The following is a 52191-nucleotide window of genomic DNA, read 5'->3' on the forward strand; positions in this document are numbered from 1 at the left end:
TCCAGTGGTCCGGGGGGCCCCGCCGTGTTCGGTCGACCTTCGCATGCCCGCAAGCCTCGCCTGGCGCTGACCGCCGTGCCGGTGACCGCTGCCGCACTGCTGCTGGGGCTGCTGCCCGCACCGGCATTGGCCCTACCCCCGGATCCGGCCAGGGAGGAAGTCGGGCGCGAATCACTGGCGCTTGAGGAACTCGAACGTGACGAGCCGGTTCCGGGCGGAGAGTTCAGCCGGCACCTCAGCACGCTGAAGGCCGACATACCCGAGGATCTGCTCGCCGCCCCGACCGGCACGATCAATCCGCCTTCCAACCAGACAGGCACGGTCACCTTCGGGTCGACGACGACGCCCACGTCGGCCCGAACGGCCGCCGCCACCGCCGAGCCGGCAGCTCTCGATCCGGTGGGGGCGCTGCCCGTCAGCCTGGGGCAGGCCCCAGGCCAGCCGACGCCGACCGGCACATGGCAGGTCACCATCCCGGACAGGTCCTCTGCGGTCGCCCAGGGAGTGGAAGGCGGCCTCCTGCTGGTTCAGGCACCCGACAGCGGCTCGGTGCCCGTCTCCGTCAAGCTGGACTACGCCAAGTTCAAGAACCTCTACGGCGCGGACTGGGCGTCCCGCCTGCGTTTCGTCGCGTTCCCCGACTGCTACTGGACCACGCCGGACGACGAGGCGTGCCAGACGTACGAGGAACTGGAGACGACCAACGACACGGCGGCCAAGTCCCTCACCGCGACCGTCGACCCGGCGGCCGACGGGATGGTCACACCTGTTGCCGCCCCTTCGTCCCGGTCCGGCTCGTCCGGTGTGATGCAGGCGTCCTACCGGCGGGCATCCGCGGCGATTCCCGCGGCGGCCGCAGGAAGCACCGCGGTCGTCGGCGTGGTCGACTCCGGCAACAGCGGTGGCGGCACCTTCAAGGCGACGCCGCTCGCCTCCGACGGAAAGTGGGAGGCAGGCGGCTCCTCCGGCGCCTTCAACTGGTCCTATCCGCTGACCGTGCCGAGCCCACCGGCCGGCCCCGCACCGACGATCTCCTTCAACTACAGCTCGCAGACCGTGGACGGGCGTACCGCGGTGTCCTCGCCCCAGGCCTCCTGGATCGGTGAGGGCTGGTCCTACGACCCGGGCCACATCGAGCGCCGCTACCGCTCCTGCCAGGACGACCGCAAGGCGCTCAAGGCCGGCACGCCCAACAACACCGCCAAGAAGGACAAGACGTCCGACCTGTGCTGGGTGTCCTACAACGCGGTGATGTCGCTCAACGGCCGGACGACGGAGCTGGTGCGGGACGCGGGCTCGGGCAGTGACCCGGAGAAGGACACGGAGATCTACCGTCCCCAGCAGGACGACGGCACCCGGGTCGAGCACCGCGTCGGCGGCAGCAACGGCGACGACAACGGCGAGTACTGGGTCGTCACCACGACCGACGGCACCAAGTACCACTACGGCCAGAACAGCGTCGGCGGAGGCCACGCCGACACCTCCTCGGTCTCCACCGTGCCGGTCTTCGGCAACCACCCCGGAGAGCCGTGCCACGCCGACGCCTTCGCCGACTCGCGCTGCGGCTCCGGCAAGCGGCAGGCGTGGCGATGGGGCCTCGACAAGATCGTCGACGTCAACGGCAACACGATGATCGTCAACTGGAAGCAGGAGACCAACCACTACGCGGTCCGCAAGAAGTTCAAGTCGCCGGAACAGTACGACCGCTACGCCTACCCCGCCTCGATCGAGTACGGCCTGCGCCCGGACACCCTCACCACACCGTCGGCCACTGTCACCTTCGGCGTGAAGCAGCGGTGCCTGAGATCCGAGTCGGCGTGCGACGCGGCGAACTTCGCCAAGACGGACGATCCCGGCGCCTACAGACCGTGGTGGGACACCCCCGGCAACCTCAACTGCAAGTCCACGTCCAAGCTGTGTCCGCCGTTCCCTTCTTTCTGGACGCAGTTGCGTCTGGACACGGTGACCACGAGGGCGGCTCGTCCCGGGCAGACCGGCCTCGGCAAGGTGGACACGTACACGCTGCACCAGTCCTTCCCGGAGGACTGGTACGACACGTCACCCGGGCTCTGGCTCAACTCGATCACCCGCACCGGCTACGGCCCGGGCGACACCACCGGCACCCTCCAGTCGAAGGACGGCATCAGCTTCGCCCCCTACACGGTCGGAGCCTCGTCGCCGCTGCGTGCTCGGCTCAAGGACCGCCAGCTGCCCAACCTGGTGCTCACCGGCAAGAGCGACCAGCGCCCTGCGTTCACCCGCCCCCGCATCGGAACGGTCTCCACCGAATACGGCGGAGACATCGAGATCGAGTACACCGGCGGGTGCGCCGGCGAACCCTCCGAGGACAAGGGTGAGAACAACGGCACCTGCTACCCGGTGCGCTGGTCACCCGACGGTGACGAGAAGACGCCGTCGAAGTCCTGGTTCAACAAGTACGTCGTGTCGTCGGTGACCGAGACCGACAAAGTCACCTCGCACAGCAAACCGACCGTCACGATGTACACGTATTCGGGTCCGGCGTGGGCCAAGAGCGACGACGAGTTCACGCGTCCCGCCCTGCGGACGTACAGCGACTGGCGGGGGCACCGGCAGGTCACGGTCAGGAAGGGCAGCAGGACCAGCTCCGAGCCGGGCGTTCCCCAGTCCCAGTCCCAGTCGGTGACGCGCTATTTCCTGGGCACCGGCGGCGAGGTCAAGGACTCCGAGGGCAAGTACACACTGCTGGCGGACGACCAACCGCAATACGCGGGCATGACCGCCGAGACCATCGCCTATGTCGACTCGGGCGGCGAGGTCTCCGTGCGCACGCTGAACTTCCCGTGGTCCAAGGAAACCGCGTCCCGCTCCCGTGAGAACGAGGACGCGACGACCGCCGATCCGCTGCTCGCCCACCGCACGGGCACCAAACGGTCGGACGAGATCCAGAAGGTCGGATCGAGTTGGCGTGCCGTCCGCACCCTCACCACGCCCGACGACACGTACGGCCTGCCCGTCCAAGAGGAGACAGCGGTCGTCAAGCCGAGCGGCTCCTCCGAGATCCTCTCGGACCAGAGCTGCGGCAAGACGTCCTACGTGCACAACACGACTGCCTGGCTCATCGGCCTGCCCAAGGAACAGCGCACCACCGGCACGTCCTGCGCCGGCTACGCCACCGCTGATCCGGCAACCGAGCTGAAGTCGGCCCGGCAGTACAGCTACGACAAGCTGGCTCATGGGGCGACGCCGACCAGGGGCATGCCCACCACCGTGGCCGAGACCGACGGCACGGGAACCTCGTACTCGGTCGCCACCGCGACCACGTACGACGCTCTCGGGCGCGTCCGCACCGTCACCAAGCCGGGCGTGGGCACCTCGGAGACGGGATACACACCCGAGACCGGTGGCCCGGTCACCACGACCAGGACGATCAACGCCAAGGGCCACACCATCACCACGACGTACGACCCCGGCCGGGGTCTGCCACTGACGGTCACCGACGCCAACGGCCGAACGACACGCAGCGAGTATGACGCCCTCGGCCGCCTGGTGAAGGGCTGGACCCCGTCCCGCTCGGCCGGCGGAAAGTCACCGAACGTCGTCGTCGCCTATCAGCCGGCCACCGCCACATCCAGCACGAACAAGCCCGCCGCGGTAACCGTCGGCACACTCAGGGACGACGGCTCCTACGCCGAGGAAGTCACCCTTTACGACGGCCTGGCCCGCGAGGTTCAGAAGCAGGCTGAGGCCCACGGGCCCGGCCGGATCATCGCGGACACCAAATACAACGACCACGGCCTGGTCGCTGAGAAGACCGGCGCCTACCTGGCCAAGGGTGAACCGGACACGACGCTCTTCAGGCCCAGGTCCACGTCGCTGATCCCGTCCTGGACCCAGTACCGCTACGACGGCCTGGAGCGCGAGGCCCGAGCCTCCGTGTACCAGGGCGGCGGCTACAAGTACGCGACCTTCACGTTCTACGACGCCGTCAGCAAGACGGTGAACCCGCCCGGTTCCACTGCCCCGAGGACACGCACCTACTTCGACGCCCTCGGCCGGACCACATCCGTCAGGCACTTCACCCAGGACGCCTCCAGCGCGACCGCGGGCCGCACCACCACGTACGGCTACGACGCCCGAGGCAACCGCGACAAGGTCACGGACCCGGCCGGCAACGTCTGGTCGTACACCTACGACGCCCGTGGCCGGGTGACCTCCGCCACCGACCCCGACACGGGGACCACGGACACCTGGTACGACGCGGCGGACCGGCCGAACCGCGTCCGCAACGCGCGCGGTCAGGAGACCTTCACCGAGTACGACGTCCTCGGACGGCCCAGATACGTCCGGCAGGGATCGGCAGGCGCCACCCCGGTCAAGGAGTACACCTACGACGAAGCCCCCGGCGGTATCGGCCAAGCCGCATCGTCCAAGCGGCACACCGGCAGCGGTGACTACGTCAACCGCGTCACGGGCTACGACTCCGAATACCGCGTCACCGGCAGCGAAACGGTCATCCCCGCCAACGCGATGACCACGGGACTCGCCGGAACCTACCCCTACGCGTACACCTACACCCCGACGGGCAAGCCCCAGTCGGTGACCCTGCCGGCCGTCGGCGGCCTGGCCAAGGAGAAGGTCGTCACGCGTTACAACGGCGACGGCATGCCCGAGTCGACCTCGGGCCTGACCTGGTACACCGCCGACGCCACCTATTCGCCCTACGGGGAGGTGCTGCGCACGGTCTCGGGCGCACAGCCGAACCGCGTCTGGACCACCAACTTCGTGGACCCGCACACCGGCCGCCTCCAGCGCACCGTGGCGGACCGGGAGACGGCGGGCCCGCACCGCATCACGGACAGCTACTACTCCTACGACGCGACCGGCACCATCACCTCCAACGCACGCAAGCTCAGCGAGGCGACGGGCAGCACGTGGGACACCCAGTGCTTCACCTACGACGTGATGGGCGAACTGACGCACGCCTGGACGTCGAAGATCGAACCGACCGGCGGCGGCACGGGCTGCAAGTCGGCGAACGGCACCGCGTGGGGCCACCGCACCACCTACGCGACATCCTCGGGCCCGGTCGCCGACGCCGCCGATGCGGAGTCGGACGCCTCCACCCCTGACGACTCCCTCGCTTCGACGCTCGCAGCGGCGGCCCCCGCCCCGGACACGGTGGCCGCGGGCACGACGGCCTACAACCAGTCCTTCACCTTCGACTGGCTCGGCAACCGCGCGACGCTCACGGAGCACGACCCGGCGGACGCGACGAAGGACCTCACCTACTCCTACGGCTACGGCAAGACGGTCGCAGGCAGCGGCACGACGTCGTACAAATCCCAGCCGCACACGATGACGTGGATCAGCTCCACCCCGACGGGCAAGGACAGCGCCTACACGTACGACGCCACGGGCAACACCACCGCCCGGGACCTGTACAACACCACACAGACCCTGGACTGGACGCCGGAGAACAAGCTCGACTCCATCACGGACGACGGCAAGAAGACGACGTACGTCTACGACGCCGACGGCAACCGTCTGCTGGAGAACTCCGGGTCCGGTTCGACGCTCTACCTGGGCGACGCCGAGGTGACGACTAACGCGTCGGGCACGATCACCCGTGCGTCCCGCTCCTACGCACAGCCCGGCGCCCCCACGGTGGTCCGCACCGCGACCAACGGCTCGACCACAGGCCACAAGGTCAGCACGCTGCTCAGCGACCACTTGGGCACGGCCAACACCTCGGTCGACCTCACGACCGGCCAGCCGGTCACCCGCCGCGCGTTCAAACCGTACGGCGAGACCCGTGGCACCAAGCCGGCTGCCTGGCCCAACAAGCGCAGCTACTTGGGCGTGGGCATCGACGACACGGCCACGGGCCTGACGCACATTGGCGCCCGCGAATACGACCAGATCTCGGGCCGTTTCCTCTCAGCCGACCCGATCATCGACATAGCGGACCCGCTCCAGATGAACGGGTACGCCTACGCCAACAACAGCCCGGTTTCGCACTCCGACCCCACCGGGCTGTGGATCGATGACGGAACGGGCCACAGCGAGCCGCGCCGCGACGGTGGTCCAACGGGCCCGCAGAACCCGAACGGTCCCGGCGTACCCAGGGGCGGCACGGGTCCCGGGGGCTGCTACTACAGCTGTAAGCAAAAACCCGGTTGGGTGGAAACACACACTCCGGTCACGAACAATCGCCAGCGGCTGTTGGACCTTTTCGACGGTTACAGCCCGAACGGCCGCTTCCCGGATGGAACGTATTGGCAAACTCCCATCATCGAGGAAAGCGGCACGAACAACGTGTGCTACGGGCGGGAAGGCTGCCGCTTGGCGTACAGATTCCTCCTGAAGAGCGACGACGTCGCAGAGGCCAAGCGCATAGCCGCGAACTACTGTCTCCAGAACTTCAAGAGATGCCAGGACGACGCCGAATCCTACGAGCGCGGTAAGCGGTGGGAGACACTCCCCTACGCTGTCATCCCCGGCGGGGCTGCCAAGGGAGCGGCGGCCGGATGCGCTAGGTGTTTCCTGGCCGGCACGGACATTCTGATGGCGGACGGCACCACCAAGGACATCGAAGATGTCGCGGTCGGCGACCTGGTTCAAGCCACCGACCCGATCACAGGTGAGACCGGTCCCCGGAAGGTGACCCGGCTCATTCGTACTGAGGCAGACAAGCACTTCAACGAGCTGTCCATCGCCACACGGGATGGCGTTGACCGCCTCACCGCCACCCACGAGCACCCCTTCTGGTCCCCGTCCGAGCAGGACTGGATCGAAGCGGGCGACCTCAAGCCGGGCATGACCCTCCTCACCGACGACGGCGACACCGTCATCGTCACGGGGAACCGACCGTTCACCAGGCACGCCCGGACGTACAACCTGACGGTCGAGGACCTGCATACGTACTATGTGCTGGCCGGCGAGACGCCGGTCCTCGTTCACAATTCTGGCGGATGCCCGACGAACCTCCAGTCCGGGAATAGTGCCGCTGCTTCACGAGGGACGAGAGTCCATAATGGACCCGAATGGGGAGAGCATTTGGACTCCCTTGGATATTCGCGCGGTCATCAAATCTCGCCGGGCAATATTCCAGACGGCTTCACTGCGGATGGATTCCCCGTGGAGCTCAAGCCGAATACTAAGAGTGGTATCAAGGCTGGTACTCGGCAGTTGCGACGCTACATGAATGAAATGGGTGCCGATTACGGTGAGCTGTGGACGTATCGTGACACGCCCGATGGGATAGTGTTCGACCTCGTAAGGGTGCCCAACGGGTCTCGCAGATGGACGAAGTGGTGATGTTGGATGGCTGCTAAGTCGCTGACCGCACCGGCTGTGTTGCGTGCAGCCATGGAGCTCGGCGTTGTCCCTTCCGAGGCTGAGGTGTCGCGGCGGGGTGAAGTGCGGTGGGAGTCAGAGGATCTGGCGTACCTCGGGTGGATCTCCAAGGACGCTGCGGGCATGCTGGCCTGGCACATGAACGTGGGGGACGCCAAGTTCGGCTCAGCTCTGGAGAAGTACGGGCGTATGTCTGTACCGATTCGTAGCTCAAGTAACGAGATGCCGTGGCCTCAGGCGGTAGACGCCTTGGTGGAGGAGTTTCTTCGGGAAGGGCTGGGGCGAGCGACTCAGTTCGTAGCTGATCGCACCGACTTGTGTGTGCTGCTTTCTTCTTCCGAAGATGTACAGCGGGGCAATCTCTATGCCTGGCTTCCCGTGGCCAACTATCCAGCTCGCCTCGTGCAGGCTCTGGTGTTGGCGCGCGATATTGGGGCCCCGGACTTGGAGTCTCAAATTCAGGGACAGCTGAAGCAAGGGCCGATTCGCTTGTCGAACGGAAGGTCTATGGACATTCTGGCGTCGGCCAAAGGGTGGGCGAGTCGATATTCGAGGGCGCTAGGACTCGACATCCCGATCTGAGTGATCATAAAGAGGCGCGACCTTATGGTTTCCCTCTATGAGTTGCGTCCCGCATGAAATAGGAGCCCCGCCAAATGGATCATGCGGGGCTCCTATGGCATTTGACGGCAACGCTGACGGCAACGTCAGCGGACGACGGCTGCGGCGGGTGGGTCGTTGGAGTCGTTGTCGGCGGGGTCGAGGGCATCGCCCAGGGCGTCAATGGATGTCCTGGACTGAGTGAGGGGATAGTGGATGAAGCGCCCGATCGACTCTGCACTGAGCGTGGCCCAAGAAATTATTCAGCACGTGGGATCGGGTCGCGATATTCCGACTGTGCAAGAAGTTATGGCGGCTGTTCGCGGCTTCGAGCGGATCGCTTTCGACGTTCCCATCGGCGCAGACTCTGACGGTTTTCTATTTCAGTACGGCGAAGTTAACTGGTTCGCTGAACCTGCATTCACTGTGGGTTTCGTGCGTTAGCTGGAATCCGTTGATGCTGACGGTGAACATGAAGGGTACTCGCAGGTTCAGTTCGAATTCAGGTACCTGGTCGATGCTGAATTGAAATCGCTAAAAAGTCACACTTCGTGGTGGTTTCGTGAGGGTGTGGAGTCATTTGATGAATGGCTTCGATCGGCGGAATGTGATCCCGTCTGGGGGGTCACTTGAGGCAAGGTTCCAGTGGAATTCGACGTAACGCCGATTGTTACGGATGCTGCATAGCCCGACTTGCGGACCGCGCGACTTGGGGTTTTCGCTCAGCGCGATGTCGTCCATCCGCGGCCCGACGTGTCGCCGTTCTGGTCGGTAGAGGCGGTTAGGCCAGGCTGGGGCAGTCCGTCGAGAAGGTGGCTGGAACAGGCCGCCGGTCCCTGCGCTTCAGTCGCTCGTCCTCGCCTGACCCGCCTTGAGGATCTCGGCCACGTCGAGGGTCACCTTCGCGCCGATGGAGTCAGGGAGGGTGATGAGCTCGCCGGGGGCGTTCGGGCGGTGCTTCTCGTAGCCGCTTCCCACCGGGTCGGTCAGGACGTGGAGGCGCTGGTGCTTGCGGTCCACGATGGCGTAGACCGGGACCCTCGCCTCGGCGTAGGCGGCGACCTTCGTCTTGAGGTCGTCTTTCCAGTTCCCGGACGTCACTTCCAGGACGAGACGGAAGCAGGCCGGGTCGTAGGCGTTGTTCTCCACGAGGTGGTCGTCGATGTCGGCGTCCACCACCACGAGGTCGGGGATGGCGTAGTCCTCGGCGCCGGTGGGGAGCCAGAGTCCGACGTTCTGGAGAACCTCGGTCTCGTCGTCGTCCAATCCCGCTGCGATGAACGGGCGCATGAGTTTGGTCAGGGCTCGGGCATGAGGTGCATCCCGGGACGGGGTCACGAGGAGATGGCCTCCGATGATCTCGACGCGGTAGCCCGGATGGCGCTCCATGATCTCGTAGGCGATGGTCGTCAGGGTGACCGGCTCTTCTTCGTGGAAGGGCTGCTCGACGGAAGCTGCGGACATCAGGTGCCTCCGGAACTGGTGTCGAGAGCATCCTCGTAGGCCGGGCCCGGCCTCCAGGGCCGTTCAGAGCGTCTTCACCCGATGGTGTGGCATATGCCAAAGGGCCCCGTCTCCAGCGGAGACAGGGCCCTCTTGAGCAAGCGGCAAACGCTCAGTAGCGGCGCGTGATCAGCGCCCGCTTCACCTCGGCGATCGCCTTCGTGACCTCGATGCCGCGCGGGCACGCGTCCGTGCAGTTGAAGGTCGTGCGGCAGCGCCACACGCCGTCGCGGTCGTTGAGGATCTCCAGGCGCTGCTCGCCCGCCTCGTCACGCGAGTCGAAGATGAAGCGGTGCGCGTTGACGATGGCGGCCGGGCCGAAGTACTGGCCGTCGTTCCAGAAGACCGGGCACGACGTGGTGCAGGCCGCGCACAGGATGCACTTCGTCGTGTCGTCGAAGCGCTCGCGGTCCTCGGCCGTCTGGAAACGCTCACGCGTCGGCTCGTTCGTGTCCTTCGTGATGAGGAAGGGCATGACGTCGCGGTACGCCTGGAAGAACGGCTCCATGTCGACCACGAGGTCCTTCAGGACCGTGAGGCCCTTGATGGCCTCGACCGTGATCGGCTTCTCGGGGTTGATGTCCTTGATCAGCGTCTTGCAGGCGAGGCGGTTCTTGCCGTTGATCCGCATGGCGTCCGAGCCGCAGATGCCGTGCGCGCAGGAGCGGCGGAAGGTGAGGGTGCCGTCCAGGTCCCACTTGATCTTGTGGAGGGCGTCGAGGACACGCTCCTTGGGGTCGATCTCCACCTGGAAGTCTTCCCACACCGCCTCCGCCGCGACCTCCGGGTTGAACCGGCGGATGCGGAAGGTGACCGTGATGTAGGGGGAGTCGGCGAAACCGGGCTCGGGCTTGCCGGCCGCGTCTTCCTTGTCCAGAACAGGGGTAGCCATCAGTACTTACGCTCCATCGGCTGGTAGCGGGTCTGGACGACCGGCTTGTAGTCGAGACGGACGGTTTCGGAGCCGTCGGCGCCGACCTCGCGGTACGCCATGGTGTGCCGCATGAAGTTGACGTCGTCGCGGTTCGGGTAGTCCTCGCGGTAGTGACCGCCGCGGGACTCCTTGCGGGCGAGCGCGGAGACCGCCATGACCTCGGCGAGGTCGAGCAGGTTGCCCAGCTCGATGGCCTCCAGCAGGTCCGTGTTGAACCGCTTGCCCTTGTCCTGGATCGAGACGTTCCGGTACCGCTCGCGCAGCTCCGCGATCTTCTCGACCGCCGTCTTGATCGTCTGCTCGGTGCGGAACACCATGACGTTGGCGTCCATGGTCTCCTGCAGCTCACGCCGCAGCTCCGCCACCCGCTCGGTGCCGGTGGCGTCGCGCAGCCGCTCCACCTGCTCGATCACGAGCTCCGCCGGGTTCTCCGGCAGCTCGACGAACTCCGCCTTCTGCGCGTACTCGGCGGCGGCGATGCCCGCGCGCTTGCCGAAGACGTTGATGTCCAGCAGGGAGTTCGTGCCGAGGCGGTTGGCGCCGTGGACGGAGACACAGGCGACCTCGCCGGCCGCGTACAGGCCCGGAACGACCGTGGTGTTGTCCGCCAGGACCTCACCCTCGACGTTGGTCGGGATGCCGCCCATGGCGTAGTGCGCGGTGGGCTGGATCGGGATCGGGTCCGTGTAGGGCTCGATGCCGAGGTAGGTGCGGGCGAACTCCGTGATGTCGGGCAGCTTTGCGTCCAGCTGCTCCGGCGGGAGGTGGGTGAGGTCGAGGTAGACGTGGTCGCCCTCGGGACCGCAGCCGCGCCCCTCACGGATCTCCGTGTAGATGGAGCGGGACACGACGTCACGGGACGCGAGGTCCTTCATGACCGGCGCGTACTTCTCCATGAAGCGCTCGCCGTCCTTGTTGCGGAGGATGCCGCCCTCACCGCGGGCGCCCTCCGTCAGCAGGATGCCCATGCGCCAGATGCCGGTCGGGTGGAACTGGAAGAACTCCATGTCCTCCAGCGGCAGCCCGCGGCGGTAGACGGCCGCCTGGCCGTCACCGGTCAGCGTGTGCGCGTTCGACGTCACCTTGAAGAACTTGCCGCAGCCGCCGGACGCGTAGACCACGGACTTCGCCTGGAAGACGTGGATCTCACCGGTCGCCAGCTCGTACGCCACGACACCGGCCGACTTCTTGACGCCGTCGACCTCGGTGATCAGCTGGTCCAGGACGTAGAACTCGTTGAAGAACTCCACGCCCTCCTTGACGCAGTTCTGGTACAGCGTCTGGAGGATCATGTGGCCGGTGCGGTCGGCCGCGTAGCAGGAGCGGCGGACCGGGGCCTCGCCGTGGTTGCGGCTGTGACCGCCGAAGCGGCGCTGGTCGATCGTGCCGTTCGGGGTGCGGTTGAACGGCAGGCCCATCTTCTCCAGGTCGAGGACCGAGTCGATGGCCTCCTTCGCCAGGATCTCGGCGGCGTCCTGGTCGACCAGGTAGTCACCGCCCTTGACCGTGTCGAAGGTGTGCCACTCCCAGTTGTCCTCCTCCACGTTGGCCAGCGCGGCGGCCATGCCGCCCTGCGCGGCGCCCGTGTGGGAGCGGGTGGGGTACAGCTTGGTCAGCACGGCGGTGCGGCTGCGCTTCGTGGACTCGATGGCCGCGCGCATGCCCGCGCCACCGGCGCCGACGATGACGGTGTCGTACTTGTGGATCTTCATGATTCTCGCAACCCCGTGCCTAGCGGATGTTCGGGTCGAAGGTGAAGATCACCAGCGTGCCCAGCAGGATGGTGAACACCGTGGCGGTGTAGAGCAGGCCCTTGAGCCACAGCCGGGTGTTCGCGCGCTCCGCGTAGTCGTTGATGACCGTGCGCAGGCCGTTGGCGCCGTGCAGCATGGCGAGCCACAGCATCAGCAGGTCCCAGACCTGCCAGAACGGGGACGCCCAGCGGCCCGCCACGAAGGCGAAGCCGATCTTGGAGACGCCGCCGTCCAGCACGAGCTGGATCAGCAGGTGGCCGAGGACGAGGACGACCAGCACGACGCCGGACAGGCGCATGAACAGCCAGGCCGCCAGCTCGAAGTTGCCCCGGGTGCTCTTCGGGGTCTTCTTGGTGCGCTGGCGCGGAGCCTCGATGAAGGGCGCCGGGTTGTCGACGGTGTAGACGGCGCCGCCCTCGACGGGGCCGACGCCGGCGGCGGTCTTGTCAGTCGTGGACATTGGCGTCAGCTCCCGAACAGTTCACGAGCGGCGTGGCCGAGGACGGGGTAGATCGCCCCGAGCATCAGCACGACCCACAGGGCGACGACGGTCCAGAGCATCTGCTTCTGGTACCGGGCGCCCTTGATCCAGAAGTCGACGGCGATGACACGCAGGCCGTTGAGCGCGTGGAAGAGGATGGCGGCGACGAGGCCGTACTCCAGCAGCGCGACGATCGGCGTCTTGTACGTGGCCACGACGGTGTCGTAGGCCTCGGGGGACACGCGGACGAGGGCGGTGTCCAGTACGTGGACGAACAGGAAGAAGAAGATGAGGACGCCGGTGACTCGGTGAGCCACCCAGGACCACATTCCTTCCCGGCCGCGGTACAGCGTTCCAGCCGGCACGGAAGTTTCCTCCGGGAGCGGGGATTGGGGCCGCGCCGGCTTGGTGTGTCGGTCGGGCCCGGCCGGGTACGGTCCACCGGCCCCCAGCATCGTAGCGAGGCGCTGCGGCGGGGCTGCGCCGGGGTCCCGGGGTGTGATCAAACTGGCACGCAAAGAGGTACTGGTGGGCTAGTGCGGCCCAGGGGGCAGATGGTGTTTTTGGGACGCCGGGTGCGAGTCGTCAGTGGTTGCTCGCGCCCACGCGGCGCTAGCCGCAGGTCGACTGCAGCCCCGCGCCCCTGAGGGCGCTGACCAGCCGCACGCTTGCCAAGCGGCGGAGTTCGTCGGCCACGACCGCGCGCTCCTCCTCGGGATCGTTGGTCAATCGTGACCGGATGGCGGCGAGGAGGCGGTCCAGGGTCTCCGACGGGGACAGGCCGTCCAGGCAGATGACGAACACATGCCCGAACCGGGCTTCGTAGGCGGCGTGGGCCGCGCTGAGGGCGGTGTGGGCCGCGGAGTAGGTGTCCGGCGGGAGCGTGGGCAGGGGCTCGGCCGTCAGCGCTTCCGTGAGGTCGGGCCAGGCCAGGTCGTAGGCCGCCTCGTCCGCCGCGGCCAGCAGGGAGTCCAGGTCCGGGTAGGGGCGGTGGTCCGCGACGCGCCGGGCCCAGCGGAGGCTGCGCAGGCAGGAGAGGAGGGCCTGCTCCAGGTCCTCCTCGGAGGCGGCGTTGAAGTGCTCCACCGGTATGGCGAGTCGGCCGGGGAGATCTGGGAGATGGTGCGCGGGCAGCGTGGGTCCTCGTGGGCGTCACGTGTGTCGGCAGGGCAAGTTGTGAGAGATGTGACGTCACGCTATCGAGTACGACCGTGACGTGTCCGAAGGATGCACGAATTTCACTCGGGCGGGAGAGTTTCGGCACGCGTGGTGGACGCGCGCCGGGCGGCCCGGGGTTTTAGGTTGGCTGAGTGAGTCAGCACAGGCGCCGGACTTCGGCGAAGCAGGAGAAACAGCGGCAGGTGCTGGTCGTGGCCATGGCTGTAGCCCTGGTCGTGGTCGCTGCCGGGGTGAGTCTCGGGCTCTGGGCGGCCTCGGGCGGCGACGGCGGGTCCACCGGTTCGCAGGCCAGATCCTCGCAGGAGGCCACCGGGGCCGCGCCCGGGGACCAGGCGTCGAAGGCGGCCCCGACCCCCAGTCCGACCCGCTCCTACCCCCTGTCCGAGGCACCCCGCACCATCCCCGCCGTGCGCGACCACGAGCCGGCGCGCGGCCCGGGCTGGCGCCCCGAGAAGGGCAACCGGGTGGTCGTGGACGACCCGGCGCTGGCCGACGAGGGGCGGCTGGTCGCCGGCGAGCTGGGGATGGCGTACGCGGGCGAGAAGAACGACAAGCGGGCCGGGGACCTGCGGCTGGCGCTGAACGGCGACGAGGGCGCGAACCCGGAGTCGTACGTGATGACCGTGCGCGACGGGCGGGTGGAGATCAACGGGCCTTCGGACGCGGGCGTCTTCTACGGCACCCGCACGCTCAAGCAGGAGACGCACGACGGCGGCACGGCGCCCGAGGGCGTGGTGAAGGACGAGCCGGCCAAGCCGCAGCGCGGCTTCATGCTGGACATCGCGCGCAAGTACTTCACGGCCGGCTGGATCGAGGACCGCATCCGGGAACTGGGCGATCTGAAGTTCAACCAGCTGGGGCTGCACTTCTCCGACGACCAGGGCTTCCGGATCGAGTCCTCCTCACATCCCGAGATCGTGTCGCAGCAGCATCTGACCAAGGCGCAGGTGCGGAAGATCATCGACCTCGCGCAGAGCCGGCACATCACGATCGTGCCCGAGATCGACTCGCCCGGGCACCTCGGCGCGGTCCTCGACGCCCATCCCGACCTGCAATTGCGCAGCGCGCAGGGGTCGGCTGTGCAGGGTGCCATCGACATCTCCAAGGCCGAGAGCGCCGACATCGTCGACGACCTGCTCAACGAGTACGCGGACCTCTTCCCCGGCGGGCCGTGGCACCTCGGCGGTGACGAGTACCAGGCACTGACCCGGTCGAACCCGGAGGCGTCGTTCCCGCAGCTGGCCGCCGCCGCCCGGGAGAAGTACGGCTCCGGCGCGTCGGTCGCCGACCTCACCACCGGCTGGCTGAACGACCGGGCGGACACCGTCCGGGGGCATCAGCGCGTCCCGCGCGCCTGGAACGACGGCTTCTTCCGCGGCACCTCCGTCCAGGCCGCCAAGGACATCCAGGTCGCCTACTGGACCGGCAAGGAGATCGGCGCCCGGGCGCCGCTGGAGTACCTCCAGGCGGGCCGCAAGGTGATCAACTACAACGACGAGTTCCTGTACTACGTGCTCGGCGAGCCGCAGACCTTCGTCTACCCGACGGGGCAGCGGATCTACGAGCAGTGGACGCCTCGGGTGCTGCGCGGCACCTCGGCCGTCCCGGCTCGCTACGACGGGCAGATCCTCGGCGGGTCCTTCGCGGTGTGGTGCGACCTCGCGAACTCCCAGACCGAGGACCAGGTGGCGGCCGGGATCCGGATGCCGCTGCGGGCGACCGTCCAGAAGCTCTGGGACCCGGGCGAGCCGGAGCTGTCCTGGACGGAGTTCCGGGCGCTGGCGGACAGGCTCGGCTGACCCGGCACGAATTGGCCCATACGGCTGCGAACTCCCGTACGGCTGTGGTGGTCTTCTGACGCGAGCAGCATCGAATATGCCGGGGGGAACCGGGACATGGGCTATTGGGGATACTTCGTCGTGGGCCGCGGGGAGCGGCCGCTGCCGGAGCTGGACGCGCTGGCGGGGGCCGGGGACGGTCCGACGCAGCGCGCCTCGGCGCCGGGCGGATGGCAGGTGTGGGAGTACCCGAGCAGCGACGGCGACATCGGGAACATGAACGCCCTGGCCCGGGAGAGCGGGGCGCCGGCGCTCTTCGGGTACGTCATGAACAGCGAGTGCGTCGTGCTGGAGGCCGCGGCTCCGGAGAGCGGGGCGTGGACGACCTGCCTGGCGCGCTCCGCGATGGCCGGGTACCTGGGGGCGGACCGGGAGGGCCTCACGCTGGAGGACTACTTCCTGGACCCCCGCGACGCCGCCGAGCACGCCGTGCGCTGGGCCGCCGAGGCCGGGCGCGAGGTGAACGCCGACGCACTGGTGGACGTACTCACTTCAGACCCTGACCCCCAGGCCGAAAACCTGCTGTTCCGCTTCCTCGACAGGTTGGGCGTGGTGCCCCTGTGACACTCCGGGCCCGTTGCACGCAGTAAGGGGAAGTGCGGGTTCCGTGAGGGGCGAAGGCTGGAAGCGGCCTGATCGGGCCCCGGAGAAGGCCCGCGGAGGGAGGCGTGGATGAGCCTGGTGGAGTTGATCGCACAGGCCGACGAACGCGGGCTGGCCGCGAGCGGCCTGGCTTGTTTGGATCGGTGCGTGCCCCTGCTGGGCGGCGACGACGAGGTCCTCAGGCCGGTGTGGGCCAGTCTCAGCGACGGCGCCGGTGCCGAGGAGTGGGGCGAGCGGCTGGAGCAGGCGCGCGGCAAGCTGGACGCGGCCGGCGCCGGGGACGAGGCGGCCGTGCTCGCCCACCGGATGCTCGAGGCCGCTCCCGCCGAGCGGTCCGCCCCCGCCGTCCGGGTGTGGGCCGACGCCTGCTCCGTCGCCTCCCTCCAGATCCACCGGCTCCTGGACACCGCCGAGGACGAGGCCTCGTCCGTCGACTCCCGCCGCGAGGGCCGTACCGAGGGCATGTCGCCCCTCGTCGCCGCCGAACTGCGCCGCCAGATCACCGTCCTGGAGGTCCTGGCCGGGCATGGCCCGGCCGGGCTGCGCCGGGCCCTGGAGTTGTCGGTCGAGGGGCGGCGGGTCCTGCGCGCGGTGGTGTCCCGCCGGAGCCGGCAGCGGGGCTGAGGGGCGGCGCCGCCGACGGCCCGGCCGGCCTAAACCCCGTTCCTGGAAGAGTCCTGTGACTGTCCCTTGGGTGAGGTGGGGCGGTCCTGCGCCGCTTCGGGGAAGTCGCCGATTCCGGGTGACGAAACGCTTCGCCGCAGCGCTTTCCGGGATGTGACGACTCAAGCGGAGACCAGGCCATCGGCGGCTGCGAAGCCGCTGCGATGGGCGGCGGACACAGTGGCGACGATGCGCGAGGGAGCACGGCTGCGCCTCGACTACTCGGCGCAGAGCCTGTGGAGCGTCGACCGGATGATCGAGGGGATACGGCGGGAGGGAGCGCCCGACGCGGCCGTCCAGCAGGTGCTGCGCGGCTTCGGCGCGTACGCGGGTGAGGTGATGGCGCGTCAGACCGGCGCCGAGTGGTGGGCGACCGGCGGCGACCACTGGATCCGCACCCCCGACGGGCGCCTGTGGGACCCCATCGACGAGGCCCGCCGGTGCTACGGCGGCCATGGATCGCTGCGGCTGCTGTGCCGGGACGCGATGAGCACCGCGCCCCGGCGTTAGGTCAGCGGGCGCGGACGCCCTCGATCACACCCTCGATCATGCCCTCGTCCACGTCCAGGGGGCCGCCGGGCGGCTCGGCAGCGGGCACGGCCGTCGTTGCGGCGTTCGCGGCGTTCGCGGCCAGAGTGCGGATCTCGGGCAGGTCGTCGTAGAGGTTCTGTCCGGGGCACTCGGTCGGATAGCCGTCGCGGTGGCCGGAGATGCGGTGGAACGTGACCTTCTGGCCCAGCTTGTACTTGCCGTTGTCGGCACCGGAGGTCAGCACGACCGACCCGGTCGGGTCGATGCCGTAGAGGCCGAGCTTCCATGCCGCGACCTTCGCGACCGACTCGCGCACCGCGGGGTTCGTGGCCGCCGTGGAGTAGTCGCCGAGCACCGAGACGCTGCTGGTGGCGGTGTTGAACCCGTAGGTGTGCGCGCCGAGGACGGGCTTGTCGATGCCGCCCGCACGCCCCTCGAAGACGGTGCCGCACTTGTCGACGAGGAAGTGGTAGCCGATGTCGTTCCAGCCGTTGCTCTGCACGTGGTAGAGGAACACGCCCCGCACGATCGACGCCGACTGGGAGCAGGTGTAGTCGTTGGTGCCCGCCGTGTGGTGGACGAACATCGCCTTCGTGTCGCCCGTCAGGGTGGGCGGGTCCTTCACCAGGGACTCGTCGGCGCCCCAGGCGGAGCGCGACGTCACGGTGGGACGCTGCGCCGACAGCGGGCCGGCGGCCGGCCCGGCCACGTCCGGCTCGACGGCCTCGGTGTGCACGGCGTCCGACGCGGCCTCGGGGTCGACCAGTTCGACCCGCAGGCCCTCCGGCAGGCGCGAGCCCGTCACGCGCACCTGGACACCGTCCGAGGGCCCGGTCCACAGCGGCTGGGTGCTGCCGCGCACGCCGGCCCGGTCGCGGTCGGGGCCGGTCTCGGGCGTGCGGCCTTCGGTGTCCAGGGGGCGCCACGCGGTCCACGCGCCGCTCCCCCGGGAGCGGGTGCGCACCTGGACGGTGCCGTCGAGGACCGCGTCCGGGTCGTCCCAGGTGATGCCGATCAGACTGAACGGCTCGGTGGTGCGCGGGGCGAGGGACCGGTCGTGGGGGTCGCCGTCCGGCACCCGGACGGTCTGCACACCGTCCGAGGGGGTGGCCCGGGCGGACTGGGTCAGGCCGAGGGCGCCGAGGGCCAGGGCGGTGGCGACGGCGGTGCGCAGGAGGCGGGATGTCATACGGCGCTCGCCTTTCGTGGGCGGTGGCATCGCGAGCAGAGGTCCCCGGTACGTCACTTGGCCGAAACCTCTGCGGGGCCGGGCTCCCGAGGACGGCGGGCCGGGTTGACCCGAACGGTCGTCGGGCCCGGCGCCTGACGCGCTGTGACATTTCCGCGCGGACCGGCGCTGATCACCGTGGGAGGGCGCGCACTCAGCACGGACGAGGACGGTACTTGGGTCAGGGAGCGGAACCCCGGCGCGGGCAGGCGTACGACGGGGAGCTGGGCGCGGCCGTCGCGCGGGCCCAGCAGGGTGACGAGGCGGCCTTCGCGGCCGCCTACCGGTTCGTGCAGCCCGGACTGCTCGGCTATCTGCGCGGCCTGGTCGGGGACGACGCGGAGGACGTGGCGTCCGACGCCTGGCTGGAGATCGCCCGGGACCTCGGGCGGTTCCGGGGCGACGGGGCCGGCTTCCGCGGCTGGACGGCCACCATCGCCCGGCACCGGGCGCTGGACCACCTGCGCCGGCAGCGGGTACGGCCCCGGTCGTCCGCGCTGGAGCAGGACGTCCTGGACCTGCCCGGACCGCAGAGCACGCACGACCAGGCGCTGGAGGCCATCTCCACCGCGCACGCCCTGGAGCTGGTGCGGGGGTTGCCGCGGGACCAGGCCGAGGCCGTGCTGCTGCGGGTCGTGGTCGGCCTCGACGGCCCTGCCGCCGCGCGGGTCCTGGGCAAGCGGCCGGGCGCCGTACGCACGGCCGCCCACCGGGGTCTGAAACGCCTCGCCGGGCAGCTGGGCGCGCGGAGTGTGACGGATGAGGCTCCCCGGACGCTGGGTGAGTCGACGTAGCGGAACCGGTGGTTTCGCTGACGGCCCGGCCGGGTCACGCGGACCCGGCGCCCTGAACAGGGCGGACCGGCGGGACGTACTGGGGCCCAACGCCGGAGTGGCACTGGGATCGAACGGATCGAGCAGGGACGGAAACGGACATGGGTGAACGGCCGAACGACGGCGGGCTTTCCGGCCGTGGTTCCCGCCATGCCCTCCTCGACTCCGGCGTGGAGGCGCTGATCGTCGCCTCCCTCGTCCGGGACGGTGTCGACGCCGAGGCCGAGCAGCGGGCCGTGGCCGCCTTCCGGGCCGCCCGGGACGCCGGGGCCCTGCGCACGCCCGCCCGCCGCCGGGACGACTGGCGTGCCCGCGAGCGGCGTCACCTGGGGCGGTCCCTGAAGACGACGCTCTCCGTGCTGCTCGCCAGTCTCACGCTGGGCGGGGTCGCCGTGGCGGCGATCGGCGTGGCGGGATCGCCGCAGGAGGGCACGAAGGACGCCCCGGAGCGCCGGCCCGCCCCGAGCAGCACCCCGCGCGACCCGGCGGGACATCCTCCCAGCGGCAGCCGCAGTCACAGCCCCGGCACCGGCGCGGGACCCGGCTCGGGCCCGGCGCACCCCGAGCGGCCGTCCCCCGCCCAGGACACCGAGGCGCACTGCCGCGCCTACGAGGGGGTCCGGCAACGGGGCAAGGCGATGGAGGCGACGGCCTGGCGGCGTCTCGTGGCCGCAGCGGGCGGTGAGAGCAACGTCACGGCGTACTGTTCCGAACAACTGGACGAGCCGCAGGGCAAGGGCGGTGGCTCCGGGAACGGCGATGCCGCCGAGGACGACGTCACACCCACCGCGAACACCGGCGCGCGCAACGAATCGAACAACGAGTCGGACAAGAGCGCGGACACCGGCGCGGGCAAGAGCCGGAGCGAGGACAAACGCTCCCAGCCCAACGGCCGTCGCCCGTAAGGGATTCCGCGAACGCGGGCCGTCACGGCCGGGCGATGCCGCGAACCCCCCGCTCCCCGCCATGGCAACGGCCGAGGCCGCCACCCCCCACAGGAGAGGCCCCGGCCGTCGCGCGGCACGGGCCGCGCGGCGGCCCGTACTCCCTACAGCGCCCGGTGTGCGTTTTCTGTCACACCCCTGCGCGTCACGGCTTAGTTGCATCCTGGACGGACATGGACGGGGAGTGGTTTCAGGTCGTAACGTGCCATTCGCGCCAACGCGGAGGCGGCAAGACCACCGCAACCACCTGCGGTGTTGATACCGCAACCATTGATTGAGGAACCACGACGGCGAGAACCCGGTCCGCGAAAGCGGCGCCGGTTTAGGCGCATAAGGGGTGCGGTGCTGGGGGACGACGCGGAGCTGACCGCCGCGGTGCGCGCGGCACAGGACGGAGACGAGGACGCGTTCCGGACTGTGTACCGCACCGTGCATCCGCGGCTGCTCGGGTACGTACGGACGCTGGTCGGCGACCCCGACGCCGAGGACGTGACGTCCGAGGCGTGGCTTCAGATAGCCCGCGATCTGGAGCGGTTCACCGGCGACGCGGACCGGTTCCGCGGCTGGGCCGCCCGGATCGCCCGCAACCGCGCCCTGGACCACATACGCATGCGCGGGCGCCGGCCCGCGATCGGCGGTGACGAGACCGAGCTGACCGGCCGGGCCGCCGAGTCGGACACCGCCGGCGAGGCCATCGAGGCGCTCGCCACGGACGGCGCGTTCTCCCTGATATCCCGGCTGCCGCAGGACCAGGCCGAAGCGGTCGTGCTGCGTGTGGTGGTGGGGCTCGACGCCAAGACCGCCGCCGAGACGCTCGGAAAGCGCCCGGGCGCGGTCCGCACGGCGGCGCACCGGGGCCTGAAGCGGCTCGCCGAACTGCTCGGCGACGACCCACAGGCCGATCCGGAATCGGCCGGGGTGCTCGACGCCCTGCCACCCCAGAGAGAACCGCGCGGCGGTGCGGTGACGTCCGCAGGTGTGACGCACAGCGTCGCGCGGACGCAGAAGGATGTGTGATGGCCGACGAGCAGTACAGGTGGCTGGACCGCGAAACGGCGGAGCGTTTGCTGAGCGGAGAGCCACCCGGAGCTGTCGAAGGCGCCGGCCGGGAGCAGGCCGAACACCTTGCCAGGACCCTCGGCGCGCTGTCCGCCGCACCCCCGCTGACCAGCGATGAACTCCCCGGCGAGGCCGCCGCGGTGGCCGCTTTCCGCAAGGTCCGCGCGGAACGCGCCGACCCGGCCGCGGCCCGTACGGACACCGGCGGACAGGCCGCCGCCCGGGTCGCCGACGCAGGGCTGGTCCGGATCGGCACCCCCGGCGACGACGGCACCGGCACCGTCCGGCCGCCCCGCTGGGCCCGCCCCGTACGCCTTGCCCTGGCCGCCGCCCTGGCCGTCGGCATGGCCGGCGGGGTCGCCCTCGCGGCCGGAACCGGAGTCCTGAGGGCACCGTTCGGCGGTGACGAGCCCCAGCCCGGCGCCTCCGTCTCGGCCCCCGTCACTCATCCGGAGCGCCCGCTGGTGTCGCCGTCGCCGAGCGACGCCGTTCAGGGCGGTTCCACCCCTGACGACGCCCCTTCCCCGGGCCGGGACGAGCAGGGCGACGACGCCGCTCCGGCGCCTGACGACAAGAAGGACAGCTCCGGCGACCACCGCAGCGAGATCACCGCGGCCTGCCGCGACCTGCGCGACGGAAAGCGGCCGGACCCCGACCGCAGGCGAGCCCTGCGGGACGCGGCGGGCGACCTGCGGGTGTGGAAGTTCTGCAAGGGCCTCCTGTCGTCGGCCGGCCCCCGCTCGAAGGAGCGCCGGCACGACGACCGCGCTGACCAGGGACACCACCGGGGCAAGGGCGAGGACCGGGACCTTCAGCAGGACCGCAAGCATGACCACAAGCAGGACCGGAAGCAGGACAAGGCCGAGCGGCAGGCCGACCGGCAGGCCGACCCCAAGTCCCAGAAGCGGGCCGGAAAAGGTTGAGACGATGGCGACGACGCGGACCGTGACCGGCGCCTGACGGCCGGGACCCCTCTCGCGCCGCCGTGACCTGCGGTTTCGTACTCCGTGAAAAAGGGCCGACCGAGGGTGTGACGTTTTCGGCCGCCCCGGCGCAGTAATCAGTGAGCCGACTGGTCATCGGCCGTCGCACAGAGCCGGGGTTCCCCCCGTACCTACGGCTCGTGCACCGAGCGCGGGCGGGACACGTTCCCCCGGTCCCGCCCGCGCCCCTTCCTCTCCCTGCTGTCACCAGGACACGACGACCTTGTCGCCGTTGCGGACCTGCGCGTACAGCTGTGCGATCGCCGCCTCGTCCCGTACGTTGACGCAGCCGTGCGAGGCCCCCGCGTAGCCCCGGGCGGCGAAGTCCGCCGAGAAGTGCACGGCTTGGCCGCCGCTGAAGAACATCGCGTACGGCATGGGCGAGTCGTAGAGCGTCGAGACGTGGTCGCGGGACTTCCAGTAGACGGAGAAGACGCCCTCCCGGGTCGGCGTGCCCTGCGAGCCGAAGCGGACCGCCATCGTCGACACGGTCCGCCCGTCGACCATCCAGCGCAGCGTCCTGCTGGTCTTGTCGATGCACAGCACCCGGCCGGACCGGCAGCGCGCGTCCGGCGGGTCGGCCGACTGGCCGCCCATGAGGTACAGGTCCCAGCGGCCCGGCTCGCGCGTCATGCGCAGCAGCCGCTGCCAGGTGACGGCGTCGGCCTTCCCGGTGCGCGGCAGCCCGCGCTTGCCCTGGAAGCCGCTGACCGCCCGCTGCGTCGGCTCGTCGTACGTCCCGGTCGGCCCCTCGAAGAGCCAGGCGACCTGGCGCAGCCGGGCCTGGAGCTCCCGGACGTCCCGGCCGGTGTCGCCGCGGGACCACAGCACGCGGGGCGGGGTGGGAACGGCACGGGGCTTGTCGTCGCCCGACGGCGGCGCGGAACGCGGCGTGGCGCCGCCACCGGCGGGCGTACGGCCCTGCGACGGGGTGCTGCTGGGCAGCTCGATGTGCACCGGCGAGCGGCGCTTGCCCTCGCCGTCGGGAGTCTGCACCGTGCAGCCGGTCAGCGCGGCCAGTACGGCGAGTCCCGCTGTGAACGCTCTCCCCATGCCCGTACTACGCACACGGCCCCCCGCTCGTCTCACCGGCACGCCCGGATGTCACCTGAGATGTTCCCCGGGCGTGACCCGTCGCGAACCAGGGGGCATGGTGGTGAGCGAGGTCACTTGCTCTGCGGGAGGCAACCCACCATGGCGCGTGAGTCGGAGTCCGGACTGCCCATCCAGCCGCTCTACGGTCCGCAGGACCTTCAGGGCTGGGATCCGGCGGAGAAGCTGGGGGAGCCGGGGGAGTACCCGTACACCCGTGGTGTGTATCCGTCGATGTACACGGGCCGCCCCTGGACCATGCGCCAGTACGCCGGTTTCGGCACGGCCGCGGAGTCCAACGCCCGCTACCGGCAGCTGATCGCCCATGGCACGACGGGGCTGTCGGTCGCCTTCGACCTGCCCACCCAGATGGGCCACGACTCCGACGCGCCGATCGCCCACGGCGAGGTCGGCAAGGTGGGGGTGGCCATCGACTCGATCGAGGACATGCGGGTTCTGTTCGGCGGGATCCCGCTCGACCAGGTCTCGACGTCGATGACGATCAACGCCCCGGCGGCCCTGCTGCTGCTTCTGTACCAGCTGGTGGCCGAGGAGCAGGGGATCCCGGCGGACCGGTTGACGGGCACGATCCAGAACGACGTGCTGAAGGAGTACATCGCCCGGGGCACCTACATCTTCCCGCCCAAGCCGTCACTGCGGCTGACCGCGGACATCTTCCAGTACTGCCGGGCCGAGATCCCGCGGTGGAACACCATCTCGATCTCCGGCTACCACATGGCCGAGGCGGGTGCCTCGCCCGTGCAGGAGATCGCCTTCACCCTGGCCGACGGCATCGAGTACGTGCGCACCGCGGTCGCGGCCGGCATGGACGTCGACGACTTCGCGCCCCGCCTGTCGTTCTTCTTCGTGGCCCGCACGACGTTGCTGGAGGAGGTCGCCAAGTTCCGTGCGGCGCGGCGGATCTGGGCGCGGGTGATGCGTGAGGAGTTCGGCGCGAGGAACCCCAAGTCGCTGATGCTGCGCTTCCACACCCAGACGGCTGGGGTGCAGCTGACGGCCCAGCAGCCCGAGGTCAACCTGGTCCGCGTCGCCGTGCAGGGGCTGGCCGCCGTGCTGGGCGGGACGCAGTCGCTGCACACCAACTCCTTCGACGAGGCCATCGCCCTGCCCACCGACACATCCGCCCGCCTCGCCCTGCGCACCCAGCAGGTCCTCGCCCACGAAACCGACGTGACCGCCACCGTCGACCCCTTCGCCGGCTCCTACGTCATCGAGAAGATGACCGACGACGTCGAAGCCGCCGCCGTGGAGCTGATGGCCAGGGTCGAGGAGCTGGGCGGCGCCGTCGACGCCATCGAACACGGCTTCCAGAAGGGCGAGATCGAACGCAACGCCTACCGCATCGCCCAGGAGACGGACTCCGGCGAGCGGGTCGTCGTCGGCGTCAACCGCTTCCGGCTCGACGAGGAGGAGCCCTACGAGCCGCTGCGCGTCGACCCGGCCATCGAGGCCCGGCAGGCCGAACGCCTCGCCACCCTGCGTGCGCAGCGCGACCGGTCGGCCGTGGACGCGGCCCTGACCGCCCTGCAGAAGGCCGCCGAGGGAGAGGACAACGTCCTCCACCCCATGAAGGAGGCACTCAGGGTCAGGGCCACCGTCGGCGAGGTCTGCGACGCGCTGCGCGAGGTGTGGGGGGCGTACGTCCCGTCCGACTCCTTCTGACCTGCGGCCGGGCGGGGATGTCAGACCGGCGTGCGACACTCATGCGCATGTTCGGTGTCGTTGATCTGCCCACCTATCTGGCGGGCCTCGTCCTGATCATCCTGCTGCCCGGGCCCAATTCGCTGTACGTGCTGTCCGTGGCCGCCCGCCGTGGTGTGCGCGCCGGGTACACCGCCTCGGCCGGAGTCTGGTGCGGGGACACGGTGTTGATGACGCTGTCCGCGGCCGGAGTCGCCTCGCTGCTCCAGGCGAACGCCGTGCTGTTCGCCGTCGTCAAGTACGCGGGGGCCGGATATCTGACCTGGCTGGCCATCGGCATGCTGCGGGCCGCGTGGGGCATGTGGCGCACGCGTGCGGAGCGGACCGCCGGTGACGAGGCGCCCGCGCCCGCCGAGGAGCGGCCCTTCCGCCGTGCCTTCGTCGTCAGCCTGTTCAACCCCAAGGCGATCCTCTTCTTCGTCGCCTTCTTCGTGCAGTTCGTGGACCCGGGGTACGCCTACCCCGCCTTGTCCTTCGTCGTCCTCGGTGCCCTCGCCCAGTTCGCCAGCGTGCTCTACCTCAGCGCGCTGATATTCGGCGGCACCCGGCTGGCCGTCGCCTTCCGACGCCGCAGGCGCCTGTCGGCGGGGGCGACCTCGGCGGCGGGTGCGCTGTTCCTCGGCTTCGCGGTGAAGCTGTCGCTGGCGAGTTCGTAGCGCAGCCGGGCCGGCCCCGGCCGAAGCGGGCCAGGCAGCCGGGGAGTCCGACCGCCGTGTCCCCCGCCCAGCCGACATGGCCGTCGGGGCGGACGAGGTACAGGCCGGGCTCGTGAGCGGCGGGACCCGGTAGCCGATCCCGCGTCGGCGGGTCGCCTCACCGCGCCGGGTCTCGCCGCAGTGCACGCACGTGGACAGACAGAGCACCTCGGCGGCTATGGGACTCACCACGGCCTGCCTCTACACGCTGGGCTTCGTCACCGAGGAGCAGGGCGTCCAGCCGCTGCCGGGCGAGCGCCGGGAAGGCTGCGACATGGACGAACGCGCCCGCCTGATGGCCGACTTTCCCTTGTCGGCCCGGGCGGGCGCGGAGATCTTCGAGGACTACGACCGGCACTTCGAGGAGGGACTCGCCCTCGTGTCCGGGGGGATCGGGGCGCGCTACGGGGTCTCATGGCGCGGTCCGGCGGGTCAGGACCGTTGCGCGCGGACCCGTCGTACGGCCCGGGTGATGACGGGCGGCAGCAGGTCCTTGGCGAGCCGGCGGACCGCGGACGGGGCGGGCCGGGCCGGCCGCGCTGCACGCGATGCGCTGACCTCGGTAGCCGCGGCCGGTGCGGGCGCGGGCTCCGCGTAGTGCCGTGAGGGCGGGAAGGCCGGTGGCTTCATGCCCCGGGAACGGGTCCGGATCAGCCGGTGTCCGGCCGCCTCCTGCACGCTCAGCCCGACGTCCGTGCGCAGCCGGAGCATGGCGAGCAGTTCCTCCTGGAGCGGCTCGGGGTCGCCCCAGGTCGCGTACAGCTTCTGCGTGCTGAGGCAGATCGGGCGCAGACAGCGGTTGAGGACGGCCTCCCAGGCGGCGACCGAGACACCCGGGGTGTGCTCGGACCGGAAGTCGTCCAGGACCACGATGCCCTCGGGCAGCAGGATGTCGTGGGCCGCGCCGATGTCGCCGTACACGTGCTCGTACAGGTGCGAGGCGTCGATGTGGACGAAGCGGCAGGAGTCCGGGGCCACCTTCTCGTCCACGAGGGAACTGGGGCCGGTGATCACCGTGGGCAGGGTGTCGTGGAAGGAGAGGTAGTTCCGCTCGAACGCCTGCTGGGTGAGGGAGGCGTAGGACTTGGCCGACTCCGCCTTGTTGGCGTCGTCCGGGGCGTCGCCCTCGAACAGGTCACAGACCGTGAACCGCTCGCCGTCCTGGAGGTGGTGGCCGAGGAGGATCGCGCTCTTGCCCAGGTAGACGCCGAGCTCCAGCAGGTCACCCTTTATGCCGGACTTCTTCTGCTGTTCGAGGAACCAGGTGAACAGCGTCTGGTCCAGGGCCGGGAACCAGCCGGGGACGTCTGCGAGTTCGCCGGGGTGCGTGTCGGTCGCTTGTGCGTGGGTCATGGGACGAGCCTTCTCTCTGAGCGTTGCCCCGATCGACGGCCGGTTGAACGTCCCGTGAACAGGGTCAGCGGGTCTTCGTCAGGGCCGCCCGCAGCCGGGGCGTCAGCGGCTGCTCCACATATTTGTGCAGCAACCACGCCAGCAGCAGCATTGACGCCACCGTCAGCACGAAGGTCACCCCGGACGCCAGCCCCAGACCGCGGTGCAGGGCGTGGATCACCACCCAGCCGAGATGCTCGTGGACCAGGTAGAAGGGGTACGTCAGCGCGCCCGCCACCGTCAGCCACCGCCAGTTCACCCGGCCCAGCAGCCCCAGGGCGATCGCGGCGACCGCCACGAAGCCGAACGTCACGACGGCGATGATCCCGAACGAGGAGCGGTAGGAGAAGGCCTCCGGGTCGGGCGCGTGCCACAGCGACTGCACCGCGTAGTGCTGGCCGATCAGCCAGCCGGCGGCGACGATGGCCCACCCGTAGACGTCCCGCCGGTCGCGGTGCACGAGGTAGAGGCCGACACCGCCGATGAAGAAGGGCGCGTACTCGGGCATCAGGACGATGTCGAGCAGCGGCATGTTCGCGTTCTCGGCGATCACCGCCGCCAGCGTCCAGCCCGCGCAGAACATGATCACCCGGCGGCGGTTCGCCCCGGGCAGCACGACGCACAAGGCGAACAGGGCGTAGAAGCGGACCTCCGCCCACAGGGTCCAGCACACGCCGAGCACCCGGTCCACGCCGAGCGGCATCTGCAGCATGGTCAGGTTGACCAGGGCGTCGCTGGGCGAGACCGCCTTGTAGGCGACCACCGGCAGCGCGAACACCGCCGTGACGATGAGCACCGCCACCCAGTAGGCGGGCAGCAGCCGGGAGGCACGGGAGGCGAAGAACGACCGCAGGGGGCGGCCCCAGCCGCTCATGCAGATCACGAACCCGCTGATCACGAAGAAGACCTGGACACCGAGGCAGCCGTAGGCGAACAGCGAGTGCAGGGTGGGGAACTGGTCCCGGGGCGAGGTGCCCCAGGCCTGGGCGACCTCACCGCCGCGTCCGCCGTAGTGGTACAGCGCCACCATCAGCGCGGCCACCAGTCGCAGTCCGTCGAGGGCGCGCAACCGGCCCCCGGACTCCCTTCTGCGCCGTGGGACGGTCGTGGCGCCCGGTGGGTCGACCAGCACGGCGACGCCGGGCTGTGGCTTGCGGGTGCTGACGACCGTCTCGGTCACGCTGGAAACCTCTGTGTGGCTCGTATGTCCTTCGCCTGAGCCGCCTGTGGGCGGGCGCCTGTCACCCTAGGACGAGAGTTGACGGAATTACGTTCGATGGCGACAGGCTTCGCCTGCCGGTCCCCATGGGTTCATCTGGATGTCGCCGGGGCCGGTCGGCCGCCGGGCGGGACCGGCTCAGCGGCGTACCGCCTTGCGCAGGGCCCGGGCTCGCCGGACCACCCGGCGTGCCGTGGAATTGCGCGGCAGGAACGCCAGCCGCTGCGGAATGCCCCCGGGCAGCCCGAGCGCGGTGAGGCGGCGCTTCTTGAAGTAGCGCCGGGTGCGCGGGCCGAGGTGCCGGGCGAGGAACTGCTCGGCCTGCGGGCGCAGATCCGGGTAGATCTGCGGCTGCATCGTGAACCCGAGGGCCGTGACGAGGGCGGACAGCCGCTCGGCCGGCAGGAGGTCGCCGTCCTTGCCGCTCTCCAGGTCGGGCAGCAGCGCGTCCGCCAGGGCGGTCGGGACCCGGTTGCTGTTCTGATACGGCGTCAGCCGCTCCAGCAGCAGCTCGGTTCCGATGCGGGCGACGGGCAGGTCGTAGAACGCGGAGGCCGTGAACAGCGCGGTCGAGAAGCAGCCGACGACCAGCGCGGGCCGGGCGCGGTCGAACAGCACCTCGGCGAGCACCGGCGTGTCCAGGACCGTGAGGTCGACGCCGAGCTTCTCGGCCTCGGTCTCCAGGGCACGGCTGTAGCGGGCCGGTGCGGTCGGGTGGGGCTTGAAGACGACCGTGCGGTGGCCGCGGGCGACGGCGCCCCGCATCATCCGCACGTGCAGGTCCTCTTCCTCCTCGGGGGAGAGGATGTTCAGCGCCGACAGGTACTGGCCGAGCAGCAGCGCCGAGTCGCCGGGCAGGGAGGGCAGTTCGGGCACGGTCTCGGTGACCTCGCCGAGCACCTTCAGAAACGCGGGCGTCGGCACCAGGTGCGCCGGCACACCGAACTCGGTGAGCAGCATCGGCGTGAGCCCCGGCACCAGATCGAGGTGCAGCAGCCTGCGCACGCGCGTGCCGACCAGCGGGTCGAGCTTGTTGCGGGTGGGGCCGTAGCTCATCAGCCCGTCGGCGTAGACGTCGACGGGGGCGTCGGTGAACAGCTGGGCCACCGTCAGGGCGGGCGCCACCTGGATGGATTCCAGCACGAGGCTCACCCGGTCGTCGCCGAGGCCCCACAGCAGCCGCAGATGACGCTCGAAGAGGGGGATGTCGTCGGAGCGCGGCGTCCAGGCCCCGGGGTGGAAGGGGCGGATGGCCTCGTTCCAGGACAGCACCTCGTCGAAGTGCTCGCGCAGCGGGGCGAAGCCCGGCATCTCGTCGAGGGCCGGAGTGGTCTCCGGGGTCGTGGAGTTGTTGAACACCAGCAGCACCCGGCGGTCCGGCTCCTCGAAGAGGCCGGAGTCGATCGCGGCGGCCAGAGTCGCGACGCCGTACAGCGTCGAGGCGCAGAAGATCTGAGTGGTCCCGGGCATCAGGCGGCCGCTCCCGTCGTGGTCACCCGGCGCCGCAGCCGCCGCAGCTTGGACGAGCGGTCCATGTCCATGGCCTCCAGTGCGTCGGCGAGTGCGTCCTGCGGCATGCGCTTGATGGCCGCCGCGCTCATCGACCGCAGCTGCCTGGCCACGGCCGGTTCGAACCTGTCCTCGTTGGAGAGGTGGTGGGCGATGATCGCGCAGTAGGTCCGCACCGCCTTGGGCAGCAGCCGGTCGGCGTCGCGGTCCGCGGCCGTCTCCTCGATCACCTGGTCGAAGGCGCGGATGAAGTCGAGCTGGCGCACATCGCCGATCTGCGTCAGGGACGAGGCCACCCCGCGCCGGTAGAAGACGCCCAGCAGGCTCACCACGGCGAACGACTCCGCCTCGCGGTGCAGCCTCCAGATCCACGGCCGGTCCTCCGCCGTGCGCAGCCCGTCGGTGAAGTGGAGCACGCCCTTGTCGACCAGGCGGCGGTGATAGGCGCCGGCCCAGGCATAGGCGTAGTCCACGGAGGTGGAGCGGTGGGCGGGGAGGATCGCCTCCCGCGGGTCGAACGACTCACAGCGCCGCCCGACCGGGACCCGGTGCACGGAACGGGCGCGCGCGGTGGCCTGCACATGGTCGGTGCGCACGAAGTCGCACCCCAAGTCGTCCATCGCGGACACCAGTTCGGCGAGATAGCCGGGGGCCAGCCAGTCGTCACCGTCCAGGAACGTCAGGTACTCGCCCTGCGCCGCGTCCAGGCCGGTGTTGCGCGCGGTGGCGAGCCCGCCGTTCTGCTCGTGGCGGATGTACCGCACCTGCGCCACATCCGAAAGCTCCTCGGCCGCTCGTTCGAGAATGGCCGGAGTTTCGTCCTTGGAATGGTCGTCGACCAGGATGAACTCGAAATCCCGGTCGGCGTTCGACCGAAGACTTCTGAGGGTGTCCGGGGCATATTGCTGCACGTTGTAGAACGGCACGATCACGGAAAGCTTAGGCACCCGCAAAACGTTAGGAGGCCGCCCGGCAGCTGAACTTTCCGATGGAGGTACACCGGGTGAACTCAATGTGTCAGAACGGTGCACCGCGTGTACTTCCCGCCTTCCAGCGGGCCAGTTCGGCTCTCGGTGGGCTGTTGTTAACTTTTCGTTGAGTCCCGGTTCCGCCATACCTAGGATTCGCTTCCTAGCGTCTTCGACGTGCCAGTAAGTACACCGAAGCGCCCGCGAATCGCCGTCCTCGCGGACAGCGACACCCGATGGAAATGGGGTGCGCTGACCGCGGACCGCATCGCCCCGGGACCGTCCATGGAAGCCGCACCGCGCGAAGCCGCGCAAGCCGGCCCCCTCCTCGACGGATTCCTGCTGCGCGGCCGGGCGACGCCCACGCCGCGCCAGCTCCGGGAAGTGGGCGTACGCGCCGACTCGCTGCGGGAGGTCACCGCCGTCGAGTTCCTGCGCGCCATGGCCGAGGAGTCCTACGACGTCCTGGTCCTCTCCCTGGTCGGCGGCGGCGTGCAGGCGATGCTGCACGGCCTGGCACGCGTCTGGGAGCACCGCACCTCCCGGCCCGTCGTCGTCACCGGCTACGTCGGTGTCGTCTACGAGAAGCTCGCCGACGGCCTGCTGCTGCGGCACGGTGCGGACCTGGTCCTCGCCAACTCCCGCCAGGACGCGGACCGTTTCCGGGCCGTCTACGAAGGGGTCGGCGCCGACGCCTCCGCGGTGACCGAGGTGGCCCTGCCCTTCCTCGGCGGTGCGCCGTACGAAGGTGAACACGAGCCGTCTGCGAAGCAAGGGCGCAGGCCCTACACGGTCGTCTTCGCCGCCCAGCCCTCGGTCCCCGAGAGCCGCAAGGACCGTACGTACCTGCTGAACCGGCTGGTGCAGCACGCCCGCAGGCACCCCGAACGGCAGGTGCTGCTGAAGCTGCGCTCCAAGCCGGGCGAACACACCACCCACATCGAGGAGTTGCCGTACCAGAAGCTGGTGCAGCGCCTCGATCCGCCCGCCAACTTCAGCCTGGTGTACGGCAACATGGGCGAGGTCCTCGACCGGACCGACCTGCTGGTGACGGTCAGTTCCACGGCCGCCCTGGAGTCGCTGCACCGCCGTGTCCCGACCGTCGTGCTGAGCGACCTCGGCATCCGCGAGTCGCTCGGCAACCACCACTTCGTGGGCTCCGGCTGCCTCGCCTCCTGGGACCAGCTCGACGCCGGGCACCGGCCTGTGCCCGACGAGGAGTGGGTCTCCCGGCAGGGCGTCGCGGCGGACGGCTCGTACGACTCGGCCTTCGACGCGGCCCGGCGGCGCATCGCCGAGTTGCTCGGCCGGCCCGGCGGCCTGCCCCCGCTGACCCCGTACTACACCCCCGTCACCGCGCCCGGCTATCTGCCCGGGATCCTCGCCCGCCACCACCTCGGCCCGGACGGCACCCCGCTGCCCGGCGCGCCCGCCGCCGACAAGGACCCCGGACCGGTCCGGCAGATCGTGCGCCGGGCGGCGCGCGGCGCCTACCGGCACGGCGTGCAGCGCGTGGCGCCCGTCATCCGGCGGATGGGCGAGCTGTGAGCCGCCCCGCCACCCCAGCCCAAGGAGTAGACCCCATGTCCCACCCGGAAGCGGGCAAAGGCGCCTCGGTGCGCCGCGTGCTCGCGGTGATCCCCGCGCGCGGCGGCTCCAAGGGCGTGCCCGCGAAGAACCTCCTCCCCGTCGGCGGTGTCCCGCTGGTGGCGCGGGCGGTGCGCGAGTGCCGGTCGACCCGGCTGGTGACGGACGTCGTGGTCTCCACCGACGACCAGGCCATCGCGGCCGCCGCCCGCGAGGCCGGTGCCGAGGTCGTGCTGCGGCCCGCCGCCATCGCCGGCGACACGGCCACCTCCGAGGCCGCCGTCCTGCACGCCATGGACGCCCACGAGGCCCTGCACGGGGCGCCGGTGGACGTGGTCCTGCTCGTGCAGTGCACCAGCCCGTTCATCGTCCGCGAGGACATCGACGGGGTGGCGGGCGCGATCGCCGAGAACGGCGCCGACACCGCGGTGACCGTGGCGCCCTTCCACGGGTTCGTCTGGCGGGACGCCGACGACGAGGCAGCGGCCGGCTCCGTCGCGGAGTCCGACGCCGCGGTCGGCGGCGGCTACGGCGTCAACCACGACAAGTCCTTCCGGCCCCGCCGCCAGGACCGCCCCCAGGACCTGCTGGAGACCGGCGCCGCCTACGCCATGGAGGCGTCCGGCTTCCGCAAGCACCAGCACCGCTTCTTCGGCCGCACCGAGCTGGTCCGCACGGACCCGGCGCGCGTGCTGGAGATCGACGACCCGCACGACCTCGCCCGCGCCCGGGCCCTCGCGCCGCTCTTCGACGCGGACCGCCCCGGGGCCCTCCCGACCGCCGACGACATCGACGCGGTCGTCCTCGACTTCGACGGCACCCAGACCGACGACCGGGTGCTCGTCGACTCCGAGGGACGGGAGTTCGTCTCCGTGCATCGCGGGGACGGACTCGGCATCGCGGCCCTGCGCAACAGCGGCCTCAAGATGCTCATCCTGTCCACGGAACAGAACCCTGTGGTCGCCGCCCGGGCCCGGAAGCTCAAGCTCCCGGTGCTGCACGGCATCGACCGCAAGGACCTCGCGCTGAAGCAGTGGTGCGAGGAGCAGGGCATCGCGCCGGAGCGCGTGCTCTACGTCGGCAACGACGTCAATGACCTCCCGTGCTTCGCCCTCGTGGGCTGGCCCGTGGCGGTCGCGAGCGCCCACGACGTCGTGCGCGGCGCCGCACGCGCGGTCACCACCGTCCCCGGCGGTGACGGCGCGATCCGGGAGATCGCCAGCTGGATCCTCGGCCCCTCTCTCGATTCCCTCACCAAGTAAGGAACTCTTCGCCATGAGCAACAACTCCCGCATCCGCAAGTTCGGTTCGCGCGAGGCCGGCCCCGGCCGCCCCGTCTACGTGACCGGCGAGATCGGCATCAACCACAACGGCGACATCGAGAACGCCTTCAAGCTCATCGACGCCGCCGCCGAGGCCGGCTGCGACGCGGTCAAGTTCCAGAAGCGCACCCCGGAGATCTGCACCCCGCGCGACCAGTGGGACATCGAGCGCGACACCCCCTGGGGCCGCATGACGTACATCGACTACCGCCACCGCGTGGAGTTCGGCGAGGAGGAGTACGGCCAGATCGACGCCTACTGCAAGAAGAAGGGCATCGACTGGTTCGCCTCCCCGTGGGACACCGAGGCCGTCGCCTTCCTGGAGAAGTTCGACGTCCCCGCCCACAAGGTCGCCTCCGCCTCCCTCACCGACGACGAGCTGCTGCGCGCCCTGCGCGCCACCGGCCGCACGGTCATCCTGTCCACCGGCATGTCGACGCCGAAGCAGATCCGTCACGCCGTCGAGGTTCTGGGCAGCGAGAACATCCTGCTCTGCCACGCCACCTCGACCTACCCGGCGAAGGCCGAGGAGCTCAACCTCCGGGTCATCAACACCCTCCAGGCCGAGTACCCGAACGTCCCGATCGGCTACTCCGGCCACGAGACCGGCCTGCAGACCACCCTCGCCGCCGTCGCCCTCGGCGCCACCTTCGTCGAGCGCCACATCACCCTCGACCGCGCCATGTGGGGCTCCGACCAGGCCGCCTCCGTGGAGCCGCAGGGCCTCACGCGCCTCGTCCGCGACATCCGCACCATCGAGGCCTCCCTCGGCGACGGCGTCAAGAAGGTCTACGAGTCCGAGCTGGGCCCGATGAAGAAGCTGCGCCGCGTCGCCGGTGTGGTCGCCGAGGCGGAGATCGCCACGGCGGCGGGCGAGCCGGTCGGCGTTTGAACCCACCATCCCCACCCCCCTTACGACGGGACGGTCGTACGTCGATGAGCCCCCGCGCCGGGAACGCCGGCCCCCACACTCTCGCCTTCGTCGAGAGCCCGGTACAGCTGCTGAACGTGCTGGAGTGGGCGCACGCGCACGCCCCCGGCGTGGGGCTCACCCTCGTGGTGCTGTCGCCCGTCGACCCGATGACGCGCGGCCAGCTGCGGCGGATGTCCGACCTGGCCCGCGACGAGGGGCACCAGGTCCGCTGGGAGGAAGCGCGCGGCGGGCCCCTGGCGCCCTTCCAGACCATCGGCGGCCTGACCGGCCCGCTCCGCAGGGCACGCCGGGTCGTGCTGGGAGACCCCTTCTCCCGCTACGTCCAGCTGCTGCTGACGATCACCCGCGCCCGTGACCTGGTCGTCGTCGACGACGGCACGGCGACGATGGAGTTCGTCGGGCAGCTGGCCCGTGGCGAGCGGCTGGTGCGCTGGCACCGCAAGGGCGGCCGTCCCGGCCCGCGGGACGTGGTCTTCGCGCCGGTGTCGGCCTCGGCCCGCCGCCGGCTGACCCCCGGCGACCGCCGCCGCATCGAGATCTTCTCCTCCATGCCGATGGAGGAGACCCCGGCGGGCGTCACGGTGAGCGCCAACGCCTTCGCCTGGACCCGGGCCCGCTTCGGACCGCCCCGGATCACCAAGGGCGCCGACATGGTCGGCACGTCCCTGGTGGAGACCGGCGTGGTGGACGACGGCCGTTATCTGGAGGCCGTCCACGCCCTGGCCAGGGCCCACGGCGCCACCCGCTACTTCGCCCACCGCCGCGAGAGCACGGACAAGCTCCACCGCCTCGCGGTCGAGACGGGCCTGGAGATCGTCCGCCCCGAACTCCCCCTCGAACTGATCGCCCGCCGCGGTCCCATCGGCCGGACGATCCTCAGCTTCCCCTCCACGGTCGTCCACACCCTCCCTCTCGCCCTGTCCGGCACGGAGGTACGGGTCGCGGTCTGCGACATCGACCCCTCCTGGCTGACCGAGAACGCCTCCCCGCGCGCCCAGGGCTTCCTGTCCGGGGTGACGGGGACGGCCCGGGACGTGCACCGGCTGTCGCCGGCGGCCCCGGTGCCTCCGCAGGGCCCACCGCACCCGGGCACGGCGGAGCCGGCCGACCCCACGGGCCCGGCGGGCACGGCGCGCCTCACCGCCTCACCACCCCCGCCGGGCCTGCCGGGCCCGGCAGGGACACCGGGAGCGGTGGCGGCCGGATAGGAGCCGGAGCCGACCCGGACACCGGACCGAACGACAGCCCCTGGGCGTCAGCAGCGGGGCCCCCGTTCGGCCCGGGCACCGGACCGAACTGCAGGCCCTAGTCGTCCGCCGTGGGCGTCCCGTCCACCGGCGGCCTGCGCGCCAGCAGGAACGCGCGCGGCAGCTTCTCCCCGGCCTCCGGCTCGCGCAGGACACGGGCGTGGAGGTCGAGGCCCGCCCTGGTGAGGTGCCCGGCGACCGTGTCGGGCGTGCGCCAGTAGTAGTCGAGCGAGATCTCCTGCCCGAAGCGCTCGGTCAGGCGCTGGTGCCCGTCCTCGTCCCCGGACTGGAAGCCGAGCAGCACCGGCGCCCCCGGCAGCAGGACGCGGCGGAACTCGGCGAAGACGGACGGCAGATGATCGTCCGGCACATGGATGATCGAGTAGAGCGCGACGATGCCGCCGAGCGTCGCCTCCGGCAGGTCCAGGGCCGTCATCGAACCGACGTGGAAGCGCAGCTGCGGGTGGGCCCGGCGCGCCAGGGCCACCATGCGGGGCGACGCGTCGACCCCGAACACCGGCAGCCCGGCCTCGTGCAGCCGCGCCGTCACGTACCCCGGCCCGCTGCCGATGTCCGCGACCGGCGGCCGCCCGGGTACCCCCGGCGCCCGGACCAGCTCCACGAAGGCCGACAGCAGCGCCCGCTCCAGCGGTCTTCCGGCCAGGCTGTCGGGGTGCTCGGCGGCATAGGCCTCGGCGATGGCGTCGTACGAGGCCTGCGTGGACTCGACAAACTCGGGGGCGCGCACGAAGCGCACACTAGCGGGGCGCGCGTCCGGCTGATGAACACGCCGGTGTTCGCCGCGCACGGCGTGGTATCCGTGGAGAGGATGGATGGATACCGGAGTCGTGGCGTCGATGTGGTCGAAGTCACACTCTGGGGGGTGGATGGCCCGGTCCGGCCCAAAAGGCAGGCGAGTTTACCCATCTCACTTGATAGCTATGCGCCGGGCGATCATATTTTCTTCCCCTATCGGGTTGAAGTTTTGTTGATCCAGGGTCGGTCGACCGCCCGGGCGCCCTACCCTTCAAAGGGTGAAGCCACTGATGTCACTGGAGTCCGAGGTCGATCTTCCCGGCGGAGCCGTACTTCCCGGTGCACTGCCCGACGCTCTGCGGGCCGAGCTCATCGCGTTCCGGCGCGACCTCCACATGCACCCGGAGCTGGGCAACCAGGAGTTCCGCACGACCGCCGCGATCAAGGAGCGGCTCGAGCGGGCCGGCCTCAAGCCGCGCGTCCTCGCCGTGGGGACCGGACTCGTCTGTGACATCGGCGTGGAGGGCGAGCAGTGGGACGGCGGTCCCAGCATGCTCGCCCTGCGGGCCGACATCGACGGCCTGCCCATTCCGGACACCAAGGCGGAGTGCCCGTACCGCTCGACCGTGCCCGACCGTGCGCACGCCTGCGGTCACGACGTGCACACCACCGTCGTCCTCGGCGCCGGCCTGGTCCTCGCCGAACTGCACCGGCAGGGCGCCCTGCCCCGTCCCGTCCGGCTGATCTTCCAGCCCGCCGAGGAGGTGCTGCCCGGCGGTGCCGCCGACGCCATCAAGGGCGGGGCGCTGGAAGGCGTCGGCGCGATCATCGCCGTGCACTGCGACCCCCGGGTGGACGCCGGCAAAATCGGACTCCGCGAGGGCCCCATCACCTCCGCCTGTGACCGGCTGGAGATCGGCCTGGACGGCCCGGGCGGCCACACCGCCCGCCCCCACCTCACGACCGACCTGGTCACCGCCGCCGCCCGCGTCGTCACCGACGTGCCCGCGCTGGTCGGCCGGCGCTTCGACAGCCGCAGCGGGCTCGCCATCACCTGGGGCCGCGTCGAGTCCGGGCACGCGCCGAACGTGATCCCGCAGCACGCCGAGCTCTCCGGCACCGTGCGCTGCCTCGACCTGGAGGCGTGGCGGCAGGCCCCCGACGTCGTGGTCGCGGCGATCGACGAGGTCGCCAACCTCCACCGCGCCAAGTCGGAGATCAACTACGTGCGCGGCGTGCCGCCCGTCGTCAACGAGCCCGGCGTCACCGAGCTGCTGCGCGACGCGATGATCGCCCGCCGCGGGGTCGAGTCCGTCGAGGGCACCGAGCAGAGCCTCGGCGGCGAGGACTTCTCCTGGTACCTGGAGCACGTCCCCGGCGCGATGGCCCGCCTGGGCGTCCGCACCCCCGGCGAACGCCATGTGCGCGACCTCCACCAGGGCGACTTCGACGTCGACGAGTCGGCCATCACGGTAGGCGTGGAACTCTTCACGGCCGCGGCCCTGGTCAACGGCCTCCGCTAGACCCTCCTGACCGGCCGAGCCTCTTGGGACGTGGCGCCCCTGCTCTCCTCCGGACGGGGGCGGCCCCCCCCCCTTCTTGGGGGCCGCGGGGAACCGCGCGACAACCACGACGGCGCACGTGTTTTGGGGGCGCGGGGAACTGCGCGACGAACGACGGCGCCGACGGGTTTTGGGGGCGCGGGGAACTGCGCGACGAACGACGGCGCCGACGGGTTTTGGGGGCGCGGGGAACTGCGCGACCAGCCACAACGGCGCCGCACGGGTTCTGGGGGCGCGGGGAACTGCGCGACAAGCCACGACGCCGCCGCACGACCCCGACGACCTTGAGCCCCGCGGCCCGGGCCCGGGCAGCCACACCCCCGACCCGCCACCCGGCATGACCGGCCACCCGGCACGACCGGCCACCGCATCCCCTCCAGTTGCGAGCGGCGCAGCCGCACGGCAGCCTGGTGCGCGTCACGAGGTAGGCACGCGCCGTATTCCCGACTACACCTTTCGACCCCGTTCGATCCCGTGGTTCACAAGGGCGTAACCGGCCATCGGCACGAATGGATAACGGCCCCCCGGCGAACCGTTCCCAGGAGTGTCTACGCGCGTTAATGTGCGCCGAACCGAGCACCCACTGCGGGGCTTTGGAGAATGGGGAACTTCAGATGCGTCGGATTTCCAAACTGACCCGTGTCGCGGTGGGGGTCGCGTCGCTCGGGCTCGTTGCCACGGCCTGCGGCGGCACCAGCAGTGACAGCGGCGACAGCGACAGCAGCGACCGCGGCGTCGCCATCGCGTACGACGTCGGCGGCAAGGGCGACCAGTCCTTCAACGACGCCGCCTACGCCGGCCTCACCAAGGCCAAGGACGAGTTCGGCTACAAGACGGCCGACATCGAGCCCACCGAGGGCGAGACGAACGCCGACAAGGAGCAGCGCCTGGCGTCGCTGGCCAAGCAGGGCTACAACCCGGTCATCGGCGTCGGGTTCGCCTACGGCCCGGCGATGAAGGCCGTGGCCTCCAAGTACCCGAAGACCACCTTCGGCATCGTGGACTCGGTCGTCGAGGGCAAGAACGTCGCCTCCCTCGTCTTCGCCGAGGAGCAGGCCTCCTACCTCGCCGGCGTCGCCGCCGCCAAGGCCACGAAGAGCGACGTCGTCGGCTTCGTGGGCGGTGTGGACATCCCGCTGATCCACAAGTTCGAGGCCGGTTACAAGCAAGGTGTCGAGGACACCAAGCCCGGGGTGAAGGTCCTGTCGCAGTACCTGACGCAGACGGCCGAGGAGGGCGGCTTCTCCAGCCCCGACAAGGGCAAGGCCGCCGCCGAGGGCCAGATCGAGAAGAAGGCCGACGTGCTCTACGCGGCCGCCGGTCTGTCCGGCCAGGGTGTCATCGAGGCCGCCGCCAAGGCGAAGGTCTGGGCGATCGGCGTCGACTCCGACCAGTACAAGCAGGCCGCCCTGGCGCCGTACAAGAACTACATCCTCACCTCCGCGCTCAAGGACGTCGGCGGCGCGGTCTACGCCCTGTCCAAGTCGGTCCAGGACGACAAGCCGCTGTCCGGCACCCAGACCTTCGACCTGAAGGTCAACGGCGTGGGCCTGTCGGAGTCCAACCCGGAGTACGCGAAGGTCGCGGGGCTCCAGGACGCGGTGAACAAGGCCAAGCAGGAGATCATCGACGGCAAGATCAAGGTCAACACCGAGTGATCCGACCGGTCTGACCAGCCGAAGCGGGCGGGCACCCCCTGGGTGCCCGCCCGCTTCGCGTTTCCCGGCCTCCGCGTTTCCCGGCTCCTGTGGGGACCCGGCCGCCCCCCAACCGGATCACCCAGCGCCACGCCCCGTTTGCGGTCGGCAACGTCCCGGCCAAGCCTGGGTGATGGCTTGGCCACGGGCGCATAACAAGGTGGACAGAAGGGGTTTTCAGGCAGGTCTACGCGCGTTAATCTGCGGCGAAGCCAGCGCTGAAGCTGAACCGTCCGGCGCTGTGCACCTCGGTTGTACGACAGGAGCACCCACACATGCGCCGGATTTCCCGGATCACGGTCGCAGGCGCAGCGACCGCCTCCCTGGCCCTCGCGCTCTCCGCCTGCGGCGGCACCTCGACCTCTGCCGGGTCGTCGGACTCGAAGGGCGACAAGGGCCTCGCCATCGCCTACGACGTCGGCGGCAAGGGCGACCAGTCCTTCAACGACGCCGCTTACGCGGGCCTGGAGCAGGCGAAGAAGGAGTTCGGGTACCAGACGGCCGACGTGGAGCCCACCGAGGGCGAGACGAACGCCGACAAGGAGCAGCGCCTGGTCTCCCTGGCCAAGCAGGGCTACAACCCGGTCGTCGGTGTCGGCTACGCGTACGCCGCGGCCGTCAAGGGTGCCGCGGAGAAGTTCCCGAAGACCACCTTCGGCATCGTCGACGACGCCACGATCAACACCAAGAACGTGGCCGACCTGGTCTTCAACGAGGAGCAGGCCTCCTACCTGGCCGGCGTGGCCGCCGCCAAGACCAGCAAGACCAAGGTCGTCGGCTTCGTCGGCGGCGTGGACATCCCGCTGATCCACAAGTTCCAGGCGGGCTTCGCGCAGGGCGTCAAGGACACCGACCCCAAGGTCAAGGTGCTCTCGCAGTACCTCACGCAGACGGCCGAGGAGGGCGGTTTCGCCAGCCCCGACAAGGGCAAGACGGCTGCCGAGGGTCAGATCGAGAAGAAGGCCGACGTCGTCTACGCGGCCGCCGGTCTGTCCGGTCAGGGTGTCATCGAGGCCGCCGCCGCCGAGAAGGTGTGGGCCATCGGTGTCGACTCCGACCAGTACCAGCAGGAAGCCCTCGCCAAGTACAAGGACTCCATCCTGACGTCGGCGATGAAGGACGTCGCCAAGGCGGTGTACAACCTGGCGAAGTCGGTCGAGGACGGCAAGCCCGAGACCGGTATCGTTCGTGGCGATCTGAAGTCCGGCGAGGTGAGCCTGTCGAACTCCAACCCGAAGTTCGCGGACGACGCCGAGCTCCAGGCAGCCATCAAGACGGCCAAGGAGAAGATCATCAGCGGCGAGATCAAGGTCAAGAGCAGCTGACGAGCGACTGCCTCGAAGCAGGCGGTAACCCCCGGGGTTACGTCCGCTCGACGGGGTACGGGGAGCTGCTCCTCGTACCCCGTTGCCGCGGGGCGTCGGCCCCTTTGTATGCCGTAGGGGCGCTACGCGCGTAGACGGCCCCCGTCCCCAGGAGTGTGCGCCATCAACGCGTCCAGCAGCCCTCCGGCCGGAGCGGCGGTCAACGAATCGGTGACCGCCGTCGAACTCGCCGGGATCACCAAGCGTTTCCCCGGAGTCGTGGCCAACCACGACATCCACCTCAGCGTCCGCAAGGGCACCGTGCACGCCCTCGTCGGGGAGAACGGCGCCGGCAAGTCCACGCTGATGAAGATCCTCTACGGCATGCAGAAGCCGGACGAGGGCACCATCGCCGTCAATGGGGAGCAGGTCAGCTTCTCGTCGCCGGCCGACGCCATCGTCCGCGGCATCGGCATGGTCCACCAGCACTTCATGCTCGCCGACAACCTCACGGTCCTCGAGAACGTGGTCCTCGGCAGCGAGAAGCTCCACGGCATCGGCGCCAAGGCCCGCCGCAAGATCAAGGAGCTCTCCGAGCGCTACGGCCTCGGCGTCGAGCCCGACCTCCTCGTCGAGGAGCTCGGTGTCGCCGCCCGCCAGCGCGTGGAGATCCTCAAGGTCCTCTACCGCGGCGCCACCACCCTCATCCTCGACGAGCCGACCGCCGTGCTCGTGCCGCAGGAAGTGGACGCCCTCTTCGCCAACCTGCGCGAACTGCGCTCCGAGGGCCTGTCGGTCATCTTCATCTCCCACAAGCTCGGCGAGGTGCTCTCCGTCGCCGACGACATCACCGTCATCCGCCGCGGCACCACCGTCGGCACGGCCGTCCCCTCCGAGACGACGCCCCGTCAGCTCGCCGAGATGATGGTCGGCAGCGAGCTGCCCACGCCCGAGACGGCCGAATCCACGGTCACCGACCGCCCGGTCATCAGCGTCGACCGGCTGCGCCTCGCCGCCCCCGGCGGCAAGGCCCTCCTGGACGACATCAGCTTCACCATCCACGCGGGTGAGATCCTCGGCATCGCCGGCGTCGAGGGCAACGGCCAGACCGAACTCGTCGACGCCCTCATCGGCCTCCGGCCCGCCGACACCGGCACCATCCGGCTCGCCGACGAGGAGATCACCGCCTGGCCCACCCGCAGGCGTCGCGAGCAGGGCATCGGCTACATCCCCGAGGACCGGCACCGCCACGGTCTCCTGCTGGAGGCACCCCTCTGGGAGAACCGCATCCTCGGCCACGTCACCGAGAAGCCCCTCGCCAAGGGCGTCTGGCTGGACCCGAAGGCGGCCCAGGAGGACACCCGCCGGATCGTCACGGAGTACGACGTCCGCACCCCCGGCATCGACGTCACCGCCGCCTCCCTGTCCGGCGGCAACCAGCAGAAGCTGATCGTCGGCCGCGAGATGAGCCACAAGCCGCGCTTCCTCATCGCCGCGCACCCCACCCGGGGCGTGGACGTCGGCGCCCAGGCCGCCATCTGGGACCACATCCGCGAGGCGCGCCGCGAGGGCCTGGCCGTGCTGCTGATCTCCGCCGACCTGGACGAGCTGATCGGCCTGTCCGACACGCTGCGCGTGATCTACAACGGCAAGCTGGTCGCGGACGCCGACCCGGCCACCATCACCCCCGAGGAGCTCGGCTCGGCCATGACCGGCGCCGCCACCGGGCACCTCGAGCACGACGACACCCCCGAGACCTCGAAGGCAGACGCCCCCGAGGCTCCGGAAGACGAGGCCCGCTGATGAAGAAGTTCGACAAGGAGCGCCTGCTCCTCGCGGTGGCCGGACCGGTCATCGCGCTGGCCGTGGCCTTCGTCCTGAGCGCGATCGTGCTGCTCGCCTCGGGCAAGAGCCCCTTCGAGCCGTTCGCCCTGATGTTCGAGCAGCTGGGCTTCTCCGACATCCAGGTCCTGATCATCAACCAGGCCTCGATGTACTACATCGCGGCCCTCGCGGTGGCCATCGGCTTCCGGATGAACCTGTTCAACATCGGCGTCGACGGCCAGTACCAGCTCGGCGCCATGATGGCCGCCGTCGTCGGCGCCCATGTGAACCTGCCGGCCGCCCTGCAGGTCCCGCTGCTGCTCCTGACCGCCGTCCTCACCGGCGCCTTCTGGTCCGGCATCGCCGGCGTCCTCAAGGTCACCCGCGGCGTCAGCGAGGTGGTCGCCACGATCATGCTCAACGCGATCGCCACCTCCGTGATCGCCTACATGTGGCTGCCGAACGTCTTCGGCGTCAAGGCCGGCAACAACAACACCACCGGCGAGATGTCCGAGTCCGGCTGGATCCCCGGGATCAGCCTGGGCGACGCCGGTGAGATCTACGGCCTGGTGCTGCTCGCCGTCCTGCTCGGCATCGGCTACTGGGTCGTCCTCAACCGCACCCGCTTCGGCTTCGACCTGCGTGCCTCCGGCGCCTCGTCGACCGCCGCCGCGGCCAGTGGCGTCGACCCCAAGCGCATGGTGCTGACCGCCATGCTGATCTCCGGCGGCATCGCGGGCCTGGCCGGCCTGCCGATCCTGCTCGGCGACAGCCACACCTACGACCTCAACTTCCCCACCGGCATCGGTTTCCTCGGCATCGGCATCGCCCTGCTCGGCCGCAACAGCCCGGTCGGCATCGCCTTCGCCGCCCTGCTGTGGGCCTGGCTCGACAAGGCCTCGCCCGAGCTGGACTTCCACGGCTACGACAAGGAGATCGCGGTCATCATGCAGGGCCTGATCGTCCTCTCGGTCGTCGTCTCCTACGAGGCCGTCCGCGAATGGGGTCTGCGCCGCCAGCAGCGTCGCGTCGGCGCCGAACTCGCCGCCGGACACGTCCTCGGCGCTCAGAACACGAAGGAGGTGGCTGGCCGATGACCACCGCGACCGACGTCAACCAGCCCACGCTGCAGCCCGCGGCGCCGACCGGCCGCCGCCTGTCGTGGCCCGTCCTGCTGCTCGTCATCGCCGGAGGCCTGGCGCTCACCTCGATCGTCCGCATCATCACGGGCGCCGACGGCATCACCAACGTCAGCCAGATGTCCACCGCGCTCCAGCTCGCCGTGCCGATCGGCCTCGCCGGTCTGGGCGGTCTGTGGGCCGAGCGCGCGGGCGTGGTCAACATCGGCCTCGAGGGCATGATGATCCTCGGCACCTGGTTCGGCGCCTGGGCCGGCTTCCAGTGGGGCCCGTGGACCGGTGTCCTGGTCGGCATCCTCGGCGGCGCGATCGGCGGTCTGCTGCACGCCCTGGTGACCGTCACCTTCAACGTCAACCACATCGTCTCCGGTGTGGCCATCAACATCCTCGCCCTCGGCGCCACCCGCTACCTCGCGCCCCTCGCCTTCGAGGGCCACACCGGCGGCTCCGCCAAGCAGTCCCCGGCGGTGGAGTCCCTCGGCAACTTCACGGTCCCCGGACTGTCCGACGCCCTGCGGGACCTCAACGCCCACGGCTGGTTCCTGATCTCGGACATCGCCGGCCTGCTCGGCGGCCTGGTCACCAACGTGTCCTGGCTGACCCTGATCGCCATCGCGCTGATCCCCGGCACCTGGTGGATCCTGTGGCGCACCGCGTTCGGCCTGCGGCTGCGCTCCTGCGGCGAGAACCCGGTCGCCGCCGAGTCCCTCGGCGTCAACGTCTACAAGTACAAGTACATCGCCGTCGTCATCTCCGGCGGTCTGGCCGGCCTCGGCGGTGCCTTCCTGTCCATCGTCGCCAACCCCTTCTACCTGGAGGGCCAGGTCAGCGGACGCGGCTTCATCGGCCTCGCGGCGATGATCTTCGGCAACTGGATGCCGGGCGGCCTCGCCCTCGGCGCGGGCCTGTTCGGCTACACCGACAGCCTCAACCTGCGCGGCGGCTCCGCCAACGTGCACGCCCTGCTGCTGCTCGGCGCGCTGCTGCTGATCATCGGGGCGATCTTCCTCGTCGTCCGCAAGAAGTACGTCCCGTCGATCATCACCGCGGTCGTCGCCGCCCTGGTGTTCGCCTGGTACGCGACCACCGACGAGGTCCCGAACCAGGTCGTGTCCGCCACGCCGTACGTCATCACCCTGGTGGTCCTCGCGATGTCCGCGCAGCGGCTGCGGATGCCGAAGGCGGACGGGCTGCCGTACCGGAAGGGGCAGGGCAAGTGACCGGCACCGGACCGGCCGTCGACTGGGAGAAGCTGCGCGCGGTGGCCCGGGACGCCATGTCCCGGGCGTACGCCCCGTACTCCGGCTACCCGGTCGGCGTGGCGGCCCTGGTCGACGACGGCCGGATCATCTCCGGCTGCAACGTCGAGAACGCCTCGTACGGACTCGGACTCTGCGCCGAGTGCGGCCTGGTGTCCGAGCTGCACAACACCGGCGGCGGCCGGCTGACGCACTTCACCTGCGTCGACCGCGACGGCGACACGCTCGTCCCGTGCGGCCGCTGCCGTCAACTGCTCCACGAGTTCGGCGGCCCGGACCTCCTGCTGGAGACCCCAGCGGGGATCCTGCCGCTCTCGGAGATGCTGCCCCAGGCCTTCGGCCCGGAGCACCTCAGCAAGTAACTTCCGTGCGGCCCCTCTGAGTTGCTCACGCGACCGGCTCAGGGGGGCCGTACGGCTTCTGGAAACCTCGGAAGGAAGCCAAGCCATGGCCATGGACGTCATCTCCGTCATCCGCACCAAGCGGGACCGCGGTGAGCTCAGCGACGCGCAGATCGACTGGGTCATCGACGCGTACACCCGCGGGGAGGTCGCCGACGAGCAGATGTCCGCTCTCGCCATGGCGATCCTGCTGAACGGCATGAACCGCCGCGAGATCGCCCGCTGGACGGCCGCGATGATCGCCTCCGGCGAGCGCATGGACTTCTCGTCCCTGTCCCGCCCGACCGCCGACAAGCACTCCACGGGCGGCGTCGGCGACAAGATCACCCTGCCGCTCGCCCCGCTGGTAGCCGCCTGCGGCGCTGCCGTACCGCAGCTGTCCGGCCGCGGCCTCGGCCACACCGGCGGCACGCTCGACAAGCTGGAGTCGATCCCCGGCTGGCGTGCGCTGCTGTCCAACGAGGAGATGCTGAACGTCCTCGACACCACCGGCGCGGTCATCTGCGCGGCGGGTGACGGCCTCGCCCCCGCCGACAAGAAGCTCTACGCCCTGCGGGACGTCACCGGCACGGTCGAGGCGATCCCGCTGATCGCCTCCTCGATCATGTCGAAGAAGATCGCGGAGGGCACCGGTTCTCTCGTCCTGGACGTCAAGGTCGGCACCGGCGCCTTCATGAAGACCATCGAGGACGCCCGCGAACTGGCCTCCACGATGGTCGGCCTGGGCACGGACCACGGCGTGAAGACGGTCGCGCTCCTCACCGACATGTCCACCCCGCTCGGCCTCACCGCCGGCAACGCGCTGGAGGTCCGCGAGTCGGTCGAGGTGCTGGCGGGCGGCGGCCCCGCGGACGTCGTCGAGCTGACGATCGCACTCGCCCGCGAGATGCTCGACGCGGCCGGCATCAAGGACGCCGACCCGGCGAAGGCCCTGGCCGACGGCTCGGCGATGGACGTCTGGCGCCGCATGATCGCGGCCCAGGGCGGCGACCCGGACGCGGCCCTGCCGGTCGCCCGCGAGCAGCACGTCATCAAGGCCCCGTCCTCCGGCGTCCTGAGCCGCCTCGACGCCTACGACATCGGCGTCGCGGCCTGGCGCCTCGGCGCGGGCCGTGGGGCGTGCACGGCAGGCCGCGCACCCGGCCCGCCGCCGCCCTCGCGGAGTCGGCGGCGGCCGTGCGGACGCTGATGCACAGCGTGCCCGGGGAGCCGATCGTGCCCGGCAGCGGCTTACTCCGCCGGCTCCCGCCGCCCGGAGGCATGGTCACCGTCGCGGCGTTCGGGGAGCGGGCCGTGGCCGCGGCCGTCGCGCACGCCGACCGGATGCTGCTCGACCTCGTCTCGCCCGAGCAGGTCCGCATGCTGCGGGCCCGGATGCTCGCCGCCGCCGAGAAGGCGGGCCGTACACCGCCGCGGCTGGCCGCCTGGCTGCCCGCCGCCGTCGACCCGGAGCCGGAGTCGCTCAACCAGGTTCTGCGCAGCGTCGTCGGCTACCTCGCCGTGCCGGGTTACAGCGACATGTTCGTCGACGCGGGGCTCGCCCCCGTCGTCGAGCTGGCCGCCAAGGGCGCCGATCCGGACACCCTGCTGCGGGCCCTGCCGCCCGAGGCCGCCGGCACGGTCGCCCTGGTCGGCGACACGGACACGGTCCGCGCCCGCATCGCCGCCTACGCCGAGGCCGGACTCGACGAGATCGCCCTCGTCCCGGCCACGGCCGGCGACCCCGCGGGCGAGCGCACCCTCACGGCCCTCAGGCCGGAGTGACCCCTCGGGGGCGCCCCGCTCAGCCGCCGTAGGCGCCCGAAGCGGTCAGACGCAGCGCCGTGTCGATCAGCGGCACGTGGCTGAACGCCTGCGGGAAGTTGCCGACCTGGCGCTGCAGGCGCGGGTCCCACTCCTCGGCCAGCAGACCGAGGTCGTTGCGCAGCGACAGCAGCTTCTCGAACAGCTTGCGGGCCTCGTCGACGCGGCCGATCATCGCCAGGTCGTCGGCCATCCAGAACGAGCAGGCCAGGAACGCGCCCTCGTCACCGGGCAGACCGTCCACGCCCTCGTCGCCGCCCGAGGTCGGGTAGCGCAGGATGAAGCCGTCCGGGGTGGACAGCTCCCGCTGGATCGCCTCGATCGTGCCGATGACCCGCTTGTCGTCCGGCGGCAGGAAGCCCACCTGCGGGATCAGCAGCAGGGAGGCGTCCAGCTCCTTCGAGCCGTACGACTGCGTGAAGGTGTTGCGCTCCTTGTCGTAGCCCCGCTCGCACACGTCCCGGTGGATGTCCTCGCGCAGTTCCCGCCAGCGCTCCAGCGGGCCGTCCGCGTCGCCGGACTCGATCAGCTTGATCGTGCGGTCGACCGCGACCCAGGCCATCACCTTGGAGTGCACGAAGTGGCGGCGCGGGCCGCGCACCTCCCAGATGCCCTCGTCCGGGTCCTGCCAGTGGTCCTCCAGGTAGCGGATCAGCTTCAGCTGGAGCAGGGAGGCGTAGTCGTTGCGGGCGAGGCCTGTCATGTGGGCCAGGTGCAGGGCCTCGGTGACCTCGCCGTACACGTCCAGCTGGAGCTGGTGGGCCGCGCCGTTGCCGACCCGGACCGGGGTGGAGTTCTCGTAGCCCGGCAGCCAGTCCAGCTCCGCCTCGCCGAGCTCACGCTCACCGGCGATGCCGTACATGATCTGCAGGTTCTCCGGGTCGCCGGCCACCGCCCGCAGCAGCCACTCGCGCCAGGCGCGGGCCTCCTCGCGGTAGCCGGTGCGCAGCAGCGAGGACAGCGTGATCGCCGCGTCGCGCAGCCAGGTGTAGCGGTAGTCCCAGTTGCGGACGCCGCCGATGTCCTCCGGCAGGGAGGTGGTCGGCGCGGCGACGATGCCGCCGGTCGGGGCGTACGTCAGGGCCTTCAGCGTGATCAGCGAGCGGATCACGGCCTCCCGGTAGGGGCCGTGGTACGTACAGTGGTCGACCCACTCGCGCCAGAAGTCCTCCGTCGCCTCCAGCGACTGCTCCGGCTCCGGCAGCGGCGGCGGCTCCTTGTGCGAGGGCTGCCAGGAGATCGTGAACGCGATCCGGTCACCCGGCGCGACCGTGAAGTCCGCGTACGTCGTCAGCGACTTGCCGTAGGTCTCCGCGGATGTGTCGAACCACACGGAGTCGGGACCCGCGACGGCCACCGTGCGCCCCTCGTGCTTGTGCACCCACGGCACCACCCGCCCGTAGGAAAACCGCATCCTGAGCGCCGAGCGCATCGGCACCCGGCCCGAGACGCCCTCCACGATCCGGATCAGCTGCGGGGCGCCGTCGCGCGGCGGCATGAAATCGGTCACCCGGACCGTGCCCCGCTGGGTGTCCCACTCGGACTCCAGGATCAGCGAGTCGCCCCGGTAGCTGCGCCGCGCGGCGGTGGGGGGCTGCTGGTCGGAGGCGTAGGCGGGTCCGAGCCGCCAGAAGCCGTGCTCCTCGTTGCCCAGCAGGCCGGCGAAGACGGCGTGCGAGTCGAAGCGGGGCAGGCACAGCCAGTCGACTGTCCCGTCCCGGCAGACCAGGGCAGCGGTCTGCATGTCTCCGATGAGTGCGTAGTCTTCGATGCGCCCGGCCACGTGCAACTCCAGTCGAACGGCCACGTCACCCCACGAGGGGGCTGTCGCTAGTGCGGTCAAGGGGGGTTTCAGCAGGTCTTGCAATGCGTCATTGAGCGATGAAGCAAAACAGGTCGCTCAGCCGTGATGCAAAGCGCCAATTGTTGCTCAACGAACTGACGAGCTCACGTTGTTCCGGTGCTTACGGGCGGAGGGTGGTGCCGTTGGGCCGGACGGGCTCGGCAGTGAGTGTCCGAGCAGGATACGACGCACGCGGATGATCCGGGTGCCCGTCCGGACAAGGGGAGTACGCCGAACGAGTGAGCAACGGGTGAGGAAGCGGTGAGCGTGGTCGCCTCCGTGTCGGGATGTGTGCGGAGCGTGGCCGGAAGCCATCGCCCCGCGGCGCTGATACGCTGGTAGCCCGTGGACCGGTGGGCCCCTTCCCGACAGGGAACCCCCGAACCGCAGCGACGGCACCCCGGAGATTTCCGGCGGGCAGCCGCACCGCACCCCCAGACCGCGACCACGGGAGCCCCGTCTTGGCCATGCCGCCCGCCGCTTTTCGTAACTCGACGACCAAGCACATCTTCGTCACCGGGGGTGTCGCCTCCTCGCTGGGCAAGGGCCTGACGGCCTCCAGCCTCGGCATGCTGCTCAAGGCCCGCGGTCTGCGCGTCGTGATGCAGAAGCTCGACCCGTACCTGAACGTGGACCCGGGCACGATGAACCCCTTCCAGCACGGTGAGGTGTTCGTCACCAACGACGGCGCCGAGACCGACCTGGACATCGGCCACTACGAGCGCTTCCTCGACCGCGACCTCGACGGCTCCGCGAACGTCACCACCGGCCAGGTGTACAACACCGTGATCGCCAAGGAGCGGCGCGGCGAGTACCTGGGCGACACCGTGCAGGTCATCCCGCACATCACCAACGAGATCAAGCACCGCATCCGTCGCATGGCGACGGACGAGGTCGACGTCGTGATCACCGAGGTCGGCGGCACGGTCGGCGACATCGAGTCGCTGCCGTTCCTGGAGACCGTCCGCCAGGTCCGTCACGAGGTCGGCCGTGACAACGTCTTCGTCGTCCACATCTCGCTCCTGCCGTACATCGGCCCCTCGGGTGAGCTGAAGACGAAGCCCACCCAGCACTCGGTTGCGGCCCTGCGCAACATCGGTATCCAGCCGGACGCGATCGTGCTGCGCTGCGACCGCGAGGTGCCCACCGCGATCAAGCGGAAGATCTCGCTGATGTGCGACGTCGACGAGGCCGCCGTCGTGGCCTGCCCCGACGCCCGCTCGATCTACGACATCCCGAAGACGGTGCACGGCGAGGGCCTGGACGCCTACGTGGTCCGCAAGCTGGACCTGCCGTTCCGCGACGTCGACTGGACGACCTGGGACGACCTGCTCGACCGCGTCCACAACCCCGACCACGAGATCACCCTCGCCCTGGTCGGCAAGTACATCGACCTGCCCGACGCCTACCTGTCGGTCACCGAGGCCCTGCGCGCCGGCGGTTTCGCCAACCGGGCCCGCGTGAAGATCAAGTGGGTCACCTCCGACGACTGCAAGACCCCGGCGGGCGCCGCGGCGCAGCTCGGCGACGTCGACGGCATCTGCATCCCCGGCGGCTTCGGCGACCGTGGTGTGCTCGGCAAGGTCGGCGCGATCAAGTACGCCCGCGAGAACAAGATCCCGCTGCTCGGCCTCTGTCTCGGCCTGCAGTGCATCGTGATCGAGGCCGCGCGCAACCTGGCCGACGTCACCGACGCCAACTCCACCGAGTTCGACCCGGCCACCTCCCACCCGGTCATCTCCACCATGGCCGAACAGCTCGACATCGTCGCCGGTGACGGTGACATGGGCGGCACCATGCGGCTCGGCATGTACCCGGCGAAGCTGGCCGAGGGGTCGATCGTGCGCGAGGTGTACGACGGCAAGGAGTACGTCGAGGAGCGCCACCGGCATCGCTACGAGGTGAACAACGCCTACCGTGCGGAGCTGGAGAAGAAGGCGGGCATCCTGTTCTCCGGTACCTCGCCGGACGGCAAGCTCGTCGAGTACGTCGAGTACCCGCGCGACGTCCACCCGTACCTGGTCGCGACCCAGGCGCACCCGGAGCTGCGCTCGCGTCCGACGCGTCCGCACCCGCTGTTCGCCGGGCTCGTCAAGGCCTCGGTCGAGCGGAAGACTTCGAAGTAACACACCAGTTGTACGGTGGCCGGGGTGCATCCCTTCAAAGGGTGTGCACCCCGGTTTCGTTTCGGCAGGTCGTGTGGCACGTGTGGAAGGACAGGCATGACGATCAAGGACACCCCGGAGGAGTGGGAGATCCGGGCGACGGCGACCCCCTTCACGGGCAACAAGACCTCTGTGCGCACCGACGAGGTGGTCATGCCCGACGGCACCGTGGTCGGCCGTGACTACCAGGTCCACCCCGGCTCCGTGGCCGTCCTCGCCCTCGACGAGGCCGACCGCGTGCTGGCTCGGTCTTCTCGAAGGACAGAGCGTCGACGGCGTA

General features: G+C 70.2%; 39 protein-coding genes and 3 pseudogenes. 28 read left to right on the top strand and 14 right to left on the bottom strand.

Features of this window, described 5'->3' with window-relative positions; all coding sequences use genetic code 11:
• Positions 1-24 precede the first annotated feature (24 nt).
• From ABT116_RS06905 to ABT116_RS06915, 3 genes are all read left to right on the top strand, one after another.
• Positions 25-7299, top strand: a complete 7275-nt coding sequence (locus ABT116_RS06905; protein WP_502983828.1) for a polymorphic toxin-type HINT domain-containing protein — start codon at positions 25-27, stop codon at positions 7297-7299.
• Between the two features lie 6 nt (positions 7300-7305).
• Positions 7306-7920, top strand: a complete 615-nt coding sequence (locus tag ABT116_RS06910; protein ID WP_351628888.1) for a hypothetical protein — start codon at positions 7306-7308, stop codon at positions 7918-7920.
• Between the two features lie 234 nt (positions 7921-8154).
• Complete coding sequence (locus ABT116_RS06915; RefSeq protein ID WP_351628890.1) at positions 8155-8382, top strand: hypothetical protein; 228 nt, start codon at positions 8155-8157, stop codon at positions 8380-8382.
• Positions 8383-8781: 399 nt separating this feature from the next.
• Here ABT116_RS06915 and ABT116_RS06920 read toward each other — a convergent pair whose 3' ends face one another.
• From ABT116_RS06920 to ABT116_RS06945, 6 genes are all read right to left on the bottom strand, one after another.
• Complete coding sequence (locus ABT116_RS06920) at positions 8782-9402, bottom strand: Uma2 family endonuclease (RefSeq protein ID WP_351628892.1); 621 nt, start codon at positions 9400-9402, stop codon at positions 8782-8784.
• Positions 9403-9553: 151 nt separating this feature from the next.
• Positions 9554-10333, bottom strand: coding sequence for a succinate dehydrogenase iron-sulfur subunit (locus tag ABT116_RS06925; protein ID WP_030842154.1), 780 nt, complete (start codon positions 10331-10333; stop codon positions 9554-9556).
• The gene (gene sdhA / locus ABT116_RS06930; protein ID WP_351628895.1) at positions 10333-12087 is read right to left on the bottom strand and encodes a succinate dehydrogenase flavoprotein subunit; all 1755 of its coding nucleotides are present in this window, start codon (positions 12085-12087) and stop codon (positions 10333-10335) included. The genes ABT116_RS06925 and sdhA overlap by 1 nt, the downstream gene beginning before the upstream one ends.
• 19 nt (positions 12088-12106) lie before the next feature.
• Entirely contained in the window at positions 12107-12589 is a 483-nt protein-coding gene (locus tag ABT116_RS06935; protein ID WP_031107857.1) for a succinate dehydrogenase hydrophobic membrane anchor subunit, read from the bottom strand.
• A 5-nt stretch (positions 12590-12594) separates the two neighbouring features.
• Positions 12595-12975 carry a succinate dehydrogenase, cytochrome b556 subunit gene (gene sdhC / locus ABT116_RS06940; protein ID WP_031107855.1) on the bottom strand — a complete coding sequence of 127 codons (381 nt, stop codon included), beginning with the start codon at positions 12973-12975 and terminating at the stop codon, positions 12595-12597.
• 247 nt (positions 12976-13222) lie between these two features.
• Positions 13223-13696 (bottom strand): 2-oxo-4-hydroxy-4-carboxy-5-ureidoimidazoline decarboxylase, encoded by a 474-nt coding sequence (locus ABT116_RS06945; RefSeq protein ID WP_351628899.1) that lies wholly within the window; start codon positions 13694-13696, stop codon positions 13223-13225.
• A gap of 290 nt (positions 13697-13986) precedes the next feature.
• Here ABT116_RS06945 and ABT116_RS06950 point away from each other — a divergent pair, with 290 nt between their 5' ends.
• From ABT116_RS06950 to ABT116_RS06965, 4 genes are all read left to right on the top strand, one after another.
• Positions 13987-15588, top strand: a complete 1602-nt coding sequence (locus ABT116_RS06950) for a beta-N-acetylhexosaminidase (RefSeq protein WP_351628964.1) — start codon at positions 13987-13989, stop codon at positions 15586-15588.
• Positions 15589-15684: 96 nt separating this feature from the next.
• Entirely contained in the window at positions 15685-16191 is a 507-nt protein-coding gene (locus ABT116_RS06955) for a hypothetical protein (protein ID WP_351628902.1), read from the top strand.
• A 108-nt stretch (positions 16192-16299) separates the two neighbouring features.
• Entirely contained in the window at positions 16300-16854 is a 555-nt protein-coding gene (locus ABT116_RS06960) for a hypothetical protein (protein ID WP_351628905.1), read from the top strand.
• A gap of 153 nt (positions 16855-17007) precedes the next feature.
• Positions 17008-17403 (top strand): hypothetical protein, encoded by a 396-nt coding sequence (locus tag ABT116_RS06965; protein ID WP_351628907.1) that lies wholly within the window; start codon positions 17008-17010, stop codon positions 17401-17403.
• 1 nt (position 17404) lies between these two features.
• Here ABT116_RS06965 and ABT116_RS06970 read toward each other — a convergent pair whose 3' ends face one another.
• Positions 17405-18613: a peptidoglycan recognition protein family protein gene (locus tag ABT116_RS06970; protein ID WP_351628909.1), complete on the bottom strand. Its 1209-nt coding sequence runs from the start codon at positions 18611-18613 to the stop codon at positions 17405-17407.
• 215 nt (positions 18614-18828) lie between these two features.
• Between ABT116_RS06970 and ABT116_RS06975 the strand changes: the two genes are divergently transcribed.
• The 4 genes from ABT116_RS06975 (at position 18829) to ABT116_RS06990 (ending at position 22411) form a co-directional block, all read left to right on the top strand.
• On the top strand, positions 18829-19446 hold the full coding sequence (locus ABT116_RS06975; RefSeq protein WP_351628911.1) for an RNA polymerase sigma factor: 618 nt from the start codon (positions 18829-18831) through the stop codon (positions 19444-19446).
• A gap of 140 nt (positions 19447-19586) precedes the next feature.
• Positions 19587-20390, top strand: coding sequence for a hypothetical protein (locus ABT116_RS06980; protein ID WP_351628913.1), 804 nt, complete (start codon positions 19587-19589; stop codon positions 20388-20390).
• 381 nt (positions 20391-20771) lie between these two features.
• Complete coding sequence (locus ABT116_RS06985) at positions 20772-21446, top strand: RNA polymerase sigma factor (protein ID WP_350699951.1); 675 nt, start codon at positions 20772-20774, stop codon at positions 21444-21446.
• A complete protein-coding gene (locus ABT116_RS06990) occupies positions 21446-22411 on the top strand; it encodes a hypothetical protein (protein ID WP_351628917.1) in 966 nt (321 codons plus the stop codon). Before ABT116_RS06985 ends, ABT116_RS06990 begins: the two co-directional genes overlap by 1 nt.
• Before the next feature lie 264 nt (positions 22412-22675).
• Here ABT116_RS06990 and ABT116_RS06995 read toward each other — a convergent pair whose 3' ends face one another.
• Positions 22676-23524 (bottom strand): L,D-transpeptidase family protein, encoded by an 849-nt coding sequence (locus ABT116_RS06995; RefSeq protein WP_351628920.1) that lies wholly within the window; start codon positions 23522-23524, stop codon positions 22676-22678.
• Between the two features lie 141 nt (positions 23525-23665).
• Between ABT116_RS06995 and ABT116_RS07000 the strand changes: the two genes are divergently transcribed.
• The 3 genes and pseudogenes from ABT116_RS07000 to ABT116_RS07015 form a co-directional block, all read left to right on the top strand.
• On the top strand, positions 23666-25246 hold the full coding sequence (locus ABT116_RS07000; RefSeq protein WP_351628922.1) for an acyl-CoA mutase large subunit family protein: 1581 nt from the start codon (positions 23666-23668) through the stop codon (positions 25244-25246).
• 47 nt (positions 25247-25293) lie between these two features.
• Positions 25294-25941: a leucine efflux protein LeuE gene (gene leuE / locus ABT116_RS07005; protein WP_351628925.1), complete on the top strand. Its 648-nt coding sequence runs from the start codon at positions 25294-25296 to the stop codon at positions 25939-25941.
• 211 nt (positions 25942-26152) lie between these two features.
• Positions 26153-26392: pseudogene (locus ABT116_RS07015) on the top strand (TetR/AcrR family transcriptional regulator C-terminal domain-containing protein); the annotation flags it as partial.
• A gap of 20 nt (positions 26393-26412) precedes the next feature.
• Here ABT116_RS07015 and ABT116_RS07020 read toward each other — a convergent pair.
• The 4 genes from ABT116_RS07020 to ABT116_RS07035 form a co-directional block, all read right to left on the bottom strand.
• The gene (locus ABT116_RS07020; protein ID WP_351628927.1) at positions 26413-27333 is read right to left on the bottom strand and encodes a class I SAM-dependent methyltransferase; all 921 of its coding nucleotides are present in this window, start codon (positions 27331-27333) and stop codon (positions 26413-26415) included.
• Positions 27334-27397: 64 nt separating this feature from the next.
• The gene (locus ABT116_RS07025; RefSeq protein WP_502983829.1) at positions 27398-28552 is read right to left on the bottom strand and encodes an acyltransferase family protein; all 1155 of its coding nucleotides are present in this window, start codon (positions 28550-28552) and stop codon (positions 27398-27400) included.
• A 177-nt stretch (positions 28553-28729) separates the two neighbouring features.
• The gene (locus ABT116_RS07030) at positions 28730-30061 is read right to left on the bottom strand and encodes an alpha-2,8-polysialyltransferase family protein (RefSeq protein WP_351628929.1); all 1332 of its coding nucleotides are present in this window, start codon (positions 30059-30061) and stop codon (positions 28730-28732) included.
• Positions 30061-31047: a glycosyltransferase family 2 protein gene (locus tag ABT116_RS07035; protein ID WP_351628936.1), complete on the bottom strand. Its 987-nt coding sequence runs from the start codon at positions 31045-31047 to the stop codon at positions 30061-30063. The genes ABT116_RS07030 and ABT116_RS07035 overlap by 1 nt, the downstream gene beginning before the upstream one ends.
• A 198-nt stretch (positions 31048-31245) precedes the next feature.
• Between ABT116_RS07035 and ABT116_RS07040 the strand changes: the two genes are divergently transcribed.
• From ABT116_RS07040 to ABT116_RS07055, 4 genes are read left to right on the top strand one after another with little or no spacing between them, the layout of a single operon-like run.
• Positions 31246-32616, top strand: coding sequence for a DUF6716 putative glycosyltransferase (locus tag ABT116_RS07040; RefSeq protein WP_351628940.1), 1371 nt, complete (start codon positions 31246-31248; stop codon positions 32614-32616).
• A gap of 35 nt (positions 32617-32651) precedes the next feature.
• Entirely contained in the window at positions 32652-33917 is a 1266-nt protein-coding gene (locus ABT116_RS07045) for a cytidylyltransferase domain-containing protein (protein WP_351628943.1), read from the top strand.
• Positions 33918-33930: 13 nt separating this feature from the next.
• Positions 33931-34869 carry an N-acetylneuraminate synthase family protein gene (locus ABT116_RS07050; protein WP_351628946.1) on the top strand — a complete coding sequence of 313 codons (939 nt, stop codon included), beginning with the start codon at positions 33931-33933 and terminating at the stop codon, positions 34867-34869.
• A 44-nt stretch (positions 34870-34913) separates the two neighbouring features.
• Positions 34914-36119, top strand: coding sequence for a hypothetical protein (locus tag ABT116_RS07055; protein WP_351628949.1), 1206 nt, complete (start codon positions 34914-34916; stop codon positions 36117-36119).
• Positions 36120-36216: 97 nt separating this feature from the next.
• Here ABT116_RS07055 and ABT116_RS07060 read toward each other — a convergent pair whose 3' ends face one another.
• Positions 36217-36906, bottom strand: coding sequence for a class I SAM-dependent DNA methyltransferase (locus ABT116_RS07060; protein WP_351628951.1), 690 nt, complete (start codon positions 36904-36906; stop codon positions 36217-36219).
• Between the two features lie 298 nt (positions 36907-37204).
• Between ABT116_RS07060 and ABT116_RS07065 the strand changes: the two genes are divergently transcribed.
• The 8 genes and pseudogenes from ABT116_RS07065 to ABT116_RS07100 all read left to right on the top strand — a co-directional run bounded on the left by ABT116_RS07065 (position 37205) and on the right by ABT116_RS07100 (position 47864).
• A complete protein-coding gene (locus ABT116_RS07065) occupies positions 37205-38437 on the top strand; it encodes a M20 family metallopeptidase (RefSeq protein ID WP_351628970.1) in 1233 nt (410 codons plus the stop codon).
• 653 nt (positions 38438-39090) lie between these two features.
• The gene (locus tag ABT116_RS07070; RefSeq protein ID WP_351628953.1) at positions 39091-40134 is read left to right on the top strand and encodes a BMP family lipoprotein; all 1044 of its coding nucleotides are present in this window, start codon (positions 39091-39093) and stop codon (positions 40132-40134) included.
• Positions 40135-40448: 314 nt separating this feature from the next.
• Positions 40449-41498, top strand: coding sequence for a BMP family lipoprotein (locus ABT116_RS07075; RefSeq protein WP_344458238.1), 1050 nt, complete (start codon positions 40449-40451; stop codon positions 41496-41498).
• A gap of 210 nt (positions 41499-41708) precedes the next feature.
• Entirely contained in the window at positions 41709-43280 is a 1572-nt protein-coding gene (locus tag ABT116_RS07080) for an ABC transporter ATP-binding protein (protein ID WP_351628972.1), read from the top strand.
• The gene (locus tag ABT116_RS07085) at positions 43280-44398 is read left to right on the top strand and encodes an ABC transporter permease (RefSeq protein ID WP_351628955.1); all 1119 of its coding nucleotides are present in this window, start codon (positions 43280-43282) and stop codon (positions 44396-44398) included. The genes ABT116_RS07080 and ABT116_RS07085 overlap by 1 nt, the downstream gene beginning before the upstream one ends.
• Positions 44395-45660 carry an ABC transporter permease gene (locus ABT116_RS07090; protein ID WP_351628957.1) on the top strand — a complete coding sequence of 422 codons (1266 nt, stop codon included), beginning with the start codon at positions 44395-44397 and terminating at the stop codon, positions 45658-45660. The genes ABT116_RS07085 and ABT116_RS07090 overlap by 4 nt, the downstream gene beginning before the upstream one ends.
• A complete protein-coding gene (locus ABT116_RS07095) occupies positions 45657-46061 on the top strand; it encodes a cytidine deaminase (RefSeq protein WP_351628959.1) in 405 nt (134 codons plus the stop codon). Before ABT116_RS07090 ends, ABT116_RS07095 begins: the two co-directional genes overlap by 4 nt.
• Before the next feature lie 85 nt (positions 46062-46146).
• Positions 46147-47864, top strand: a pseudogene (locus ABT116_RS07100) (thymidine phosphorylase).
• Between the two features lie 19 nt (positions 47865-47883).
• On the opposite strand, the gene ABT116_RS07105 reads toward ABT116_RS07100, so the two are convergent.
• Positions 47884-49686, bottom strand: a complete 1803-nt coding sequence (locus tag ABT116_RS07105) for a glycoside hydrolase family 15 protein (RefSeq protein WP_351628974.1) — start codon at positions 49684-49686, stop codon at positions 47884-47886.
• A gap of 527 nt (positions 49687-50213) precedes the next feature.
• On the opposite strand from ABT116_RS07105, the gene pyrG reads away from it, so the two are divergent.
• Positions 50214-51872: a CTP synthase gene (gene pyrG / locus ABT116_RS07110; RefSeq protein ID WP_351628977.1), complete on the top strand. Its 1659-nt coding sequence runs from the start codon at positions 50214-50216 to the stop codon at positions 51870-51872.
• A gap of 96 nt (positions 51873-51968) precedes the next feature.
• Positions 51969-52191, top strand: a pseudogene (locus tag ABT116_RS07115) (ADP-ribose pyrophosphatase); the annotation flags it as partial.

Origin of the sequence: Streptomyces sp. NPDC002130 (assembly GCF_040296465.1) — a bacterium.
Classification (GTDB): domain Bacteria; phylum Actinomycetota; class Actinomycetes; order Streptomycetales; family Streptomycetaceae; genus Streptomyces.

Coding starts and splice junctions, on each gene's coding strand:
- ABT116_RS06980 (WP_351628913.1), top strand. CDS start 19,587: ATGGGTGAACGGCCGAACGACGGCGGGCTTTCCGGCCGTGGTTCCCGC.
- ABT116_RS07050 (WP_351628946.1), top strand. CDS start 33,931: ATGAGCAACAACTCCCGCATCCGCAAGTTCGGTTCGCGCGAGGCCGGC.
- ABT116_RS07065 (WP_351628970.1), top strand. CDS start 37,205: ATGTCACTGGAGTCCGAGGTCGATCTTCCCGGCGGAGCCGTACTTCCC.
- ABT116_RS06925 (WP_030842154.1), bottom strand. CDS start 10,333: ATGGCTACCCCTGTTCTGGACAAGGAAGACGCGGCCGGCAAGCCCGAG.
- leuE (WP_351628925.1), top strand. CDS start 25,294: ATGTTCGGTGTCGTTGATCTGCCCACCTATCTGGCGGGCCTCGTCCTG.
- ABT116_RS06910 (WP_351628888.1), top strand. CDS start 7,306: ATGGCTGCTAAGTCGCTGACCGCACCGGCTGTGTTGCGTGCAGCCATG.
- ABT116_RS06960 (WP_351628905.1), top strand. CDS start 16,300: ATGAGCCTGGTGGAGTTGATCGCACAGGCCGACGAACGCGGGCTGGCC.
- ABT116_RS06970 (WP_351628909.1), bottom strand. CDS start 18,613: ATGACATCCCGCCTCCTGCGCACCGCCGTCGCCACCGCCCTGGCCCTC.
- ABT116_RS07055 (WP_351628949.1), top strand. CDS start 34,914: ATGAGCCCCCGCGCCGGGAACGCCGGCCCCCACACTCTCGCCTTCGTC.
- ABT116_RS06955 (WP_351628902.1), top strand. CDS start 15,685: ATGGGCTATTGGGGATACTTCGTCGTGGGCCGCGGGGAGCGGCCGCTG.
- ABT116_RS07000 (WP_351628922.1), top strand. CDS start 23,666: ATGGCGCGTGAGTCGGAGTCCGGACTGCCCATCCAGCCGCTCTACGGT.
- ABT116_RS07020 (WP_351628927.1), bottom strand. CDS start 27,333: ATGACCCACGCACAAGCGACCGACACGCACCCCGGCGAACTCGCAGAC.
- ABT116_RS07070 (WP_351628953.1), top strand. CDS start 39,091: ATGCGTCGGATTTCCAAACTGACCCGTGTCGCGGTGGGGGTCGCGTCG.
- ABT116_RS07075 (WP_344458238.1), top strand. CDS start 40,449: ATGCGCCGGATTTCCCGGATCACGGTCGCAGGCGCAGCGACCGCCTCC.
- ABT116_RS07045 (WP_351628943.1), top strand. CDS start 32,652: ATGTCCCACCCGGAAGCGGGCAAAGGCGCCTCGGTGCGCCGCGTGCTC.
- ABT116_RS06995 (WP_351628920.1), bottom strand. CDS start 23,524: ATGGGGAGAGCGTTCACAGCGGGACTCGCCGTACTGGCCGCGCTGACC.
- ABT116_RS07090 (WP_351628957.1), top strand. CDS start 44,395: ATGACCACCGCGACCGACGTCAACCAGCCCACGCTGCAGCCCGCGGCG.
- ABT116_RS06920 (WP_351628892.1), bottom strand. CDS start 9,402: ATGTCCGCAGCTTCCGTCGAGCAGCCCTTCCACGAAGAAGAGCCGGTC.
- ABT116_RS07085 (WP_351628955.1), top strand. CDS start 43,280: ATGAAGAAGTTCGACAAGGAGCGCCTGCTCCTCGCGGTGGCCGGACCG.
- ABT116_RS06950 (WP_351628964.1), top strand. CDS start 13,987: ATGGCTGTAGCCCTGGTCGTGGTCGCTGCCGGGGTGAGTCTCGGGCTC.
- ABT116_RS06990 (WP_351628917.1), top strand. CDS start 21,446: ATGGCCGACGAGCAGTACAGGTGGCTGGACCGCGAAACGGCGGAGCGT.
- ABT116_RS06915 (WP_351628890.1), top strand. CDS start 8,155: ATGAAGCGCCCGATCGACTCTGCACTGAGCGTGGCCCAAGAAATTATT.
- ABT116_RS06935 (WP_031107857.1), bottom strand. CDS start 12,589: ATGTCCACGACTGACAAGACCGCCGCCGGCGTCGGCCCCGTCGAGGGC.
- pyrG (WP_351628977.1), top strand. CDS start 50,214: ATGCCGCCCGCCGCTTTTCGTAACTCGACGACCAAGCACATCTTCGTC.
- ABT116_RS07030 (WP_351628929.1), bottom strand. CDS start 30,061: ATGCCCGGGACCACTCAGATCTTCTGCGCCTCGACGCTGTACGGCGTC.
- sdhA (WP_351628895.1), bottom strand. CDS start 12,087: ATGAAGATCCACAAGTACGACACCGTCATCGTCGGCGCCGGTGGCGCG.